The following is a 56,419-nucleotide window of genomic DNA, read 5'->3' on the forward strand; positions in this document are numbered from 1 at the left end:
TCGACGAGATGGCGCAGACTCATGCCTACGCCGGCGCCGTGCTGGTGCGCGCGCAAACCGGCATGCGCGCAGGCGAAGTCTCGATCGATTGGTCGGACGGCGTCGTCACCCTCGATCCCGAAGAAGCCGCGCAGAGAATCCAAGCGCTGGTGGAAGCCGCACTCGCAGCGCCGACGACGAACTCCTGAAAGGCAAGACGATGTCAGATTTGAAGCTCGACGAGTTCGCCCCTACTCCCAACGACACGGGCGGCGCGCACGACAGCAGCGAGCGCAGCGCCGCCGATCTGGCCGCCGTGTACGACGTGCCGGTGAACATCCAGGCCGTGCTCGGCCGTTCGTACATGGAGGTCGCGTCCCTGCTGCGACTTTCGCGCGGTTCGGTGATCGAACTCGATCGCAAAGTTGGGGAAGCGATCGACATTTACGTCAACAACCGATTGGTGGCGCGCGGAGAAGTCGTCGTCGTCGACGAACGCCTCGGCGTGACGATGACCGAAATCATCAAGGATGGGGACGTCGCCTAAAGCGGCGTAAGGAGCACGGACATGCGTTTGTTGATCGTCGGCCCGCTCGGAGGGCAGATCTCCGCCGCCACCAAGATCGCGATGGAGAACGGCGCCAAGGTCAGCCACGTCGATACGATCGAACAGGCGACGACGGCGCTGCGCGTGCGGGGCGCCGATCTACTGATGGTCGACGCGCGGCTCGATATCGAAGCGCTGATCCTGGCGAACGAGTCCGAACGGATCGTCGTGCCGGTGGTGGCGGCCGGCGTCGGGGTCGATCCCATGATGGCGGCGCGGGCGATCCGCCAAGGCGCGCGCGAGTACATTTCGCTGCCGCCCGATCCGGAGCTGATCGCCGCGGTGCTGGCCGCCGTATGCGACGACGAACGGCCGATGATCGCCGCCGACGCGGCGATGAAACAGGTGATCGCGCTCGCCGATCAGGTCGCGGGTTCGGACGCGTCCATCATGATCACGGGCGAAAGCGGTGTCGGCAAGGAAGTGCTGGCGCGGTACGTGCACAAGAAATCGAAGCGCAGGGACAAGCCCTTCATCGCCGTGAATTGCGCGGCGATCCCCGAGCATCTGCTCGAGTCGGAACTGTTCGGGCATGAGAAAGGCGCCTTCACCGGTGCGGTGGCGCGCCGGATCGGCAAGTTCGAGGAAGCCGACGGCGGCACGCTGCTGCTCGACGAAATCTCGGAAATGGACTTGAGGCTGCAGTCAAAGCTGCTGCGCGCGTTGCAGGAGCGGGTGATCGATCGCGTCGGCGGCGCAAAGCCCGTGCCGGTGAACATCCGCATCCTGGCGACGTCGAACCGCGATCTCTCCCAATCGGTGCGCGCGGGTGAGTTTCGCGAAGACCTGCTCTACCGCCTCAATGTCGTCAATCTGCGCATTCCAGCGCTGCGGGAGCGGAAGGACGACCTGGCGGCGCTCTCGGCCTTCTTCATCGACAAGTATGCGCGCGCCAACGGCCGCCCTGCCCGCCGGCTGTCGGCGAAAGGCCTCGAGCAAGTGCTGGCGCATAACTGGCCCGGCAACGTGCGCGAACTCGAGAATGCGATGCATCGCGCGATCTTGTTGACCAACACCGAAGAAGTCGGCGCCGAGGCGATCCGCGCGCCCGATGGCGCACCGGTCGGAAAGCGTGACGCAACAGGCGATGCGATCGAGGCGGCGCAGGCCGCGGCGCGCAACCTCGTCGGCCGCACTGTGGCGGAAGTGGAGCAGGACCTCATTCTGGAGACGCTGACGCACTGCCTGGGCAACCGCACGCATGCGGCGCACATCCTGGGCATTTCGATCCGCACTCTGCGCAACAAGCTGAAACAGTACGGCGATGAAGGCGTACGCATCCCGCCGCCGCCGACCGGCCAAGCGGCCTAAGGCTCTAGAGCATGACCGACGCCGCACAGCCGCAAGGCTCCGCGCTTTCCTTCGACGTACTGCGCGGCTTTGTCATGCGCGGCGAGATCGCGCTCGCGGCGGGCGTGCTGGGCATCCTCGCCATCATGCTGGTGCCGCTGCCGGCGGTGCTGCTCGATTTCCTGCTGGCGATCTCGATCGTCTCTTCGATCCTCGTGCTGATGACGGCGCTGATGATCAAGAAGCCGCTCGAGTTCACGGCGTTTCCGTCCGTGCTGCTGCTGACGACGCTACTGCGGCTGGCGCTCAATATTGCCTCGACGCGCCTCATCCTGGCCAACGGCCAATCGGGCGAGCACGCCGCCGGCGAAGTGATCGCGGCGTTCGCGCAGTTCGTCATGGGCGGCGAGTTCGTCATCGGCGTCATCGTGTTCGCGATCCTTGTGATCGTGAACTTCGTCGTCATTACCAAGGGCTCGACCCGCATCGCCGAAGTGGCCGCGCGCTTCACCCTGGACGCGATGCCCGGCAAGCAGATGGCGATCGACGCCGATCTCTCCGCCGGCCTCATCAACGAGCAGCAGGCGCGCGAACGGCGCAAGGCGTTGGAGGACGAAAGCTCGTTCTTCGGAGCCATGGACGGCGCCAGCAAATTCGTCCGCGGCGACGCCATCGCGGGCCTGCTGATCGTGTTCATCAACGTGATCGGCGGCATCATTATCGGCATCACGTCGCACGGGATGAGTTTCGAGGACGCGGGCAAGACTTACACGCTGCTGACGGTCGGCGACGGCCTGGTGACGCAGATCCCGGCGCTGATCATCTCGGTCGCGGCCGGCTTGCTGGTCACGAAAGCGGGCATCGACGGCGCGGCGGACAAGGCGCTGGCGAAGCAGCTCGCCTCCTACCCTGTCGCGCTCGGCGTCGTCGCCGCCTGCGCGTTTGGCGTCGCGGTGCTGCCGGGCATGCCGAAGATCCCGTTCCTCGTGCTTGCTGGCGCGGCGGGATTGCTGGCGTGGCGCTTGCGGCAGGCGAACCAGAAGGCGGCGGCCGTCGCCGCGGCCGAGCCGGCGCCGGCGGCGCCCGTGGAGGAGACGCCGGCGGCTTCGCTGGCGATGGACGATGTGCGCATCGAACTCGGATTTGCGCTGCTGCCGCTGATCAATGACGTGCAGGGCCGCAGGCTAACGGACCAGATCAAGGCGCTGCGCAAGACGCTGGCGCAGGAGTACGGCTTCGTGATGCCGAGCGTGCGCATTCTCGACAACGTGCAGATGGGCGCCGACCGCTACGCCATCCGCGTGCGCGAGATGGATGCCGGCGATGGCAAGCTGAAGATGGGCGCGCTGCTGGCGATGGACCCGACCGGCGCCGGCATCGCCATCCCGGGCGAAGCGGTGAAGGAGCCCGCGTTCGGTCTCGACGCCAAATGGATCGACGAGCGCGCGCGCGAAGAAGCGAGCTTCCGCGGCTATACCGTCGTCGATCCGGCCACGGTGCTGGCGACGCACCTCACCGAAGTGATCAAGGAGCACATGAGCGAACTCCTGACCTTCGCCGAAGTGAAGAAGCTGATCAAGGACCTGCCGAAGGACACGCAAGCGCTGCTCGACGATGTCGCGCCGGCGCACATCTCCTGGAGCGGCGTGCAGCGCATTCTGCAGAACCTTCTGAAAGAACGAATCTCGATCCGTGATCTAGGCTCGATCGTCGAAGCGATCGCCGAAGCCGCGCCGGCGATGCACGATCTAGTGCTGATCACCGAACATGTGCGTGCGCGGCTGGCGCGCCAGATTTGCCACCAGCACCGCAATGCGGACGGGTCGCTGCCGATCATCACGCTCTCGCCCACGTGGGAGCAGGCGTTCGCCGAGGCGATCATCGGCGAGGGTCAGCATCGCCAGCTGGCGCTCGCGCCCTCAAAACTGCACGATTTCGTCGCCGACGTGCGCGGCGCATTCGAGCGCGCCGCTCAGGCCGGCGAAACGCCGGTGCTGCTCACCTCCCCCGGCGTCCGCCCCTTCGTGCGCTCACTGATCGAGCGCTTCCGGCCCTCGACGGCCGTGCTCGGCCAAGGCGAAGTGCACGCGAAGGTCCGGCTGAAAGCGATGGGACAGGTGTAAAGTCGGTCATTGACCGCCGATTAACCATAACAGAGCACCGCCGCTAACCCGTCCGCAATTGTTGGCTGCGCATATCGACGGCATGTCAGGCGCCAACGCTGCGATCTCCGATAGCCAGCTGCCGCGCACGCGCGCAGCCCCGATCTTCGCCGTCGCTTCCGGCAAGGGCGGGGTCGGCAAGACGTGGCTCTCGACCATGCTCTCGATCGCGTTCGGCCGCGCCGGCCAGCGCGCGCTGCTGGTCGATTGCGATCTGGGGCTCGCCAATGTCGACGTGCAGCTGGGCGTCAGGCCGCAGGCCAGCGTGCATTCGGTAGTGCGCGGGTTCGTCGAGCTCAACGAAGCGGTGACCCCTGTGATGGGAGGGCCAGGGCGCAACGGCGGCTTTGATCTGATCTCCGGCCATTCGGGCGACGGCTCGCTCGGCGCCGTGAAGCTCGAAGAAGTCCACCGCATCGCTAGCGATCTGAAGAAGCTGACGCCGCATTATGACCGCGTCATCCTCGATCTCGCCGCGGGCATCGACCCCACCGTGCTGCGCTTCGCGCGCGCGGCCGACAAACTCGTACTGGTCACCACGGAAGAACCGACCGCCCTCACCGACGCCTATGCGTTGGTGAAGGTGATGCGGCTGCAAGGCGCACAAGTCGTGCCGTGGGTGATCGTCAACATGTCCGAGAACCGCGTCAAAGGCCGCAAGGTGTTTGAGCAATTCTCGCTGGCCTGTAACGAATATCTCGGGTTCAAACCCAAGTTCGCCGGCGCCATCACCCGCGACCCGCGCGTGCCGGATTCGATCCGCGCGCAGATGCCGCTGCCGACGCGCCATCCGCAGTCGCAGGCGTATGAGGACGTGATCCGGATTGTGGAGACGTTGAACGCGAATTAGGGGAGTAAGGCAGTAGGGCAGTAGGGCAGTAGGGGCGGCGCTGCCAGCATACTGCCCTACTGCCCTACTGCCCTACTGCCCTACTGCCTTTTGCGGCGCGCATTGTCGCGAACTCGTCCAGCCGGTCGTTCTCACGTTTTTCGCGCTTTGCCTTCTCGCGCTGTTCTTCCAGCTCGATCAGGCGCTCGAACTTGCGCGCTTCGACGTGAGCCTCGGCGATCAGCGCGCGCAGGCGCTCGATCTCCTGATTGACCATCACCCGCTCGCTCTCCAATGCCTTGCGCACCTGGATCGCCGCGACGGCGTAGCCGCCATAAGCGCGGACGGATTCGTAGTCGCGCTGCGCCAGCTGTTGCTCGGACACGATCGTCTGCTCGTGGCCGGCGATGCGGTCGGCGATTTCCGCTTCTCGCGCAATCTGCTCGGCCAGCGCGCGGCGCAGCGTTTCGAGATCGCGCTGGGCGAGCTTCAGCAGCGTGCGGAAGGCCTTCATTGCAGCGCCTCGGCGAGCATGGCGAAGCCGTCCTTCAAGCTGGTGCGGTCATCGCGGGACTGGGTGAGAAATGCTTCGAGTGCGGGGCGGACGCGCACGGCTTCGTCCACTTCAAGATCCGCGCCCGGCTTGTAGGCGCCGATGCGGATCAGTTCTTCCATCTCGGCATAGAGGCTGAGCGCCTGGCGCGCTTTGGCGACCAGCACGTTCTCCTCGGCCGCATGACACATCGGCATGAGGCGCGAGATCGATTTCAGCACATTGATCGCCGGATAGCGGCCGCGTTCGGCGATGGCGCGCTCCATGACGATGTGGCCGTCGAGGATGCCGCGCACGGCGTCGGCGATCGGTTCGTTGTGGTCGTCGCCGTCCACCAGCACAGTGAAAAGCGCCGTGATCGAGCCAGGCGAGCCTTCGCGCCCGGGCCCCGCGCGTTCGAGCAGCTTCGGCAGCTCCGCGAACACGGACGGCGTGTAGCCCTTCGTCGTCGGCGGTTCGCCCACGGAGAGGCCGATTTCGCGCTGCGCCATCGCAAAACGCGTGACCGAGTCGATCAGCAGCAGGACGTCGAGGCCTTCGTCGCGGAAGTGCTCGGCGACGGCCGAGGCCATGTGCGGCGCCAGACGCCGACGCGCGGCGCTTTCGTCGGACGTGGCGACGACGACGACGGAGCGGCGGCGCCCCTCCTCGCCGAGCGTATCCTCGATGAACTCCTTCACCTCGCGACCGCGTTCGCCGACGAGGCCGATGACGATCACATCGGCCTGCGCTCCGCGCGCCAGCATCGACATCAGCACCGATTTCCCCACGCCGGAGCCGGCGAACACCCCCATACGCTGGCCGCGGCAGATCGCGGCGAAAGCGTTGATGGCCCGGACGCCGACATCGAGCCGGCCGCCCACCCTCGCCCGATCGTGTGCGGAAGGCGGAGCTGCGCGCACTAGGCGTGGGGCTAGGCCCTGCGCCAAAGGCCCTTCGCCATCCACTGGGTTGCCGAAGCAATCGATGACGCGGCCGAGCCAGGCGCGGGAGGGGCGGGCCATCGGCGCCTGGCCTTCGAGTTCGACGCGCGCGCCGGGACGGATCGCTTCGATGGAGTCGTACGGCGCGAGTAGCGCGCGGTCGCCGCGGAAACCGACAATCTCCCCGCGCGTCGGCCGATGTCCGTGCGCCGTCGCGCGCGCGCCGAGCGCCAACGCTTCGATCGGTCCGCTCACTTCGACGAGCGCACCTGACAAACCCGTCACGCGGCCTTCGAAGCGGCGCGGATCGAGCGCATCGATCTCATTAGCAAGTCTTGAGAGAAGTGAAGGCATCGCGCGTGCGTGTTCCTCCACAACTTCATCAGTCGGTATGGTGAATCAAAACCTAACGCGGTGCGTTGATTTACGCGGCTCGTTCATTAGCCGATTCAAACGCAACCGCTTGCGGTTATGATTTCTTCAGCATCTAGCGCTTGCCCGCTGAATCGAACTCTGATTCATGAGTCTTAACGAAGCTGATGGAGAGACCAGGGCGGGGCAACGAAAGACGCGAATAACGATACTGAATCGTTGCCGCGTTAATACTTCTTACAGAAATCGGAACGATTCTGTGGATTAACGTTGCCGAGCTCTTGCGTCGGTCGGGGAGCATTCAATGCGAGTCTTGTTGATCGAAGACGATAGCGCGACGGCGCAGGGCATCGAGCTGATGCTCAAGTCCGAAGGGTTCAATATCTACTCGACTGATCTCGGCGAGGAAGGCATCGACCTCGGCAAGCTCTATGACTACGACATCATTGTCCTCGACCTGACGCTGCCGGACATGCACGGCTACGACGTGCTGAAGCAGCTCCGGGTCGCGCGGGTCAACACGCCGATCCTGATCCTTTCCGGCACGGCCGATATCGACACGAAAGTTCGCGGCCTCGGCTACGGCGCCGACGACTACATGACGAAGCCCTTCAACAAGGACGAGCTGATCGCGCGGATCAACGCGATCGTTCGCCGCTCGAAGGGCCACGCTCATTCCGTCATCAGAACGGGCGATGTGGTCGTGAACCTGGACGCCAAGACCGTCGAAGTTTCCGGCCAGCGCGTCCACCTGACGGGCAAGGAATACCAAATGCTGGAGCTGCTCTCGCTCCGCAAGGGGACGACGCTCACCAAGGAGATGTTCCTGAACCATCTCTATGGAGGCATGGACGAGCCGGAACTGAAGATCATCGACGTGTTCATCTGCAAGCTGCGCAAGAAGCTCGCGGCCGCAACCGGCGGCGAACACTACATCGAGACCGTCTGGGGCCGCGGCTACGTGCTGCGCGATCCGCAAGAGGCGGGCGTGACGGCGACGCCGACCTCGGGCGTCGCAGCCTAAACTTCCACCGCAATTCTCTGCTAGAGGGCGGGTCGCTGCGCGCGGCTCGCCCTTCGCGTATTCTCGCGCCGCACGTCGAAGCGAGCGGGGATGCGGATTCACCATGTTTGACCGGCGGAAGCTCTTGCTTGGCGGCGCGGGCCTCATCGCCGGCTGCGCGCATGCGGAGACCAGCGGCGCGCCGGATCCGGCTGTCGACGCACAATTCCGCGATGCCGTCGACCGCATGGGGCAGCGCTCGCGCCGCACGCGTCCGTTTCTCCTGCGCCAATTCGATCCGGCGCGGCTGACGCCAGACGCGCGCGTCGTCTACGAGTCGCTGCTGCCTGGCGCGGAAGCCGACGCCGCGATCTCGCAGTTCCCGTGGGGCAGAAGCGGCGCGCCCTACCCGGTGACACACCGCAACGGCATGTATCGCCGCGCGGCGGAGATGCGCGATGAGGATCGCCCGAGTATCTCCGCGCGCGAGGTGACCAATGACACCAACCGTCTCGACGGCCACGCCGCGCGCGGGGTAATCGCGCCCGGTTTCCTGATCGACGCGACGATCCCGGCGGTCGAGGCCGCGCATCAGCGTGTCGCCAGTGACGGCGGACGCGGCTTCGAACCGTTGGCGGATGCGCTCTCACGGCAGATCGACAAGCTGCGCGAGCTGCGAACGCGCGCGCCGGCGGAAGCGGGCTTGTGGCGGCTGCCGCGCGGCGAGGAATACTACCGGCTGGTGCTGCAGTTTCAGCTCGGCGCGCCGATCGATCCGCGCGAAGCGCATGAGAACGCGCTCGCCCGCTGCCGCGCGCTGCAGGCTGAGGCTGCCGTGCTGCTGCGCGCCCACGGGTTGACGGCGGGCGACGTCGCCACGCGGCTCCGTATCTTGGCGCACGATGAGCGGCATCTCTTCGCCGACAGCGCCGAGGGCAAGGCGCAGGCAGTCGCGTTCATGAACGAGCGCCTGGAGCGGGTGCGCGCGCTGACCGCCGGGCTGATCGAAGGGGCGGGCGAGACGCAGGCGCAGGTTCGCCTCCTGCCGCCGGCGCAGGAAGCGAACGGGACGATGGGCCGGCGGCAAGGCGGCGCCTATCTCGTCGATCTCGGCAACATCCGCGCCCGACCGCGCTGGACGCTGGCGAGTGTGGTGCATCACGAATTGATTCCGGGCCATATCCTGCAAGCGCCTCACGAGCGCGCGGTGTCGCCATCGCAAATGCAGCTGCGCCATTCGCTCGGCTACGCCGAAGGCTGGTCCACCTACGCCGAACAGATCGCGGATGAAGCCGGCTGCTTCGCCGACGATGCGCTGAGCCGCATCGGCTATCTGCAATGGATGCTATTCCGGATGGCCCGCGTCGTCGCGGACACCGGCATCCACGCGATGCGCTGGAGCCGCGAGCGCGCGGAGCAAGAGATGCGCGCCTTGCAAGGCGACAGCATCGCTTTCGTCAGCATCGAGGAGGACGTTCTGCGCTTCGTCGCTCAACCGGGGGCCTACGCGGCGCAAGGCTTGGCGGCGCTGCACATCGCCGACCTGCGCGAACGCACACGCCGACGCACGCGCAGTTTCGACATTGTGCGCTTCCACAACGCGATGCTGCGCCACGGCCCCCTCTCCCCGCCAGGGCTCGAACACGCGGCGCGCGTCGCGTTCGCATGAAAAGAAAGGGCGCCGACAAGCAGCCGACGCCCCGCGCTTAGGAGTTTTGGGAGAACTTAGTAAGTGTAGCGGAAGCCGAGAAAGTACGAGCGCCCGTAGTGGTGATAGAAGGAGAGGCGATCGTCCGGCGTCAGATACTGATCGTTGACTTCGTCTGTCAGGTTCACGCCTTCGAACGTGAGGGCAAAATTGTCGTTGAGGTTGTACCGCGCCGCCGCATCGACGTTCAGCGTTTCCGCCGTCGCTTCGGTGGCGTTGCCATTGCGGCCCGGGAGCGTGGTCGGATAATCGCTGCGATACGCGGCCGAGACACGGGCACTGAAGCGCTCGTCTTCGTAATAAACGGTCGCGTTGTAGGATTCCTCCGACAGGCCGACGAGCGGCCCGGTGAGGACGACGGCGCCGGAACTGTTCACGTAGTCCACATCGGACTCGACCTGCGTGTAGTTGGCGTTGAGGCCGAAGTTCGACCAGACGCCCGGCAGGAAATAGAACGGCAGCTGCAAGCCGATCTCGTAGCCCTGCAACGGACCGCCGGGTGTGTTGCGCGGCAGGTTGAAGGCCCAGTCGACGGAGGCGTCGCAGCCCGGCGTCGCGCCGCAGGCGGCGATCGCGACACTGTCAGGCAGGCCGAGCGGGTTGCCCGTGAAAGGCCGATCCTCGCGCACTGTCTGCACGAAGCTGTCGATGTCGCGGAAGAAGTACGCGAACGAGAGCAGCGCGCCCTCCTCGAAGTACCACTCGACCGAGAGGTCGACGGCATTCGCCGTCGTAGGATCGAGTTCGGGATTGCCGGCGGTGACAGTGCGGTTGTTGCCGCTCACGGTGACGGCGGCGCCCGGATTGAGGAAGCCCAGACCTGGCCGCGACATCACCCGCGACGCGCCGAAGCGGAACAGCAGATCGTCGATCGGCTCGACCACCAGGTTCATCGACGGATAAATGTCATCGTACTCGCGGCTAGTCGTGGTCTGCACCGGAAGGCCGGCGCTGAACGTATAGCCGGTGGATGTCTGCTCCGTTTCGACATAGCGAACGCCGATATTGCCGCGGAAGCGGCCCTCGGTGCTGCTCCAGTCGAGCTGTACGAACCCGCCGCGATTCTCTTCCTCGACATTGAAGTTGTTGCCGAGCGCAGGCTCGATCCCCATCGGGAAGACGGACGTATCGTAGAGATCCCACAACGCCGCGGCGGCGCTGATGTCCGGAACGAGCCACTGGTTCGGCACGCCGGAGGGAATGCTGAGGCCGCTGCCGCTCAGCTGCATCAGCATGCTGTAGTTCGAGATCGGCGTCGCTGCGGCAAAGCCGGGGATCACGCCTTCTTGGTTCGATGTGGTGCCGTTCGACCGACGCTGTTCGGTGCTCTCGAATTCATAGCCGCGCCAAACCAGGCCGCTCTTCAGCGTGAACACGTCGTTGAGCTCGAACTCGATATCACCTTGCAGCGTCTCGTAGGAGTTGTAGGCCGTTTGCGGGCGGAGGCGGATCTGCGACAGCGTCCAAGTCGCCGGGTCGGTGACATCGGTCGCGCCGTAAGTGATCAACGGCAGGCGATTGTTTCCACGGAAGTCATAGACATAGCCGTCAATGTCGTTGGCGTCGAACAGCAGCGTGGTCTGAATCGGGTTGGTGTGATCGGACTCGGCGAAGCCGGCCATCCCGCTCACCGTCACGCGGTCGCCGATCTCGTGCTCGCCCTCGAGTGTGATCTGCGTGAATTCCGTCTGCAGTTCGTCGAAACGCAGCTCTGAGCGGATGTCGACGTTGTCGAAGACGCCATAGACGAGCGTGTTGCCTTCGATTTCCGCGTCTTGGACAATCACGCCGCCGATGCCGCTGCCGCCGCTCGCGCTGAACACCGGCGCCTGCAGGAAGGACTCGGTACGCGTGCCTTCGAAATTGGCGTAAAGCGTGCTCAGCGTGAACGTGGTGCTGTTCGACGGCGTCCATTGCAACGCGCCGGTGACGCCGAGACGTTCCTGTTCGTGCTGGTAAACGTCATAGCGCGGGATGCGCGGATGGAAGGCGGCGTTGAGCTGGGCCAAGCTGAGAGGCGTGTTCTCCGTGGTGAAGCCGCCGCTCTGCCAGCGAACCGTGCTTGCGCCCTCCTCGAGCGATTCGCGGTCGCTGTACGCCACCGACAGGAGCGCGCCCAGTCCGTTGTCCCAGCGATTGCTGAGCAGGATGGCGACGCGTGGATCGGTGCTTTCGGAAAGGTCGTTGAAATGGCCTTGGCCGGATGCGGCGAAAGTGAAGCCGTCATAGTCGAACGGCAGCGCCGTGCGCAGATCGACGGTCGCGCCGAGCGCGCCTTCTTCGACTTCGGCGGAAGCGGATTTGCGAACCGTGATCGAGTTGAACAGCTCGGACGCGAACACGTTGAAGTCGAACGAGCGCGCCCGGTTCGTGCCGCCCACCGCATCGGTGCCGCCGCCGGTGGCGAGCGCTTCCATGCCGTTGATACGGACGCGGGTGAATTGCGGCCCAAGGCCGCGAACGGAAATTTGGCGGCCCTCGCCGGCGTCGCGGGTGATGGCGACGCCAGGGATGCGCTGGATCGATTCCGAGAGGTTGAGGTCGGGGAAGTCGGCGATGTCCTCGGCCACAATCGCGTCGACCGCTGCGGCTTCGTCACGCTTGATGTCGATGGCCGCTTCCAAGCTCGCGCGGAAGCCGGTGACGACGATTTCTTCTTCCTCCGCCGGATCGGCGTCCTGGGCGAATGCAGGCCCCGCGCCGAAGCCTACGGCCATGGCCAAGGCGACCAGTGACGCGCCACACAGGCTCCACTGGACTTTGCTATTTGACTTCTCCGCCATCACGCGTCCCTCCCCGGCGAGCTGGACGGACGGCGGGCCTCCCCGACCCCGTCGAGCCTCTGTTTCGTCCCTATGACACCGCTTTCGTTGTCTTTGCTACCGGTGTCTATTTCACCGATAACCCGAGGGACGACCTTTTTGCAAGGCTATTCCTATCGACGGCCTTGGCGCTGGGTCCGGGTGTGCCTTCCGCGCCATGCCGAACGCCTCAAAGCGCCTCGTGCGTCACCCGACCGTCGGAAACCGCCAGCACCGCTCGGGCCCGAGGGATATCGGCCGGCGCAGCCGTCATCAGGTCGCCCGAGAAAGCGCTGAGGTCGGCCCGCATGCCGGGCGCGATCGCGCCACGCTGAGCTTCGGCGAAACACGCGAAGGCGCCGGCAGAGGTGAGCATCCTCAGCGCTTCGCCACGGCTCACCGCCTCGTCCGCGCGCCAGTCGGGGCCAGCGAAGCCGGAGAGATCATGACGATGGCTCGCTGCGTAAAACTCGATCAGCGGGTCGCCCTTCTCCACCGGCGCGTCGCTGCCGGCGGCGATCGTCGCGCCGCTGTCGAGCAGCGCGCGCCAGGCATAGGCCCCAGCGAGACGGTCGGGCCCGAGCCGCGCCGGCGCGAAGTGAAGGTCGCTGATCGCATGCGAAGGCTGCATCGAGGCTATGACGCCCTGCGCGGCGAAGCGCGAGATGTCCTCGCTGGCGACGACTTGCGCGTGTTCGATGCGCCAGCGCGCGGCGCGGAGCGCGGCGGGATCGTCAGCGAAGGTGTCGCGATAGGCGTCGAGCACGAGGCGATTGCCGCGGTCGCCGATGGCGTGCGTGGCGACCTGGACGCGCGCCTGGCGGGCGCGCGTAAGCAGCGCACGCAGCTCATCGACAGGCGTGACGAGCAACCCTTGGGTCGGCGCGTCGCTGTAGGGCGCAAGCAGCGCCGCACCGCGCGAGCCGAGCGCGCCGTCCATATAGAGCTTCACGCCGCGCACGCGGACGAGCCCTTCGCCGTAGGGACCGCGCTGCATCACCACCTCGGAATCCTCCGGCGTCAGATAGATGTCCGCGCGCAGCGGCAGTTCGCCGGCGCGCGCCAAATCCTCGAAAATCTGCGCTTCCGCGAGGCTGGTGCTCATGTTGGCGATGCCGGTCCAGCCGCGTGAGGCGTAGATGCGCGCGCCTTCGGCGATCGCTTGGCGGATCATCGCCGGCGTCGGCGCCGGCAGCCGGCTCTGCACCAGCGCTGTCGCGTTATCAATCAGCATGCCGGTGGCCGCGCCGGCGCCGTCGCGTTCGATCGCGCCGCCAGCTGGATTGGCGGTGTTCGCGTCGATACCCGCGAGCGCCAAGCCGGCCGAATTCACGACCGCCGCGTGACCATCGATGCGCTCGAGGAAGACAGGGCGGTCGCCGACGACGGCGTCGAGGTCGGTGCGGTTCGGGAAGCGGCGCTCGGGCCAATGCGTCTCGATCCAGCCGCGGCCGTAAATGGCGCCCTCCGGATGCGTACGCGCATAATCGCGCAGCCGCTGCTGCAGCTCGGCGATGGAGACGACGCCGACGAGATCCAGCACCATCGCGGCCATGCCGACACCGGTCAGATGCACGTGCGAATCCGTGAAGCCGGGAAAGGCGGCCGCGCCGGCGAGATCGATCTCGCGTGCGCGCCGGCCATTGCGTGCGTCCGCGAGCGAGCCGACGCTCATGAAGCGCCCGCCGCTGATGCGTACGGCTTCGGCGCGCGGGGCGGCCTCGACGCCGGTATAGATCGGGCCGCCATGGATGATGACGTCCTCGGCGCGCGCGCCGCTCGGGGCGCAGCCCGCGGCCAGCGCCGCAAGCGCAAGCGTCCGCCGGTTCATTGTCGCCATGGCTTCCCTCCTCGCCGCAAACCGAATAGCTCAAAGCTATGTCTGCCTATCACATCGGCATAAGCGCGCTACGGCGAAGCGAGGATTATCGCCCCGAACAAGGAGTTACCGCGTGACTGAGATTGCATCGGGCGCCTGGGCGGCGGCGCTGACACCGCTCAATGAAGATCTCAGCATCGATCACGCCGCTTACGACGCACACGTGCGCTGGCTGTTCGCCACCGGCTGCGCTGGCGTTGCAGCCTTAGGCACGACGGGAGAGGCCAACTCGTTCTCGGTGCGCGAGCGGCTCGAGCTGATCGAGCACCTGAGTCAGGGCGGACACGACAGCGATCGCATTCTGATCGGCGTCGGCTGCTGCGCGGCGCAGGACACGATCGAGCTCACGCGAGCCGCGCTGAACGCTGGTTTCCACAACGTGATGATGCTGCCGCCGTTCTACTACAAGAACGTCAGCGACGAAGGCGTCTTCGGCGCCTATGCGCGTGTGATCGAAGCGGTGAACGACCCGCGGCTCAACGTGATCATCTACGACATCCCGCCGATGACCGGGTTCAAGATCGGCGTGGATCTGCTCCGGCGGCTGCGCGAGACGTTCCCTGACACGGTGATCGGCGTGAAGAACTCGTCCGGCGATTGGAGCGCGATGGAGGCGACGCTCGCCGAGCTCCCCGGCTTCAAAGTGTTCGCCGGCACCGAGCAATTCTTGCTGCAAACGCTGCGCGCCGGCGGGCCAGGCTGCATCTCTGCGACCGCGAACGTGACCTCGCGCAGCTTGGCCGAGATCTACGCCAATTGGCGCAGCGATAAGGCGGACGCGCCGCAACAGGCGGCGACGCGCAATCGGCTGGCGCTGCAGAAGCACCCGCCGATCCCGGCGCTGAAGGAAATCATGGCGGCGGTGCGCCAGCGCCCCGAATGGAGACGGCTGCGCCCGCCGATGACAAATCTCTCGAACGCCGAAGCCGAAGCTTTGCTGGCGACGGTGCGCGAGCTTGGGCTGGATCTGGCCTAACTCTTCTGGCCGCGGCCCGAAGATCGCCCTGCCGGCGATTCGCTTGCCGGTTAGCGCCACAGCTGCGTGCATGCGCCGGGAAGCGTGCGGGGAGGCCCCTTCCCGGCGCACGAGCGTCAGCGGCGATCGTCCCAGCCGCGGCGCAAGGTTTCGAACCGGCCTTGCCGCTCGCCATGCCAGCCGCGGCGATAGCCTTCGTCGTCATCGCGATAGCGGCCGCGCATAGTGCGGTCGCGCGCGCGATCGTCGTCGCTCTCCCAACCGCTCGAGCGCGTCTGCCAGCCGCCGCGCCGATGCTCCGGCTCGCCTTCGCGCCCGCTGAACCAGCCGCGGCCATAGCCGCGGTCCCTGTATTCCTCGCGAGAAGCACGATCGCCGCCCCAGCCCTGCTCGCGTCCGCTCATGCCAGCGCGCCCAGTGCGAGACTGCCAGCGCCCGCCGTCATGACCTTCCTCATGGTGGCCGCCGCGCGTGCGCGCGCCGTAGAGGCGATCGTCGTCGCCGAAAAACCGGCCACGGTCGTCCGACGCGCGCCCGGATGCGCCGCCATAGCCGCGGCCGTAATAACCGCGCTCGTCATCCTCGGCGGTCATGAAATGACTACGCTCTTCGTAGTCGTGGCGCCGCCCGCCGCCTGAATAGCGGCGATCGTCTTCGCTCATGTAGCCGCCCTGGTCCCGGCCGTAATAGCCGCGGTCGTCTTCGTCACGCATGAAGCGGCTGCGTTGCTGGCCGCGGCCCCAGGCGCCGCGGCGATCGTCGAAACGTCCACGCTCGTTGCGGTCTTGATATTGAGGCATTGTTTGCTCCTGTCTTGTTGTCGGGTTCTCCCGTCTTCAGCTTTGGTGCGGTGTGTCAGTCACGACTGCGCTCGCGCTTGCTTGCGAGTCCTCGCCGTGGATGTTTGCGTGCGAGCCGTCATCAGCGCCAATCCGGCCGAGCGGACAGCGTCTGCCGCGATGCCGGCGCTGCAGATTTGCTCGGCCATGGCGCGTCGTTATCGATGAAACGCGGACCGCTGGCCGCGTCCTGCCGACAAACCCCAGCGCCGCGCCGGTGTTCCTGCGCCGCGAAAACATTCTCGGAAGTCAGCCGGCGGGCGCGACAGGCGCAATAAGGCGTGCGGTAAATCCTGGAACTTGTCTCGCGTTGACGCGCGTGTGGTGGTAACCCTATCTGACGCGAGCGCTGCTTGGAGCCACAGCGCGTGCGTGACCGTCAGGCTCGATCCGGAGCGCAATGGGCAGTTCATCCGCAAACGCGGGCGCGCGAGCGCAGTATGAGGCTGTCGTCCGACGCTACAGCGCTTTTGCCTCGTTGTCGGCTGCCGACATCGAGCTCCTTCACGCGCTGCCGCTGGCCGAGACTTGGCCGGCGGGCGCGGAGCTGCATGCGGAAGCCGCCCCGCCTCAGCCGCGGGTGCTGTTGTCCGGCTGGGCGGCTCGGTTCCGGATGCTGCGCGATGGGCGCCGGCAGATCATCTCTTTCATCCTTCCCGGCGACGGCATCGGCGTGTGCGAGCGTCCAAGTCCGCTCACGCTGACCGCGACCACGACACTCACCGCCGTCCGCACCGCCGACGCAAGCGCCGTCGTCGCGGCGCTGCATGCCGGCACGCACCCTGCGCTGCGGGATGCTGTGCGCAGCGCCATTGCGCTCGACGAGCGCTGCCTGATCGATCATGTTGTCCGCAACGGGCGGCAGACGGCGCAGGAACGCATCTGCCATCTCCTCATGGAGCTGCGTTGGCGCCTCCTGCTCTCGGGGGCGATCGAAGGCTACGCAATGCCGTGGCCGTTGACTCAAGAGATGATCGCCGACGCTCTCGGGCTCAGCATTGTCCACGTGAACCGCATGCTGCAGCACATGCGGCGCGACGGGCAGATCGAGGCGCGCCACGGCGTCCTCACTCTGCTGCAGCCCGGTCTGATTGCCGAATTGGCGGAATTTCGAGCGCCGCCGCTTACATCCTGACCAAACATTCACGCGCATTCGGTGCGCCTTCCGCTACCACACCGTCAGCGGACGGCGGACATCTTCCAGAATGCGCACTGCTCAGACCACGCGGAATGCGGACGCAGCGCTCGCTGCCTGCGCGGAAGTGTGCCGCAACGCCGCCGCCGCAAGCGAAGCGTGCGAAGCCGCTTGCCTTCGGAGCGGACGGCTCGACAGCTTGCGCAGGTGCCTCGAGCTGAGCGGCGATTGCGCCGATCTGTGCCGATCCGCAGCGCGGATCGCCGCTCGGCCGCGCGCTGGCGTGCGTCATCTCAAGGCGGTGCTGCGGGTGTGCGCGGCGCTGTGTGAGGAGTACGCCGTCCTGTGCGGACGTCACGACGACGTACCGGCCTGCATCGTGTCGAAGCTGGCCTGCGCGCAATGCGTCGCCGCTTGCAAGCGGGCGCTTTCACTGCTTTAGCGCTCGCCGCGCGTCGCCATCTCAATAGTCGGCATCGTCTGCTCGATCGTGTTCGCAATTGCGTCGAGGTCTTGCGGCGGCATCGCCTCCAATTGCTCGACCAAAAGCCTGAGCAGGCGCGTCACCCCTTTCTCTCCATACGCTTCCGCGAGTTCGGCCGTCGCAACGGCGCGCGCGCAAAAGCGCGCCAGCCCGTCCGGCGTCTCCCGATTCAACTCATGCAGACGCAGCTGACGCAGCGCGGTTGCGAGCGACGGCGGCGCGCCTCCGGCGCTTTCGGAGCGCCGGTCGAGCAGCCGCAGATTGCGACGCTGCCGGCGATCCAATCCGACGTAGGATCTGACATCAACCCAGCGCACTAGTAGTCTCCCGTTAGGTCTTGGGCCGTAGGGCCTTCGGCCGTCACGACGACGGCGGTGACGTTATCGGGCGCGCCGCGCGACAGCGCCCGCGAGATCAGCGCATCGACTGCCGATTGCAGCGGCGAGCGCATCATCAGCTCGCCGATCTCGGCGTCGCCCATGATCGCGGTCAACCCGTCGGAGCAAAGCAGAAAGCGGTCGCCCGGTTGGATGCGCCCGTGAATGCTGTCGAGCTCGAGCTGAGCGTGCGCGCCGACGGCGCGCGTGATCACATTGGCTTGCCGATGGCCGCGCGCATTGTCCTGTTTCAACGCGCCCGAATCGACCAGCGCTTGCACCACGGTGTGGTCGCGCGTCAGTCGGCGCACTTCCTTGTTGCGGCAGAGGTAGGCGCGGCTGTCCCCGGCCCAGACGCAAGCATAGTGCCCTTGATACATCAGCAGGGCCACGACGGTCGCGCCGATCGGCCCGGACATTCGCTCCGCCGCCTGCTCCAAAAGCGCGCTGTTCGCCTCCTGCAGCGCGCTGCAAACGCCATGGCGGAACGCGTACGCCGAGCCGACGGAATCCACTTCCGACAGCGCTTCGACGACGCGGGCGCTGGCGACCTCGCCGCAATCATGCCCGCCCATGCCGTCGGCGACGGCCCAGAGCCCGATTTCGGCGCGCTCGAGCAGCGCATCCTCGTTGAGCGTGCGCACGCAGCCTTTGTCGGTGCGCCCCATGGAAAGAAACTTGTACCCGCCGAGATGGGTGGCGACGCGCCGAGTCGGCGCGAGAACGGCTTGGGCACGCGCCGTCATGACTGCGTCCCCATTTCGTCGAGTTCGCGCAGCTGTTGCTCGTACCCGGTTTTGAACGCTCTGTTGACGATGCTCTCTGGCGTCGCCCGCGCCTCCAAGCAAAGCTCCTCGTGGCGGCGCTGGTACTGGCGCCAGCAAGCTTCACCTTTGCCGACGACCACCAGCGGCGCTTTCGCCGCGTCCTCGATCCGCTGCGGGCTCAAGTGCTCGAACGTCGCGTTGACCGCTGACCGCGACCCGGCGATCAGGCAGAGCAGGTGCTTCTTCAGGTCCTCGAACGAAGCCTTCAGCGCGGCCGGGCCCGAAAGGAAGCTCTCGTTGCGGCCGCAGAGCAGGTCGACCGCGACCCGCTGGGTCGGCGCCCACTTGAACGGATTGTTGCCGGCGGCGCTGACGGTCGTGCGGTCAAGGCGATACTCCGCCTTGATGGACGTCCGCTCCGCCATCAGATCGCCGACACCCAGCACGACTTGACGATAGATCGCCCCAGCGCGGCGCATCACTTCGACCGGGTCCTGGCCCGCGAACGACGACGCGTCCAGCCGAGCGCCGGCGCAGAAAGCGTCAAGCAGCGTTGCGTCCGTCATCGGCGCCGCCGGAGATGCGTCGACCGGCGTTGCCTCGCTTTCCCATTCGCTCGGCACCGCGAAGTCCCGCGACTTCAACTCGGGATCGAGCAGCAGCGGCGCGCTGAACGGCGCATTGAACACCGAGCGAACCTCGTCGACATCGTTCGCCGGCCTAGGCCGGCCCGAGGCGTCCACCACGATGGTGAACTGGCCGAGATGGATCGCCTCGCTCGGGTCGATTTCCACCTCCACGTCGCGGTCGATCCGCTTCCGGTCGACGCCGACATAGACCCCATTCGAGCTCAGGTCGCGCAGCACGATGCGGCCGTCCCGCGCCGCCAGCACGCAATGCCGGCGCGACAGCTCGGACAGGGAATCGGAGACGAACCAATCGGCGCCCGGGTCGCGGCCGACCACGACCGCCTCCGCCGCCAGCGGCCGCGCGTCGATTTCGCGGAAGGGATCGGTGTTGTGGAACAGGCGCAAGGTTATCATGCCGCGGCCCCCTTCGCCGGCGCCACGTCGTTCGAAGGCGCGATCATGGTCGCGTCGAGATTGAGCGTCGGCTGCGCCGAGACGGGCGCCGCACGCGCGGCGACGACGTCCATCAAGGCATTGAAGCCATCGAACAGATCGCCGAACTCGTCGGTCCGGCGGTGCGACATGCGAAAGTCGAGATTTCCCTCGGCAGCGTCCTTGAACGCGCCGCGCAGCGCGCGCACCGGCTGCATCACGTAGCGCGCCGCAAGCACGCTGAGCGCGGCCACCAGCGCAAGGATCATCAGACCGAGACCAATGAGTGAAAGGCGCGTCAGCAACCCCGCCGCTTGGAGCTCGGACTTGCGTACGCTGATGTCGACCAGGCCGACACGTTGGCCTGCGTACTCGATTGGGCGCGCGAAGCGGAAGCTGCGCGTACCGTCGGAGGCGCGCACGGAGGTGACCGCGATGCCGCTTTCGTTGCGCGCCACCCGCCGCCCTTGCGGCTCCATATAGCGCGCGCCGACCAGATCCGGATCGCTCGCGGCGCGGATCACGCCGTGGTCGTCAGCGACGATCATCTGTGTGACGTTGGGATCGGCGGAAGCAGTCGAGATGAACGCCTGAACCGGCAGCCAGTCCTGCTGCTCCGCCGGCAGCATCGCGTTCTCCGCGGCCGGCAGAGCCGCGTTGGCGGCGACGAACGAGACGATCGAGGAGCCGGACGTGACCGCCACACGCTCCATCGCGCGAAACTGCGCATCAAGCACCGCGCCAATGCCGACGGTGAGCGCCACCGCCGTCACCGCACTGATGACCAGCGCCGCGCGAACCGGGAAAGACAGCCGGCGCTTGTCGGCGCCGTGCGCCGCCTCGAGCGAAACACGTTCGCGCTGCAGCGCCGCGTGCAAGGCCGCCCCGCTGGCGAAGCGCTGTTCCGGGCGCTTCGACAGCAGCTTGTTGACGATGAACTTGAGCCCGCGCGGGCAATCGGCCTCGATTGGCGGTGGATCAAGTTGCGTGATCTGCAACGCCAAGGTCGCCGCACTTTGGCCGGTGAACGCCGGCTTGCCCGTGATGAGTTCGTAAAGCAGAGCGCCGACCGAGAAGAGGTCGGAACGCCCGTCGAGTGGTCGTCCCAGCGCCTGCTCCGGGCTCATATAGCGCGGCGTGCCGAGCACCTGGCCGACTTGCGTCATCGACATGTGCTCGCCCGCGCTTTCGGAATCCGACAAGCGGGCGATGCCGAAGTCGAGAATCTTTACCGAGCGGCCGTCCTTGCCGAGCATGATGTTCGACGGCTTGATGTCACGGTGAACGACGCCCTGCCCATGTGCGTAGCGCAGCGCATCCGCCAGTTGGCAGCCGATCGCGAGCACGTCCGCCGGGGCGAATTGGCCTTGGCGCTGCGCGACTTTGTCGAGCGGCTCGCCGTCCAGCAATTCCATGGCGATGTACGGGAAGCCTTCGATCTCGCCGACATCATAGATGGTGACGATGTTCGGGTGCGACAGTGCGCCGGCGGCGCGCGCCTCACGCAGGAAGCGCGTGGTGAACTCCGGGTTACGGCAGTATTCGCGCTTCAGCACCTTGATCGCCAGCACGCGATTGATGCTGGGGTCGTAAGCGCGATAGACGTTCGCCATCGCGCCCTGCCCTATGCGGGCCTGAATCTGATAGCGGCCGACAACCTTCACCACGACACACCCTCACTCGCCCTGCCGTTACAGTGGCGCTCACTCTTTATACACACGGCCGGTTAAGGCCGCGTTCGCCCTTAGTTGCTCCGCAATGAAGCCTGCATGCGCACGGCGCGGTCGAGGTCGCGCTGGATCAACGGATTGCCTTCATCGAGCACGAGCGCCTGACGCAACAGGGTAACCGCGCCGTTCACATCACCAGTGTTCAGCCGCTGCAAACCCTGCAGTCGCAATTGGCCGGCGCGCGCCGGATCGACGCCCGCTGCGCGCGGCGGCGGCGGAGTGGACCCCGGCATCGACGCGGCCGGGCCTTGTGAGGGCAGCGACAGCGACGGCGTGCTGGACGCGGTCGTGACGGCGCCGCGTTGCGGAATCGACAAGCTCTGTCCCGCCTCCAACTGGTTCGGCGCGGCGAGATTATTGTAGCGCGCGAGGGCGTAGAACATGAGCGGATCGCCGAGGAAACGCTCGGCGAGCTGCGACATCGTCTCGCCCTGCTGGACCGTGTAGGCGCGCGCTCGCGAGCCGAGCAGCTCGCGGGGGTCCGACTCGATCTGCTCCATGAGGCGGCGCGCCGCACTGCTATTGGGCTGCAGCTCGAGCGCCGCGCGCAGTTCGGCGCGCGCCTGCGCCTCTTGGCCATTGCCAAGATAGTCGACAGCTGCGCGCACGTGCTCCCGCGCCGAGCCGCGATCGGGCGCCGCGGGCTCGCCGCCGACAGAAGGAATTGACGGCATCGAGATGTCCGGAATTTGCGGCAGACTCGCGCATGCGGTGACGGCCGCGAGGCCGGCGCAAGCGGCGAGAGTCCGGATCAGCGTCATCATAGCAGGCGCCTCCTGATTTCCGCGTGGTCGCGGCGCACGCGCGAGCCGATCAGGCTCAGCCACGCCTCGTCCGTCACGTGTTTTGCGAAAGCGGCGGCCGGCATCGGCGCCGCGAAATAGAATCCTTGGAACGCGGAGCAGCCAAGCCGCCTCAGCTCTTCCACTTCCTCGTAGCGCTCGACACCCTCGGCGAGCACGGAAATGCCAAGGCCGTTCGACAGCTCCACCAGCGCGCGGCAGATCGCTCTGCTGTCCGGTCGCTGATCGATCTGCGTCACGAACTCGCGGTCGATCTTGAGCTTACTGAACGGCAGCTTCTTCAAGTAGCCAAGGCTCGAATAGCCGCTGCCGAAATCGTCGATGGCGAGGCCGAAGCCGAGCGCTTTGAGATCCTGGAACGTTTGCAGCGTGCGCCCGGCGTCTTCCATCGCCACGGTTTCGGTGAGTTCGAGGATCAGCTGCTCGGGCGAGAGCTTGTGCGACGCGAGCGTGCGCTGCAGCGCCGTCTTCAAGGCCGGATCCCGGAATTGAACCGCGGAGAGGTTGATAGCCACGCGGAGATCGGCGAGCGGCGTGTTGCGCCAGGCGCTCAGCTGCCGGCAAGCCGTGTTCAGAATCCAAAGGCCGATCTCGTCGACCAGCCCGGCCTCTTCCATGATGGCGACGAACTGCGCCGGCGGCACATCGCCGAGCTTGGGATGCGTCCAGCGCAGCAACGCCTCCGCGCCGATCACTTTCCCGGCGGCGACGTCGACAAATGGCTGATAGTGCAGGCTGAGCTGATTGCGCTCGATCGCTTGCCGCAGCTCCTGCTCGATGGCGAAGCAGCGGCGCGCTTCCTGCGGCGAGGGCGGCGCAAAAAAGGCGATGCGTCCCTCAGCCGTGCGCTGCGGCCGGGCCAAGGAAACGAAGGCCCGGTTCAGCAGGCTCGCGGCGTCTTCGGCGTCGAGCGGATAAATCGCCGAGCCGAGTTGGACGTCGGGCGCCATCGTCAGCATGGCGTCCCTGAGCTCCTGAGTCAGCACATAGGTGAGCGCCTTCAGCTCGGCCTCGGCGCGCTTGCGGTCGACGCCATCAAACCAGATCGCGAAGCAGTCGCGGTCGACATGGCCGATCCGGCGGGCTGCGTGCACTGCGTCCCGCAGCCTGCCGGCGAAGGCGGCGAGCACCCGATGCGCGGCCGCGCCGTCGAACGCGAACACGCGCTCGTAATTGGCCAAGCGAACGAGGCCAATCAGCGACTCGCCGCCGGAGCGACGAAGGTCGGCGTTCACGCCCGACAAGAATTCGTCGCGCATCGGCAAATGAGTGACGCAATCGCGCGCGTTCGGCCGCTCGAGCTTTTCGACCACGGCCTCGAGGTTGGCTTCGATACGCTCGAACTCGTCTGCGCCCCGCGAGCCGTTGGGATCGTCCGCGCATTGGGCCAAGCGGTCGGCCAATGTGCGGATGGAGCGGCGGGTGCGCAGAAGGCTCAGCACCAGCACGGCGGAGGGGCCCATGAACAGCCCCCCGACCAGGACGATCTGAGCGACGCTCGCCTCGAGCCCCTGCCAGAGCAGCAGCACGCCGGCGGCCGAGCAGACCGCGGCCGCCATCGCGAGGGCGTTCGACGCCGGAACGCCGCCCGACACAAAGCGCGCGAACCCGCGCTGCAGCTGTGTCTGCGCGCCAACCACCAGACTCGATCCTTGTTATCGTTGCGTCGAGCATGCGGCGGGACGTGCTACCCGGCCGTGAAGTTTCATGATTAAGCGTCGTGAACCGCGCGATTTTCCCTTGATTTCCAAGGGAACAAACTTGCCAGATCGTTGAAGTCCAACGCCCTGCGTAACCTGTTACAGCAAGCGCGAAGTAGGTTGCGCTACATTAGCCAAACGCGGCGTTGCTGGGGCGTCATAGGACAAGTGGCGGACAGAGAGGGATTCGAACCCTCGATAGGCTTGCACCTATACACGCGTTCCAGGCGTGCGCCTTCAACCACTCGGCCACCTGTCCGGAGCGGCGGTTTATGACCGCCGCCGCCGCCTGGCGCAACAGCGTAACCGCTGACGGGCCGTGCCCGTACTGGGCCGAGCCGAGCTCCCGGGGGCGGGTCTCCGTTCGCGATCGGCCGCACCCCTGCCGGGGCTGCGCACGGGCCGGCGGCGACCTACATTCAGCCAAGTTCACGCGAGGTTTTCATGGCCCGATCCACCGTCATGCCAACGCCCCAGCAGACCCTGCCCGGCCGCGCCGCCCCGATCCCGACCGCCTCCACACACTTCGTCAACGGCAATCCGCTGAAGCCGCCTTTTCCGGCCGGGCTCGAGGAAGCCGTTTTCGGTTTGGGCTGCTTTTGGGGGGCCGAACGCAAGTTTTGGCAGACCGAGGGCGTTTGGAGCACCGCGGCAGGTTACGCGGGCGGCGCCACCCCGAACCCGACCTACGAGGAAGTCTGCTCCGGCCGCACCGGCCACACCGAAGTCGTGCGCGTGATCTTCGATCCGAAGGTCGTCAGCTACGAGGAGCTGCTCAAGACCTTCTTCGAAAACCACGATCCGACCCAAGGCATGCGCCAAGGCAACGACATCGGCACACAGTACCGCTCGGCGATCTACGTCACCTCGCCCGCTCAGAAGGCAGCGGCGGAGAGGGCGAAGGCAGCGTACGAAGAGAAGTTGCGGGCCGCTGGATATGGCCCGATCACGACCGAGGTCCGCGACGCGCCCGATTTCTTTTATGCCGAGGACTACCACCAGCAATATCTGGCGAAGAATCCCGCCGGCTATTGCGGCCTAGGGGGCACCGGCGTCAGCTGCCCGATTGGACTTGGCGTAGGTTAGGCTACAGTAGCTGTTGTAATTTCTGTTTCGTTTCAACGCACGGCGGGCGCATCGTACCGTGCGGCAAGATTTCCTGCGATTGCCGTTCGGCCCTGCTCAGAACTTCACGCCATGGTGTAAGTACAAGCAGGCATACGAATCTGCACACACGGAACCGTTACTGCAAAAACCAGTCGGTACGGCGTTCTCGTCATTGCGTCGTGACGCGAATGCGGCTGCAAGACTGCCGCGACTCGCACTGCGAGACGCGCGCATTCTTGCGTGCTACTTTCACTACAACAAACTGAGGGAGCGATGGCCGCGCACGCTCGTGTTTGCCTGGTCGACGATGACATTTTCGTTCGAGACGCCCTCGCGCTCGGACTGAGTGACGCCGGGTATGAAGTGCTGACCGCGCCCGGCGCGGCGGCGGGCTTAGACATTGTTCATCGCGAACGGGTCGATGCGATCGTCACCGACATGAACATGCCGGGCACGCATGGCGCGCAATTCATCTCCGAACTGCGCAACCAGTGGCCGGAGCTGCCGATTGTCGCGATATCCGGCGCCGCCACGATCGACGGGCGCAACACGCCCGAGATCGCCGCCGAACTCGGCGCCAACCAAACCCTAATCAAGCCGTTTCGTGCGCGCACGCTCGCCGACATCCTCGAAAGCGTGCTCCGCGACGGCGGCGCGGCGCGAAACTAGCACCGTGCACGCGCTGCAAGAACAATCGCGCTTTAAGGCCGTGGTCGATACGGCAGTCGACGGCGTCATCCTGATCGACGCCGCCGGCATCATCCTGATGTTCAATCCGGCCTGCGAACGTCTGTTCGAATACGCCACGTTCGAGGTCGTCGGGCGCAACGTCAAAATGCTGATGCCGGAGCCCTATCGTTCCGAGCACGACGGCTATCTCACCAACTATCTGCGCACCGGCGAGAAGAAGATCATCGGGATTGGCCGCGAGGTGCTCGGACGCCGCCGCACCGGCGCGACGTTTCCGATGTACCTTTCCGTCGGCGAAGCCGAAGAGGACGGCCTGCCGATCTTCGTCGGCATCATTCGCGACCTGACCGAACGCAAAGCGGCCGAAGCGGCGCTGCGCGAAGGCGCAGAACGCTTGCGTGCGGTGGTCGAAACGGCCGTCGACGGCGTCATCCTCATCGACGAGCGCGGCGCCGTGCAGATGTTCAATCCCGCCTGTGAACGCCTGTTCGGCTACGCCGCCGACGAGATCATCGGCCGCAACATCCGCACGCTGATGCCGGAGCCCTATCGGTCCGAGCATGACGATTACCTGCGGAATTATCGCGCCACCGGCGAAGCCAAGATCATCGGCGCGGGCCGCGAAGTGCGGGGCTTGCGCAAGGACGGCTCCACGTTTCCGATGGACATCAGCATCGGCGAAGCCAAGCAGGACGGCAAATCCGTATTCGTCGGCATCCTGCACGACCTCACCAGCCGCAAGCGCACCGAAGAGCAATTGGTGCAAGCCCAGAAGATGGAGACGGTCGGCCAGCTCTCCGGCGGCATTGCGCACGACTTCAACAACCTGCTCACCGTCATCCTCGGCAACGCCGAAGCCTTGAGTCTGCGCCTCAAAGAGCGCGCAGAGCTGCGGCAGCTCTCCGAAAACATCATCACCGCCGCCGAGCACGGCGCCGAGCTCACGCAGCGTCTGCTCGCGTTCAGCCGCCGACAAAGGCTGCAGCCCGACGTGATCGACTGTAACGCCCTGGTGCGGAACATGGACGTGCTGCTACGCGGCACGCTGCGCGAAGACATCGAATTGCGGGTCATCACCGCGCCCGAGCCGGTGCTGGCGATCGCCGACGCGACGCAACTCGAATCGGCCGTTCTCAATCTGGCGCTCAACGCGCAGGACGCAATGCCTGACGGCGGCGCGCTCACGCTGACCACGAATGAGATCGACCTGGATCCGACTTCGCTCGGCGCCGGTTTCGACGTGAAGCCCGGGCGTTACGCGATGGTCGTCGTCACCGACGATGGCACAGGCATGCCCGCAGAAGTGCGCGACCGTGCGTTCGAACCGTTCTTCACCACTAAGGAAGTCGGCAAGGGCTCGGGCCTCGGCTTGTCGATGGTCTACGGCTTCGTCAAGCAATCGAACGGCCACGTGACCATCTACAGCGAGCCTGGCCTGGGCACGAGCGTGCGCTTGTTCTTGCCACTGGCGGCCGAAAAAGCGCCGACCAAGAAGCGCCGGAAGGAAGAAGCGCCGGTGATGGGCGGCGATGAAGTCGTGCTCGTAGTCGAAGACGATCCGTTCGTGCGCGGCCACGCCATCTCGTCGCTGCAGGGCTTCGGCTATCGCGTCGTCGTCGCCGCCGATGGGCGGGAAGCGCTGCGTCTGATCGCGGGCGGCGCGCAGCCAGAACTGCTGTTCACCGACATCGTGATGCCGGGCGGCGTCAGCGGCTGGGAACTCGCCGCGCAGGCGCGCGAAATGATCCCCGAACTCAAGGTGCTGTTCACGTCCGGCTATCCGCTGGAATCGCTCGCAAGCCGCGGCCAAGTCGACGCAGAAGCGCGCCTGCTCGCGAAGCCGTATCGCTTGGCGGAACTCGCGCGCCGCGTGCGTGAAGCGCTCGATGCGCCGGCTTAGCCCGGCCAGCGCAGGCCGACGCGGCGGCGCTGCTGCAATGTCTGTTCGGCGCGCTGCAGTGCACGCAGCGCCACTTCCGCCTGCTGCAGCGAATCCGTCGACCGCAACGCGTCCATCGCCAGACGCAGGCGCGCTGCGCCCTCTTCCAGCTTGTCGCGCGCGCCTTCGCGTTCGCCCAAAGCCGTCAGCGCGCGGCCGATCTCCTGCTGCGCCGCGCCCCACGCGCCCGGATCGGTCGTGCGGTCGACCTTGTCGAGATATTGCTGGCGCGCATCGAGCGCTTTCGACAGCCATTTGATATGGCCGCCGCGCTCCCCGAGGCTGAGCGCGCCAGAGGCGAAGTCCGAAAGAATGTCGAGATGCAGGTTGTCGCTGATCTCGGCCGGACGCGCCGACACCATCCTGTCGAGCGCTTCGACGATCGGCTGCAGCCGGTCGGGCTTGTAATCCTGCGGACGATGCAGCACCGGGCGCGCCTTGCGCGCCAGCGCGAACGCGAGCGCGCGCTGCACCGCTTCGTCGGGCCGGCCCGTGCGCCAGCCGAGCTGGAAATCCTGCACTTCGTGCGTGCGGCCATAGCCCGGCAGCGTGGTGATGCGCAGGTCGAGCCGGCCGGTGATGCTCTTCTTGCCCCACACGATCACGTCGGCCGCGGAGCGCTCCAGCGCATCGGCGGCTTCGACGGCGATGCGGCGGCGCGTCTCGGGATGCGCGCGCGGCGACACCGTCTTCAGTTGCACTGGAAAGAGATCGACCTGCACGTCGTTCTCGAACGAGAACATGCCGAAATTGTCTTCGACCGCTTCCTTCATCTCCTGACGGAGCAGCGCGCCGCCGCCTTCGATCTCGGCGATCAGCACCAGCGCCCGGTGATCCTTGTTGCGCTTCAGCGCCTGGGCGCGGAGGGCGATACGGGCGGCGCGGGAGGCCTTGCCCATGCCGGTCAGCATCCAGAAGGCGGCGATCAGGACGGCGGCGAGCCCCATCGACATGAAGAACATGAAGACGTTGGGGGACTGGATGAAGGCTTCCTGGAACTCGCGCGGGAGCAGCCGCATCACATTGGACGCCAGCTCGGGCACAGACGCCGCAGCTCCTGTAATATTAACCATTTAGCGTCCGTGGGTCCCTGCCGAACAAGTCCTGTAGCGCGGCGCCGGGCGGCACACAACGGGCACAGGCGCCACGCGACGCGTCGTGGCGCGAGACGCCCCTCTCACGGGAATGACGACCTGGAAGTCGGGCGATTATTGGCCGCCCTGTGCGCGCTCCATGGCCTGGCGCATCTGCTGTTCGAGATTGCCGAGATCCATGACCTCCACGCCGGCCGGCAGCGTGAACTGTTCGGCGCTTTGCGGGCCGCGCTGGACGCTGGTGGTTTCCCACACCGTCCGCTCGCCTTCGCGGGCGCGCAGGATGATGCCGTCATTGGTGACGCACACCGTATGCGGCGTGCCGTCCTGGTCGCGCGTCCACTCGGCGCCGTTCTCGCCTGCGACTGAGCACGAGCCGGTGCGGCGAGCTGTGGATGAGACCTCGGCCGACCATTCCTTGGCCGGGTCCTCGAACTGGCCGGCGTCCATCCGCATCGCCACCGTCTGTCCGCCGGCGTTGGTGATGACGTAGGCTTCGCCGGTCTGGCTGTTCATGATCATGGTGGTGGCGCCCGCGGGCGTCGTCATCTCCACGCGCTGGCGCTGGCCGTCGCGGATCATCACCACCGGCATTGCCCCCGCGTCATGCGTGATCGTGGCCTCGGCGCGGTACGCGGCGCGCGTCAGATCGGGAAATACGCCGCCGGAATCCGCGCTCTGGCCGGGCCCGGCCTGATTGCACGCCGCCAGAGCCAACGCCGAAACCAAAGCCAAGCCAGCTGCGCGCATGTCGTCCTCCCGAGGGTTCGGCGTGTCCTAGCAGCCGCCAGTGGTCGCCGAAACCCCGGCGTTCGTCGCAAAGCCCTGTGGAGAACAGCCGAAGGCGCCCCTCGCCCTTGCCCCCGCGGCCGCGCAGCGGCCAAAAAGGCGCCAACCGACCGGCCGGTCGGGCGCGAGGCCCGGCCCGCCCAGTTTTGGGGGTATCATTGAAAAAGCAGATTCTAGCCGTGTGCCTGGCTGCGAGCGCGCCGATGCTCGCCGCCTGCGCCACCACCGCCGCCGAAAGCGCCGCCAGCTTCGGCGACGCGGCCGCCTATCAGACCGCGCAAGCCGAGATCGCCCGTCTCACCGAGCAGGCCAACCAGGACCCGCTGTTGAAGCCGTGGACCGGCCCGCATGGCGGCGTGCCGCCGTGGGATCAGGCGCGCGTGGAGAACCTCGCGCCGGCGCTCGAGCTTGGTCTCGCGCTGCAGGAAGCCGAAGTGCAGGCGATCGCCAACAACCCGGCGGCGCCGACCTTCGACAACACGATCGGCGCGATGCAGAACGCCGGCCGTCACATCGATCGCGCCACCACCATTTTCGGCGTGATGACGGACAACGTGAGCAACGAGCAGGTGCAGGCGGTCGAGGCCGAATGGTCGCCGCGCATCACGGCTGCGTACAACCGCATCACCTTCAACCGGCCGCTGTTCGAGCGCATCCATCATCTCTACGAGAACCGCGCCAGCCTGAACCTCACCGCCGAGCAAACCCGCCTGCTCGAACGCACGCATGACCAGTTCGTGCGCGCGGGCGCCGCGGCGACGCCGGAGCAGCAAGCCCGCCTCGGCGCGATCAACGAAGAACTCTCGAGCAAGTTCGCCGAGTTCGGCCGCCGCCTCTTGGCGGACGAGAACACCGCGATCTTCATCACCAACCGCCGCGATCTGCGCGGCCTGCCGCAAAACATCGTCGATGCGATGGCGGCGGCCGCCGAAGAGCGCGGCCGTCCAGGCCAGTGGGCGGTGGTGAACACGCGCTCCAGCGTCGATCCGTTCCTCACCTTCGCCGAAAACCGCAATCTACGTCAGCAAGTGTGGACCGCGTTCAAGAACCGCGGCGACAACGGCGATGCGAACGACACCAACCAGGTGATCGCGGAAATCCTCGCGCTCCGCGCCGAGCGCGCTCAGATTCTCGGCTTCCCGACCCACGCGCACCTGCGCATGGCCGACACCATGGCCGGCACGCCGGAACGCGCGCAAGAGCTGATGATGCGCGTATGGCCCGCCGCCGTCGCGCGCGTGAACGAAGAAGTGGCGGACATGCAAGCGATCGCCAACCGCCAAGGCGCGCGCATCACGATCGAGCCGTGGGACTACAATTTCTACGCCGAGCAAGTGCGCCGCGACCGCTACAACCTCGATCAGAACGAGCTCCGCCCGTATTTCGAGCTCAACAACATGATCAACGCGTCGTTCTACATGGCCAACCAGCTCTACGGCATGAACTTCCGCGAGATCACCGGCACGGTGCCTGTGTTCGAGCCGAACGTCCGCGTCTGGGAAGTCACCGACCGCGACGGCTCCTTCATGGGCCTCTTCTACGGCGATTACTTCGCCCGCGCCGGCAAGCGCTCGGGGGCGTGGATGAACACCTACCGCAGCCACGAGACGTTTACCGGCACGGAGATCCACACGCTCGCGTCAAACAACAACAACTTCGTGCGCGGCGCGCCGGGCGAACCGGTGCTGATCTCGCTCGATGACGCGGAAACCCTGTTCCACGAGTTCGGCCACGCCATCCACTATCTGGTGTCGACCGTGAACTATCCGGGCCTCGGCAACGTCCCGCGCGATTACGTCGAGTATCCGAGCCAGGTGCACGAGCACTGGGTGCTGTCGCGCCCGATCCTCGATCAGTTCGCGCGCCATTACCAAACCAACGAGCCGATGCCGCAGGCTCTGGTCGATCGCGTCCACAACGCCGCGACTTTCAACCAGGGCTACGCGACGGTGGAATATCTCTCCTCCGCGCTGGTCGACATGGCGCTGCACAACCGCGCCGCACCGATCACCGATGTCGATGCGTTCGAGCGTGAAACGCTCGAAGCCATTGGCATGCCGGACGAAATCGCCATGCGTCACCGCCTTCCGCAGTTCGGCCACCTCTTCTCGAGCGACGCCTACTCGGCCGGCTATTACTCCTACCTCTGGTCGGAGACGATGGACGCCGACACCTGGGAAATGTTCGAAGCTAGCGGCAACGTGTTCGATCCCACCGCCGCCGCCGGCATGCGCAACATCATCCTGGCGCCCGGCAACACCACCGACCGCGCCGAAGCCTACCGCCAATTCCGCGGCCGCGACCCGGACGTCAACGCACTGCTGCGCACGCGGGGCTTCCCGACGGGCGAAAGCAGCGAACAGCGCTAAGCGCCGAGGACGCTGACGAATTGGGCGCGCACGGGGTCACCGTGCGCGCCCTTTTCTTTTGCCCACGGCAAGGGCGCCGCTTGTCATTGCCGCCCACCACCGGCGCGGCTAACAGCGGCGTATGCCCTGCACCGCGAGCTTCTACGGCGGCCTGGTGAAGACCTTCCGCTTCGGCGCTGTCGCCGATGCGCGCGGCAGCCTCACGCCGTTTGATTTCGCCGACCTCGGTTTCACGCCCGTGCGCGCGTTCCTGGTCGACGCCCCCGACGGCGCCACGCGTGGCGGCCACGCGCACCGGAGCGGGCGTCAATTGCTCATCCGCGTCGGCGGCGAGATCAGTGTCGAGACCGCGCACCAGAGCGAGAACCACACCTTCAATCTGACCGAAACCGAAAACGCACTGCTGATCGCGGCGCCCGTGTGGGCCCGCCAACTCTATCGCGGCGCCGATGCGCGGCTTCTGGCGCTCTGCGACACGCCGTACGATCCCGCCTCCTACGTCGCCGAACGCTGATGACCGCGGACGTCTCCATCCTGATTCCCGCCTATGCGGCAGAAGCCTTCATCGAGCGAACGCTGCAGCACGCCCGCGCGCAGACGCATGAGGCGATCTCGATCCTCGTCGCGATCGACCAGTGCGAAGACCGCACCGAAGAGATCGCCCGCGCCCACGCCGCCGCTGACCCGCGCGTCACAGTGTTCAAGCAACGCGAGCGCGTCGGCTGGGCCGGCAACGTCAACTTCCTGCTCGACCGCGCGGACACGCCTTTTCACTTCATCTATTTCCACGACGACATTATCGCGCCCGCCTATGTCGAGACGCTGCTAGCCGCGCTGCGCGCCGCGCCGGACGCGGCAAGCGTTCATTGCGACATGGGCCATTTCGGCGGCAGCGACGCGGTCTCGCTCGGCCGGCCTTACGATGGCGACGCAGTCCGGCGCCTCCTCATCTTCATGCTCGCGCCCTATCGCGGCTCGCCGCTGCGCAGCCTGATGCGCGCCGACGCCGTGCGCGGCTTGCGCCTGCCGCAGTTCGACGCCGCCGCGATCTGGGCCAACGAGCCGTTCCTGATCCGGCTTATCGGCGCGGGGCCGGCGCTGCACGTGCCGCAGGCGCTCTATCATCGTTGGGACAAACGCGGCGGCGGCTTGACCGACAGCTGGAAAGCTCTGCCGCGCGCGCACATCTTTGCCGGCCACAAGGCGAACATTGCGCTGGCGATGAATGTCATCGACGCCGCCGCTCGCAACGAAGCCGAACGCGCAATGCTCGTATTCGCCTGCTTCCTCTATGCGCTGCCGATCGTGCGCGCACTCGAGCAGGACGGCTTTGTCTTCGCCCGCCCCGAAGAGCTGCATCCTCGCTTCGCCGCGCTCGCGCCACCGCCCAGCTTCGACGTTTACGGCGGCGACATCGCCGCTTGGGCGGCGCAGCGCTGGGCCGACGCCGAGGCCGATCTCGCCGCGCGCGGCGCATGAGCAAGCGCATCGCCATTCTCGGCGCCGGCATCATGGGCTCTTGCCTTGCGCTCTTTCTCGCGCGGCGCGGTTGCGTCGTCACCGTGTTCGACGAAGCCGCCGCGCCGCTGATGGGGGCGAGCCGCTGGAACGAGGGCAAGATCCATCTCGGCTATCTCTACGCCGCCGATCCCTCGCTCGAGACCGCGCGCCGGGTGCTGCCCGGCGGCCTCGCCTTCGCGCCGCTGATGCGGGAGCTCATCGACGGCGAACTCGAGCACATCACCGCCGACGACGACCTTTATCTGGTCCACCGCAACTCCGTCGCGTCGCCGGACGCGATCCGGGCTTACTTCGAAAACGTCAGCACGCTCGTCCGCGAAGCCCCCGGCGCCGGTGCCTATCTGGCCGATGCCTCACGCGCCAGCGTACGCGCGTTGAGCGCCGGCGAGTTCGCCGCCATTGCCGATCCCCGCGAAATCGTCGCCGCTTATGCGGCGCCCGAGCGCTCGATCGCGACCGCGCCGCTTGCCGACAAGCTCGCCGGCGCCCTCGCCACCGAGCCGCGCATCCGCTTGCGTTTGAAAACGCGCATCGAACCTTCCGATCTCGTCGAAGACGCGGACGGCTGGCGCGTGCGCGGCGAGCGGTTCGACTACGTCGTCAACGCGCTCTGGCACGGCCGCATCGCCATCGACGCCGCGCTGGGCATCGCGCCACCGCCCGGCTGGTCGCACCGCTACCGCGTCTCCGCCTTCATCCGCACGGCGCGCCCGGTCAAGACGCCGAGCGCCGTGGTCGCCATCGGCCCGTTCGGCGACGTGAAGAACTATAACGACCGCGATTTCTACGTATCCTGGTATCCCGCAGGCCTCATCGCGGAGAGCGAAACGCTCGCCGCGCCCGCGCCGCCGCGGTTCGAGACCGCGGACAAAAAGCGCATCGCCGCGCAGATCGAGAACGGCCTTGGCGTAACGTATCCAGCTGCGCGCGCGATTTTCGCCAACGCAGAAAGCATCGCCGTCGAAGGCGGCTATGTGTTCGCCCAGGGCAAAGGTTCGCTCGCCGACCCCAGCGCCACCCTGCACCAGCGCAGCCAGTTCGGCGTCCGGCGCCGCGGCCGCTACATCTCCATCGACACCGGCAAGTACTCGACCGCGCCATTGATGGCTCGGCAGCTCGCCGCCGAAATCTCTTAACGCCCCCTTACTCCATGGCGCTTCAGCCATTGTTAGCCACAAGGCGCCAACATCGCCGTCGGGAAGCATCCGTGACGGCCGCCATCAATCTGAACGACACCAGCAGCTCCGCGCGCGAAGCGCTGCGCGAATCCTTGGCCGTCTCACGCGGCGGCGGGATCATGCGCAGCGTGACGCTGCTGGCCGGCGCCATTCCCGTCGTCATTTTGCTCGGCGAGCCGTTGCTGGTCGTTTGGCTGTTCGCCTTGATCGGCTGGAACGCCCTGCTCGTGCCGCCGCTCGAGCGCGCCTTGGTGATCCCGCTCATCGACTCCGATCCGGTGCGCGCGCGCCTGCGCCGCGCCGGCATGGTCCTTTTCGGCCTCTCGCTGACGACCGTCATGCCGATCGCCTCGTGGGCGCAAGGCAGCGTGTTCGGGGCGATCGTCGCCGTCGGCTGGGCGCTGTCCTCGGCGACGCAGGTGCTGGTCTATTATTCACGCGATCGCCTGCTTCTCGTCGCCGGCATGGCGCCAATTGTCCTCGGCGCGCTGATCGGGCCGCTGCTCGCCTATCGCGGAGTGAGCTGGGAGAGCGCGGCCGCAGTTCTGATGATGCTGATCGCGCTCGGCGCCGGCGGCGCGTTCATCGGCCGCTCGGACAAGCTGATCGCCAAGGCGACGGAGGAGGCCGCGGCGCGCCGTTCGGCGGAAGCGTCCAGTCTCGCCAAGTCGCGCTTCATCGCCAACATGCATCACGAGCTGCGCACGCCTCTCAACGCCATCATCGGCTACAGCGAGTTGCTGCGCGAAAACGCGCTGGAGGAAGCGCGCGCCGCCGACGTCGCCGATATCGACCGCGTGCTCGCCGCCGCTCGCCAGCAGCTGATGATGATCGCCGATCTGCTCGCCTTCTCCGAGCTGCAGGACGACCGGCTCCAATTGGAGACGAAGCTGTTCGACGCCGCTCTGCTCGCGCGCGAGACCGCAAACGCGTTTCGTCCGGCAGTCGAGGCGAACCACAACACGCTCGCGATCGATATTGCGGCCCCGCTCGGCGACGCGCACACCGATCCCGCCAAGCTCAGGCATTGCCTTGAGCACCTGCTCTCCAACGCCGCCAAGTTCACGCGCGACGGCGCGGTGACGCTGCGCGCGCGGCGCGAGCGCTCGTTGCGCGGCGATTGGCTGATCTTCACCGTGGAGGACACCGGCGTCGGCATCGCGCCCGATCGGCTCGGCGCCATTTTCGAGCCGCTGACGCAGGGCGACGACAGCGCCACCCGCGCCGCCGACGGGGCCGGCATGGGTCTCGCCATCATCGCCCGCATCGCCCGTCTGCTCGGCGGCACGGTCAGCGTCGAGAGCACGCCCGGCCAGGGCGCGGCCTTCACGCTGCGCGTGCGCGCCGACATGTCCGATCACGCCGACGCCGGAGCCTTGCGCGCCGGCGCCGCCTGACGGCTTTCAGTGAAGCTCGATGAACGGCGTGAAACCGCCGAAGATCATGCGCTTGCCGTCGAACACGGTCTTGTACTCGTCGCCTTGCATGCGCGGGTCGGCCATCACTTTCTTCATGACGTCGTCGCGAGTCTGACGATCCTTGTAGGTCGCCCACGAGAACACGACGATTTCGTCATCCTTGGCCTGCACCGCGCGCGGAAACGACGTTACCTCGCCGTACGGCACGTCGTCGGCGACGCACTCGACGTAATCCTCTGCGCCGTATTCCTTCCATACTTCGCCTGCCTTGCGCGCGATCTCCTTGTAGGCGTCCAGGTTCTTCTTCGGCACCGCCAGAACAAAACCATCTACATACATGCGACATCTCCTCTAGCCTGCTATCAAGACGCGCCGCCTCGGCCGCAGCCGACATTCCCGCCGCACTTTTTCAGCTCTCCATCACTTCGCGAATTTTGGCGCCGAGCTCCTCTATTTCAAACGGCTTGGTGATCAGCTCCATGCCGTCATCGAGAAAGCTCGAGCGCACCTGGGCGTGCTCGGCGTAGCCGGTCATGAACAGCACCTTGAGCCGAGGCGCTCGGGCGCGCGCCATCTCGGCCAGTTGGCGCCCGTTCAGGCCGGGCAAGCCGACATCGCTGACCAGGAGGTCGACGCGCCGCCTGTCCAGGATCGCCAGCGCCTGGCGGGCATCGTCCGCTTCCAGCACGTTGTAGCCCAACTCGCTTAGCACCTCGAACACCAGCATCCGCACCTGCGGATCGTCCTCGACGACGAGCACTGTTTCGCCTGCACCTTCGATCGCCGCTTCTTCGCGAGGCTTCTGCGCTTCCGGCGAGCGGTCGGCGATCGGCAACAACAGAGTGACGACCGTACCCCTGCCCGGCGCGCTGGTGATGCCGATGTCGCCTCCGGATTGCATGACGAAGCCGTGCACCATCGAGAGCCCGAGTCCGGTTCCCTGGCCGATCGGCTTGGTGGTGAAGAACGGATCGAACACCTTCTCCAGAACATCCGGGGCCATGCCTAGGCCGGTGTCGCTCACCACCACACTGACGAAGCGATCATGCGCGGCCCGCGTCTCGATCGTCAGCTCGCCGCCGTTCGGCATGGCGTCGCGGGCGTTGACGGCAAGATTGAGGATCGCCGTTTCCAGCTGGTTGGCGTCAGTCATCGCCACGGCCGGCGCGAGCTGCATTCTGAGCTTGATGTTCTCGCCGACCGAGCGCGCCAGCAGGATCTCCATCGAGCGCACCGCGGCGGCGACGTCCACCGGTTTGATGTCGAGCGATTGCCGGCGTCCGAAGGCCAACAGCCGCGACGTCAGCGAGGCGGCCCGATGCGCCGAGGCAAGCGCCGCGTCGATATATTTCTCGGCATCGTCGACCCTGCCCGCATCGATGCGCCGCTGCATCAGGTTCAGCGCCCCGATAATGCCTGCCAGCAGATTGTTGAAGTCGTGCGCGAGCCCGCCCGTGAGCTGGCCCACCATCTCCATCTTCTGCGCCTGCACGAGTGCGTTACGGGTCTCCTCCAGCTCCTGCGCCGCCTTCACCTTCTCGGTGATGTCGCGGGTGATCTTGGCGAAGCCGATGAGTCGACCGTCGTCGTCATGAATCGCATCGATGACGACGCTGGCCATGAAACGCGCGCCGTCCTTGCGGACCCGCCACCCTTCTTTCTCGTGGCGGCCGGTTTCCCGCGCGATCCGCAGCGCCTGCGCCGGCAGGCCGGCTTCGCGATCTTCGGGTGTATAAAAGACGGAGAAGTGCTGGCCGATGATCTCGTCCGCCGCGTACCCCTTGATCCGCTGCGCGCCGGCATTCCACGTCGACACGCGCCCTTCGGGCGACAGCAGAAACAGCGAATAGTCGACCACGCCCTGCACCAGGATGCGGAACTGCTCGGCCACCGCGCGAGAGGCCGCCTCCGCCTTCAGCCGCTGGCGCTCTTCCTGCCAAGCACGGCCGTGCGCATCCTGCAGCTCCCAAGTGCGCTCGAAGACGCTCATCTCGAGCTGTTCGTTCGCCGCCCGCAGCGCCAGTTCGGTTTCCTTGTGCGCGGTGATGTCGGTCTGCGCCGACAACAGCCGCGCCGGCTTGCCGTCAGCGCCGGGCTCGATCACGCCGCGGTTGTGAATCCATCGCGTCTCGCCGGTGTCGGGCCGGATGATGCGGTATTCCCGCTCAAACGGGCCGACACGCGAGATGTCCTCGTTGAAGTTCGCGACGACGCGGTCCCGGTCCTCCGGATGAAGCCGCTCGGTCCATTGATCGGTATAGCGCCCGCGCAACGGCGCGTCGGGCGGCAAGCCTTGGATCGCCAGATACTCGGGCGAGCGGAAAATGGCGCCGGTGCGCATGTCCCAGTCGAACGAGCCGACCCGCGCCGCCTGCTGCAGCAGCCGCAGCCGCGATTCGCTTTCGCGCAGCTCTTCGAGCGCCTTGTTGGCGGCCGTCTCATCGACCGCCATGCCGACATAGCCCTGGAAGCCGCCGGTGTCGTCGAACCGCGGCTGCGCGCTGGCGCGCATCCAACGCCAATTGCCTGCGGCGTCGGCGAAGCGGGCGACGAACTCGTAGGGCTCATAATTGTTGGACCAGGCCGCCGCTCGCCGCTCGGCCACCCGTGGCAGATCATCCGGATGCAGCAGCGAGATCCAGGCGTCGTTCAACAGCTCCTGCGCTGGCTTGCCAGTCAATTGGGCGAACGCGCGGTTGACGAAGCGCACCTTGCCGCTGGCGGCGGTGATCCAGACCGGCGTGGGCGTCGCTTCCGCCATCGCCTCGAACGCGCCAAGGGATTCGCGCGGGGCCGAAAGATCGTCCAGTTCAGCCTTCATGCAGCGCGCGCACTCCTCGCCCGAGCGCGGTAACGTCCATTTCTCCACCTCGGTTCCATCAGCCGACTGCGGCGTCGATTCAGCTGCCGTTCAGGCGCACGCGCGCCAAGGTTGCGCGGGAGCACTCCAATGACGCGCAAATTTCTCTCTCTGTTTGCGGCCCTCGCCGTGGCCGCCACATCGTTCGCGCCTGCCGCCGCCGACGCGCGGGATCGGCGCGGCGGCTACTACCACGGCGACCGCCACGGCCATCACTATCGCCACCACCGCCGCGATCGCGACGATGACGATGCCGTCGTCGCCGGCGTCGTCGGCCTGGCGCTCGGCCTCGCCATCGGCTCGCTCGCCAGCCAGGATAATCGGCGCGACGGCTGCTACGACCGCTGCGCCCCGCCGCCGAACCGTTATTACGGCTATGACGAACCGCCGGTCTATTATGACGACGACTACTACGAGCCGCGCGTCGATTATGACGACGGCTACGAACGCTGCGACCGGCAGGAACGCGTCTGGGACCGCCAAACACAGCGTTATGTGATCATGGACGCCTGCTGAGCGCCCAATCGCGGCGGGCGCGGGCGTCAACTGCATCGCGCTCATCACTTGGAAGCCTCTCTGCGCTATGTTCCTTGCATGCGATACGTGTACGAAGCGCCCGCGGGCGCAACCTGGTTCAGGCTCGAGACCGAGGCGGAGGCCGAAGCCGAAGCGGCGCTGATGCGCCATGCCGTCGACAAATACTTCCGCCGTCACGAAGCGGCGGCGCGCGAAACCTATCGGGCGCCGCCCAACGTCGCGACGTTCGAGCAGGCGATCGGGCTCAAGGACCACGTCGCCCGCACCATGCCGCTCTTCCTCACGCTCCGCGCCGACGACGGCGAGGGCCTCGCCACGGCGATGCTGCCGCCGGAAGGCCGCAATCAGGCGGGCTTCCGCATCGTCATCGTCGGGCCGGAGAACAGCGACCCTTACGTCGACCATGCGCCGGCGATCGCCGCACTCGCGCGCCACTTCGCCCTCGAGCTGAAGCGCGAGGACTGCTTCCCCTACGCCTGAGCCGTCATTTCGGCGCGGCGGCGCCCGTCTGCGTCAGCGCCCGCGCGCCGACATAACAAGGCGCGGCCGTGCACGTCTGCAGGATCACGCGCACCATGTAATCGCCATTGGCGGGCGGGCTGAACGCGACCACCGGATAATCGTCCGGCAGCACGTCGCTCGCCACTACGCCGCCGCTGCGCATGTCGATCAGCTCGATATCGACATTGTTGCAATCGCCGTCGCAGGCGCCGATGAACGCGTACTGGGCGCCGCCGCTGAGCGGCATGATGAAACGATGGTCGGTGCCCGGCTGCATCGTCAGCACTTTGTCTTCGAAACCTTCCGGCGGCGCCATGCCGCTGGCGAAGCGCTCGCCGATGGCGTCGAGCTGTTCGTCGATATTGGCGATCAGCTGACGGCGGTTTTCGTCCGTGATCTGCACCTGCCGCACATTGCTTACCGGGGTCAGCTGCATCGGCGCCTGCGCGCCCTGCTGCACTTCCGGCAAAGGCGGCCCGCCGGCCTGCTGATTGCACGCAGACAAGGCCAAAGCAGCCGCGGCCGCCAACATCACCTGACGCATCATCGCATTACCCTCCACTTGGCCGCGAGAGCCGTAATCCCGGCGCCCGCCTCTGTCCACGGGCGCCTTCTGCCGTCCGCCGCCGCGCCCGCCTGTGCCCGCCGTCACGTCACTCGAACGACACGCACGAACGCTCCACCACCAGGGCGACGGCCTGTTGCTGGAACTGACGCTTGTACGCCTCCGCGATCCGATCCAGCGCCGCGCGTCCCTCGGTCTCGTCGGCCAGGAATACGGTCAGCTGCTTGGAGGGCTCGCGGACGATCGCCCCAGTTTCAGTATCGCGCCATTGCCCTTCGGCGTCCGCCACCGTGAGGCCATCGGGGAAGCGCGGCGTGATCTCGGCGTCGACGAAGGCGTCCCACGCCGCTTCGCTGACGCCCAGTTCGCCGCCGATATTGCGGCCGAAATACATGGTGGCGATCACCCGCTCCTCGGCGCTTCCCGTGCATCCCTCCGCTTCGACCGACGCCCGCGGCGGCGCGCACGCCGCCAGCGCAAACGCCGCAATCAAGCAAAGCTTCCGCATCCCGCCCCTCCGCTTGCCGCTGTTTTCGCGCGCGGCGAGGTTTCGTCCAGTGAAATCGCGCGCAGACGTCACGCCTGCTGCGCCTCCGCCTCCTCTTCGAGATCGCTGATCTCCGACCGCCGCACCCGGCCCTCGAGCCCGTGCGCCGCGGCCGCCTCGCCGACCAGGCCGCAGAACCAGCGTCCCGCCAACGGATTGACGACGATGGCGTCGATGAAGTCCGCGGGCGCGATCGCGATCTCGGCGCCGTCGCGTGGCATCGGTTTTTCGAAATCGATCCCGAGCGCACGCACCTCGCATTCGTGCTCGTAGCTCGAGTGCTTCAGCGTGAAGACCTTGAGCAGCGACGGCTTCTCGCCGTCCGCGGCGCTGATGACGCCTTCGTCCTGGCCGAAGTGCAGATAGCGCACGCTGCCGGCATACCAGCCCTGATGCTGTGCGCGCCTGGCCGTTTCGGCGACTGCGCGTTCGAGCTTCGCGAACGTCGTCGTGATGGCGACGCCCTCATTGGCGTTGCCGCCATAGAGCGGCCACATCGCCGCCGACTCGTTCGCGCGATCGACCCAGCTCGAAACCACAGAGCTGCGCCGCGCCCGCGCCAGTTCCTCAAGCGCATCGCCGTTGCCGGGGCGCTTGAAGAATTCGAGATCCTTCAGCGGCCAGCGCCCCTCGATGCGGTCCTCGAACGTGTCGACCCGCGTGCAATGCAGCGAGCACTTGTTGAGGAGCAGCGTGAGCTTGGCGAAACTCAGATATTTCCAGAGCGTCGCCTCGGGCGCCGGAATGCGGTCGAACAGACTATGCTGCGGAGGCTCAAACACGCTCGATGCTCCGTCTCCATAACGCCCTAACCGGCACAAGGCGTTCCCTTCCCCACGAGGGCGGACTACGCTTCATCCTCCCAGAACCGCGGGATCACCGGCCGCTCCGCCAGCGCCTCGCGGCGCGCGCGCCACTCCTCGTCCATATGCTCGCGCAGGAAATCGGGCAGCGAGTCTTCGAAGCGCCCCTCCAGGAACGCCGCCTGCGACGCGGCGAGACGCGCGGCGGCGGCGGCGGCGTCCTCAGCGCCTTCGCCGAGATTGTGTTCGCGCCAGAGCTTGACCAGTCCTTCGAACGCCGCCGGCGCTTGCAGCGGCGCATGCACCATGACATGGGCGAGAAACGCGGCCTTGACGAAAAGAGTGACGACGACCTCTTCAGCCTGCTCTTGCGAGAGCCGCGCCGCTTCCGCCTCTTCGGCGCGCCCTGTGTTCACCGTCGCCGCAGCGGCGGCGAGGCGCTCGGCGGTTTTGCTCCAACGTTCAGCCGCGGCGGGATCGCCCTGTTTGGCGGCGCGATTCGCTTGGCGCAGCGCATGTTCGGCTTGTCTGGATGCTTCTCTGTTCATGTTCGTTCCTTTGGCCATGCGTCATCGTCTGCGCGCGAGGACTCGCGCGCCAAGGCTTCGGCTCTCGCTCAGCTGAGAGCGGAGAGCGGGGACGCGGATGAATCGCGTCAGTTAAGTGCGCCCTTGCGGGCGCTGCCTACGCGGGTTCACCCGCGTCCCCGTGACCGTTTGGCATCGGCGCCGTCGCGGGAGATGTTTCACTCTCGGAGGCGGCTCGGCCGATGGCGTGCGGGTTCGTGCGTTCGAGACACGAGTGCCCGGTGCTTCTCCCCGCCTTTTCATGTTCGGCGGGCTTCTCCCCCGAAGGCTCAACCGCGCATCGGAGGATCACGCTCAATCACCACGCTCGCGCATCGGTTCGAACAGGGATCCGACTGCTCTCCAGCGGAGCGATGCGCGCATTATACGCCAGCTCGGCGAGGGGTCGGATTGATTTTTGTGTTGTTGCAATGATTGCAGAGGGTTAGGCGCCGAAAAGGCGGGGATAGAGGGCGTGGCTATCCTCGTTTGGGCGGCCCGCGCGGCGGCAAATAATTGCGCCCCTCATCTGGCGCCGCTCACGCGGAGGGGAAGACCGCTGCTGATCGAGCGCACCGCTTTTGCTCCTCTCGCCTTGTGGGAGAGGGATCGCAGGCGCTGTACTCTCCGCTTGCGCAAGCGAGGGTGAGGGGTGGCGGCGCGGTGAGAAAGCCAATGAAGCGTCTGCCCAAGTCAGACCGCACGCTTCAACGCGCCCGCCGCCTTCGCCGCGACATGAGCGACGAAGAGCGCATCCTTTGGATGTTGCTGCGCGACCGCCGCTTCGCCGACTTCAAGTTTCGCCGCCAGGTCCCGCTCGGCGTTTATGTCGCCGACTTCGTCTGCTTCGAGCGCAAGCTGGTGCTGGAGCTCGACGGTTCGCAACACGCAGAGCCGGAGCAAGCCGCGTTCGACGCCGAGCGCACCGCCTATCTCGAAGCCGCCGGCTTCCGCGTCGCGCGGCTTTGGTGCAGCGATCTGTTCAAGGACCGCGACGGCGCGCTGCAGCTGATCTGGGACGCGCTCACTTCTCCTTCTCCCCTTGTGGGAGAAGGTGGCTCGGCGCGCAGCGCCGAGACGGATGAGGGTAACGGCGCGCGCTTTCCTACTGCGGCGCGATCACCCCTCACCCGCACCTGCGCTCGCGGCGCCGCCCGCGCGTGCGATCCCTCTCCCACAAGGGGAGAGGAGCGAGGTGGTGCGCTCGATTGTGAGCGGCGCTGTTTCAGAACCGCCACCACCGTCATTCCGGATGCGCGAAGCGCGATCTGGAACGCAGGGGACGCTAGCGCAGCGGTCAGTTCGCTAGGTCCCGGTGCTACCGCGCGTCCCGCGCGTCCGGCCGCGATAACTGAGGTTTACTCCGCTGCGACGAGCGCATCCGCCGGCAAATGCTCGCGCGCACGCAGCACTTCCATGCCGACCATGCGGCCCTCCGCGTCGAAATCGAGCACGACGCCGGGCGCGACTTCCTCGCTCTCCATCACCGCTTCGCTTGAAAAGCGCAAATACGCCGTGTTGGTCGCGGCGTCGTAATGGAGGCGTACGCTCATCGTTTTGTCACTCGAACGCGATCGCCATCATCAGTCACAAAGGCGCCCGCCTCTAGGTCATCGCCATATAAGGCGACGATCTCACTGGCGCGCGCCGCCAACGCTACGGCGCCCAGCTGACGCAGCCGCAGCACGCCCAGATGCTTCGCGCCATCCCGAAACACTAGCGTGCCGAAATCGTGATCGATCGTTACAATAGCCCTGCCCTCCGAAGCTGCGGAGGCGAGGATCATCGGATCGCCGGGATCGACGCCGCGTTCAGTGACTGTCGCAACATCGTGGCCGTCGGCCCGCAGTCGAACCGCCACGTCCTTAGCGACGCAGCTATCGAGCAGGAGCTTCCGCTTCTTCACTGGCCGCCCCCACCGCTGCGCCGGACATTCGGGTCATGCCGGAGAGCTTGCCGGCGTAGAGCAACGCGGCCTTGATGTCGTCGGGCTCCAGGAAGGGGAATTGCTCCAGCAATTCGGCCTCGCTCATGCCCGCGCCCAGATAACCAAGCAGATGCTCCACCGCGAACCGCTGGCCGCGAACGATCGGCTTGCCGCCGAAAATAGCGGGGTCCGAGGTGATGCGGGCAAGGAGCGGGTTGGTCATTGGCCAACCTTATCACAGATGTAGATGTCGTGGAATTGCGAACCATCCAGCAATTTTGCCGCGAACGCCCCACGCAGTCAGCAGGACGAAACTCTCAATCTCTGAGAGACTTTCTTCCTTGTTTCGGCAACGCGGACGCGTACTTGCAGAGCGTCGCTGAACTTTCCCGAACTGGAATCGGAAGCCCCATGCAGCCACGGGATGATCTGAAGAAACGTTCCCTTGTAGGCTCCCTCTGCGTCCGAGTACCCACAGGTTGGACGCACGCCGAGTGACCCCAGGGCATCGAATAACCCAGTCACGAGCTGCTCAGCACCAGACTTTGGCCGTCCTCTCGATGAGGCCTTAAGAGCGGTCATCGCATTTCGGGCGGCTCTCGCAATTTGTGCCAGCTCCCAAGCCGTGTTCATCTGGCTGATCGACTCGAATTTCGGATCAAACTGGTGGTGCTTCCGAAACCCGATATCGAGGTGAATTAATTCGAGTTCAATTCGGTGCTCGACTTCTCGCCCCAACGCTGTGCGCGGCTGGGCCAGCTCTTTCGGCCGCCGATGCGAGAAGAATTCATCGAAGTAGGTGGGATCGCCGCTCAGAAGATCGGATAGAGTGGTTGCGTGTTTGTCGATGTCTCGCAACCGTTGGCGGATGTCAGCGATGGGCAATGAGGCGTCTTGCACCGCGCAATGTGTGCGATAGTGCAAATAGGCTTGCCGGACTTGCGCACGCGCATCGCCGTCAATTGCCACACCCACGATTCTGGCAAGCTGGTTGATCTCATCGTCGCCGAGGTCGCCGCCCCAGAATACCGTGGTGGATACCGGCTGAACCATTCGCTAATCGGAATCCATCTTCAGCGCCGCGATGAACGCTTCTTGCGGGATTTCTACTTTCCCGAACTGGCGCATGCGTTTTTTGCCTTCTTTTTGCTTGTCGAGCAGCTTGCGTTTGCGTGAGGCGTCGCCGCCGTAGCATTTCGCCGTCACGTCCTTGCGCAGCGCGGAAATCGTCTCGCGGGCGATGATGCGGCCGCCGATGGCGGCTTGGATCGGGATCTTGAACAGGTGCTGCGGGATCAGCTCCTTCAGCTTCTCGCACATGGCGCGGCCGCGGGATTCGGCGCGGGCGCGGTGCACCAGCATGGCGAGCGCGTCGACCGGCTCGTCATTGACGAGGATGCTCATCTTCACGAGGTCGCCCTCGCGGTGATCGATGATCTGATAGTCGAAGCTGGCGTAGCCTTTCGAGACGCTCTTCAGCCGGTCATAGAAATCGAACACGACTTCGTTCAGCGGCAGCTCGTACACCAGCATCGCGCGCGAGCCGACATAGGAGAGATCCTTCTGCACGCCGCGCCGATCCTGGCAGAGCTTGATGATGGAGCCGAGATATTCGTCCGGAGTCAGCAGCGTCGCCTTGATCCAGGGCTCTTCGATCGCCTTGATATAAACTTCGTCCGGCAGGTCGGCCGGATTGTGCAGCTCGCGCATCTCGCCCGAATTCAGGTGCACCTTGTAGACGACGCTCGGCGCCGTCGCGATCAGGTCGAGATCGAACTCGCGGCTCAAACGCTCCTGGATGATCTCGAGGTGCAGCAGGCCGAGGAAGCCGCAGCGGAATCCGAAGCCGAGCGCGGCGCTGGTTTCCATCTCGTAGCTGAAGCTCGCGTCGTTCAAACGCAGCTTCGACATCGCCGCGCGCAGGTCTTCGAAGTTGGCCGCGTCCTGCGGGAAGAGACCGCAGAACACGACCGGCTGCGCCGGCTTGAAGCCCGGCAGCGCTGCGGCGGTTTCGCGGCGATATTCGGTGATGGTGTCGCCGACGCGCGCGTCCGACACTTCCTTGATGCTGGCCGTCAAGACGCCGACTTCGCCGGGGCCGAGCGCGGCGACGTCCTGGCGCTTGGGCCGCAGCACGCCGAGCGTATCGACGTTATAATCGGCGCCGGTCTGCATCAGCTTGACGCGCATGCCCTTCTTCACGACGCCATCGATGACGCGGAACAGCACGACGACGCCAAGATAGGCGTCGTACCAAGCGTCGACCAGCATCGCCTTGAGCGGCGCGTTGGCGTCGCCGTGAGTGGGCGGCGGCAGCCGCGTGACGATGGCCTCGAGCAACTCCTCGATCCCCTCGCCGGTCTTGCCGGAGGCGAGGATCGCCTGCGAGGCGTCGAGGCCGATCACTTCCTCGATCTGGGCCCGCACCCGCTCCGGCTCGGCGGCCGGCAAATCGATCTTGTTGAGCACGGGCACGATCTCGAGATCGTTGTCGAGCGCCTGATAGACGTTGGCGAGCGTCTGCGCTTCGACCCCTTGCGAGGCGTCGACGATCAGCAGCGCGCCTTCGCAGGCGGCGAGCGAGCGCGAGACTTCGTAGGCGAAGTCGACGTGCCCGGGCGTGTCCATCAGGTTGAGGACGTAATCATTCCCGTCCTTGGCCCTGTAATCGAGGCGCACGGTCTGGGCCTTGATGGTGATGCCCCGCTCTTTCTCGATATCCATGTTGTCGAGGACCTGTTCGGTCATCTCGCGCGCGGTGAGGCCGCCGGTGGTCTGGATCAGACGATCGGAGAGGGTCGATTTGCCGTGGTCGATATGGGCCACGATGGAAAAGTTGCGGATTCTGTCGCGCGGAGTCATGGGCCGGGTGGGTACAGGAGGCGGGCCCCAAGGCCAAGCATACACCCTGCCAAACGCGGGCGGATGGATTGCCGCGCCAGGCGGGCAGCTAGCCCTGGTACTCGCGCGGATCGACCGGCGCGCCGGGCAGTTCGCGCTCCAGCGCCTCCCGGTACTTGACGCAGCCGCGGAAGAATTGCGGCCAGGGCGGTACGGCGATGTCCGGCGCGATCGGCTCCGGCAACAGGCCCCAGAGCTGGGGATGATGCCAGCACAAAGCGTGGCCGGAGCTGTCGCGGTGGGCGCGGATGCCGGCGCGCAGGCGCTTCGCCTCGGCGATCAGCGCGGCGCGGTCCATGCGGTCCAGGTCTTCATCCATGGGCTGCCTCCTGGATGCCGATATAGAGCGCCGGCGCATTGACGCCTGTGGCGGCCTCCCTTACATCCGCCCGCTCCAGCGAGCGCTCCCAAGGAACGTTTCCTGGGCCCAGATGGCGGAATTGGTAGACGCACTAGTTTCAGGTACTAGCGGGTAACACCGTGGAGGTTCGAGTCCTCTTCTGGGCACCACTTTTCATCGGCTGAAAATCAGGTTTGTCGCGCGCTGCTTGGGCGGGCAGGCGTCGCGTGCTAGGCGCGTGGCATGCGTTCTCCGATCCTTGGCCTCGCCGCCTTAGCTCTCGCCGCCTGCGTCACCGCGCCGGCCGCTGACACATCCGCCCCGATCTCCACCGCCGGCATCGCCCTGGCGTGGGACGCCGCCCGGATCGAGCCGATCCTTCAGCGCACGCAGCGGCTGCACCTGAACGCCGACCTCTCGGCGCTTTCGCCCGGCGAGCAGGCGGCGGTGCGCGAGCTGCTGGCGGCGGGCGAGCGGATACACCGGCTCTATCTCGATCAGCGCCACCCTCAGGCGCTCGCGGCGGCGGCGTATCTGGAGGCGCACCCGGAGTTCGCCGCGCATCGTGATCTCTTCCGACTCAATTCCGGTCCGATCGCCTCGACGCTCGACAACACGCGCGAAGGCTTTCTCACCGTCGCGCCGGAGACGCCGGCGCGGAACATCTACCCGCAGGGGACGACGCGCGAGCAGCTGGACGCGTTCTTCGCCGCCAATCCGGAGCGGCGCGACGAGCTGCTCGATGATCGTGCCGTGGTCTGGGCGGCGAGCCCGGAGAACCGGCGGCGTGCGTTGGCGGCGCTGCAGCGTCATCCGGCGCTCGACACGCTGCATCCAGGTCTGCGCGAGCGGCTGGAGACGAGCGAAACCTATCTCGCCGTGCCCTATTCGGTCGCCTACGCCGAGGACATCTTCTTCATCCACGACCGGCTCATCGCCGCGGCGGCGCATGTCGAAAGCGGCGACCCGGCGTTTGCGCGCTATTTGCGGCTGCGGGCGCGCGACTTGCTCGCCGACGATTACGAAGCCGGCGATGCGGCCTGGGTGACGGGCGAGTTCACCGGCAATCTCAACGCCCAGATCGGCAGCTACGAGACCTATGACGATGCGCTCTACGGCGTGAAGACGTTCTTCTCGCTCTCGCTGCTGGTGCGCGACCGGGAGCGCAGCGAAGAGCTGCAGGCGGCGCTCGGCGACATCCAGACGGTCGAGAACGCGCTCCCCTACGATCAGCACCGCGAAGTGCGCAGCGACATACCGGTCGGCGTCTACAACATCATCGCCGATTTCGGTCAGTCGCGCGGCGCCAACACGGCGACGATCCTGCCGAACGAAGCTTATCTCGCGCGCCAGTACGGGCGCACCATTCTGATGCGCGGCAACATACTCCTGAACGAAGAGCAATTCGCCGAAACTCATCGCGCGTTCGCGGCGGCGGTGGCGCAGAACCAAGCGGACGACATCACCGCCGAGGGCGGTTTTTATCGTACGCTCTGGCACGAGATCGGCCATTATCTCGGCGTCGATCAGACCGCCGACGGCCGCGAACTCGATGTGGCGCTGGAGGATACGGCCGATCTGCTGGAAGAGATGAAAGCGGATCTCGTTTCGCTCACCGCGGCGCGCATCCTCAACCAGCGCGGCCGCATCACCAATGCGCAGCTGCGCAATATCTATGCTTCGGGCATTCGCCGCGTGCTGCAGAAGAACCGTCCGCGCCGCGAGCAGCCGTATCAGACCATGCAGCTGATCCAGTGGAACTGGTTCATGGACCGCGGCGCGCTCCGATTCGAGAACGGGCGCCTCAGGATCGATTATCGCCGCTACCCCGAAGCGGTGACGAGCCTCTTGCGCGAAGTGCTGGCGATCCAGCGCGCCGGCGACCGCGCCCGCGCCAACGCCTTCGTCGAACGCTGGACCACCTGGGATCCGGCGCTGCACGAAGCGATCGCGGCCCGCATGCGCGAAAGCGAACGCACGCGCTACACGCTGGTGACGTACGAGGCGATCGATGGGGCGCGTTGAAGAAGGTTGGGACGCAGAAGTGCTCCATCATCCCGGACGCGCGAAGCGCGATCCGGGAGCCAGGGGCCACACGCGCGTCGTTGGCCCCTGGGTTCCGGGTTTATCGCTGCGCGATGCCCCGGAATGACGACTCTGTTCAACGTGAACGATCAAATGGAAACCTTCCTCCCCCTCCCCGACATGATCCGCGCGCTGGCGGCGCGGCAGCCGGAGCATGCGGCGCTCATTCAGGACGAGCGCCGCGTCAGCTACGCTGAACTCGACGCGGCGATGGATCGCGTCGCGGCGGCGCTGCAGCGGGACGGGGTGAAGCCCGGCGAAAGCGTCTCGATCTGCGCGGCGACGTCGATCGAATACGCCCTCGCCTTTCTCGGCGCGTTGCGCGCAGGCGCGGCGGTGGCGCCGCTGGCGCCGTCGTCAACCGCCGAGAGCATCGCCGCCATGGTCGCCGATTCCGGCGCCAAGCTGTTCTTTCTCGATACCGGCGTCGCCGAAGCGCTGAAGGAGGCGCCGCCTGAGATCGGCGCCAAGCTGATCGCGCTCGAACCGGGGGCGCCGGGCGCAGCGTTCACCGAATGGCTGGCGCCGAACGGCGCCAAGCCCGCGCCCGTCGTCATCGACGAGAAGATGCCGTTCAACATCATCTATTCCTCCGGCACCACCGGCGCGCCGAAGGGCATCGTGCAGAGCCACGGCATGCGCTTCCAGCACATCATGCGCGCGCAAGCGATGGGCTACGGCCCGGGCGCGGTGACGTTGCTTTCGACGCCGCTCTATTCCAACACGACGCTGGTCAGCTTCTTCCCGACGCTCGGCCTCGGCGGCGCCGCAGTGCTGATGAAGAAGTTCGAAGCCGGCCAATATCTCGACCTGGCGCAGCGCCATCGCGTCACCCACACCATGCTGGTGCCGGTGCAGTACAGCCGCATCATGGCGTGGCCGGACTTCGATCGCTACGATCTCTCGAGTTTCGTGATGAAGTTCTGCACCTCGGCGCCGTTCTCGGCGGCGCTGAAGGCGGACATCCTGAAGCGTTGGCCCGGCGGCCTGATCGAGTATTTCGGCATGACCGAAGGCGGCGGCACCTGCGTGCTGATCGCGCACGCCCATCCCGACAAGCTGCACACCGTGGGCACGCCGGCGCCCGGGCACGACATCCGCGTCATCGACGAAGACGGCCGCGAACTGGCGCGCGGCGAAGCCGGCGAGATCGTCGGCCGCTCGCCAATCATGATGAGCGGCTATCACAACCGCAAAGAACAGACCGAAGCGGCGATTTGGACGTCGCCCGAAGGCTTGACGTTCATCCGCACCGGCGATGTCGGCCGCTTCGACGCCGACGGGTTCCTCGAACTCATGGACCGCAAGAAGGACATGATCATCTCCGGCGGCTTCAACATCTATCCAAGCGATCTCGAGGCCGTGCTGCGCCAGCATCCGGACGTCGCCGATGTCGCCGTCGTCGGCGCGCCGTCGGCGGAATGGGGCGAGACGCCAGTGGCGTTCGTGGTCTCGCGCGGCGCCAGCGCGGACGAATTGCGCGCCTTCGCCAACGAGCGCCTCGGCAAGACCCAGCGCATCGCCGCCGTCGAGCTGATCGACGACCTGCCGCGCAGCCATATCGGCAAAGTGCTGAAGCGCGAGTTGCGGGATGCGTACGTGGCGAGGAGCGGATCAACGACCCGCTAGCGCCTGGGGACAAATTGGACTAATCCCCGGCGCATGACCCGTAAGCTTTCCCTCACCGTCGACGGCAAGGACGGCCGCAACGTCGCCGTCTATCTGCACAAGGGCGACCTGCCCGACAGCGTGACGTTCAGCGGCCCGATCGCAGTCGACAGCGAGACGATGGGCCTCTCGCTGATCCGTGATCCCTTGTGCCTCGTTCAGCTCTCCGACGGCGGCCATGAAGCGCACCTCGTGCAGCTCGACCGCGCCAGCTATGACGCGCCGAACCTGAAGCGCGTGCTCTCCGATCCGAACGTGCTGAAGCTCTTCCACTTCGCCCGTTTCGACGTCGCCATGTTCATGCGCGACCTCTCGGTGATCACGACGCCGATCTATTGCACCAAGATCGCCTCGAAGCTGGTGCGCACCTACACCGACCGCCACGGCCTCAAGGACCTCACCAAGGAAGTGCTCGGCCGCGACATCTCCAAGGACCAGCAATCGAGCGATTGGGGCGCGGCCGAACTCAGTGACGCCCAGCTCGCCTATGCGGCCTCGGACGTGCTGCACCTGCATCAGCTGAAGGAGCGACTCGACGCCATGCTCTTCCGCGAAGGCCGGGTCGAAGTCGCCCAATCGTGCTTCGACTTCCTGCCGACGCGCGCCGCGCTCGATCTTGCGGGCTGGGAAGAGACCGATATCTTCGCCCATTCATGAGCGTCGATCAGACAGAACTCCGGGAGCGCTGGCGCGGCGTGGTGCGCCATTATCCGGTCTGGCGCATGCTCTTCGACCTGACGTTCGATCCTGCGTCCTGGCGGCTGGTCGGCTCGGACGTCGTCTCGCTCGTGGTGCAAGGCAAGACCGCACGCCGCGCCGCCCGCGCGCTCGAAGGCGCTTCGGCGGAGATGCTGACCGCGCTCACGGCGATGGCGGAGGTCAATGTCCGTCGCACGGGCGACCTCTTCCGCGTCGTCTTCCTGGGCTACGTCTCGGTGCCGCTCGCGATCGCGGCGATGCTGTCCGACGCCGCGCCCGAAGCGCTGCGCGCCATGCTGACAGAAATGACAGCCAGTTTGATCGTCTTTCTCATCGGCGCGCTGGTGTTTCCGATCGTCTATTTCTGCGGCAGCTGGCGCGCCCGCCAGATCGGCTGGGTGATCGATCTCTACAGGGCCGGCGCGCTGGCGCCGCTGCCGGAGAAGAACGCCGTCGCCGGAGCGCCGACATGAACGCGAAGATCAATCTCGCCGACAAGCTCGCTCAGTTCGAAGGCTATTGGCAGCCGCGCGTCGTCGGCGCCTTCAACGGCCACGATCTCATGGTGGTGAAATTCCAGGGTCAGTTTCCCTGGCACAAGCACGACGACACCGACGACTTCTTTCTCGTGCTGCAAGGCGAAGTGATCATCCGCCTGCGCGACGGCGACATCGCCCTGCAGCCTGGCGAAATTTTCGTCGTGCCCAAGGGCGTCGAGCACGCGCCGTTCGCTGCGGAAGAGGCGCACGTGCTGCTGATCGAGCCCGCCGGCACGCCCAACACCGGCGATCCGGCGACGGCCGCGCCCAGGCGGGAGATTTAAAGCGCACACAAAGAACGTTGGCGGCATCGCCGTCAGCGCCTAAGCTCGCCCGTGGGAGGAAGAACGCGATGCTGCGGCTTGCGCTGACGATGCTTTTCACGGTGCTTGCGTCCGCGCCCGCCTTCGCTCAGCCGGTGTTCGCCAACCCTTTCGCCGATGCGCCGACCTACCGGGCCGAACGCGGCTCGCTCACCGAAGCCAGCTACCGCGTGCGCTACGAAGCGACCTACTCCGAGCGCGGCGCGACGCCTGTCGTGCGCGAACTTGTCATGGACGTGGCGCCGGACTGGTCGCTCGTCCGCGACGGCGCGGTCACCCGGCTCTACGACTTCAAGCTCAATCGCGTCTTCGTAATCTACGGCGACAGCTTCTCGACCATGAACGGCTTGGCCGACGTGACGTTTCGGGTGATGGAGCGGCAGAACCGCACCTATCTCGCGCGCGTGATGTCCGCCGCCGGCGCACGCGGCGATCTCGCCGACGCCTGCGACGCCGAGTCCGAACTCGGCCTCGCCATTCCCGGATCGACGGACGCGGGCGCAACCGAGATCCGCGAGCGCGCCGGCGCCTTCTCGCTACGCTGCGCCGGACGCGAGGTCGGCGGCTTCACGCCCGGCGATGGCGCCGCGGCGCCGGCGGCGTTCTGGCCCACCATGTACGCGGTGATGATCACGCATCCGGCGCTGCATCAGCGCGTGCGTGACACGGGGCGCGCGCCGGCGCAGATGGAAATAACCTATCGCGAAGCGCCGGGCCCACTTACGCGCCGGGCGTGGCGGCTCGTCGCCGTCGAAACCGTCAGCACGCCCTATCCACTCGACGCCGCGCTGCGCAATGAGACCGCCGCCACGATCGACCAGCTGGCGCCCGGCGCGGGCGCCGCGGGCGCCGAAGCCGTCGCCGGACGCGCGCAAGGCGGCGCGCCGACGCTGCAGAGCTGGGACCATCATCTACGCACGGTTTCGCGGCGCGACGGCGAAGCCGCGGCGGCGATGCTGATTGGCCTAACGTACAACATGTTTCCGGAATTGCAGTGCGACGCGGGCCAGCCGCATTTCGTGTGCGATTTGGTTCGCAGAGTGCGCAGTTTGGAAGATCGGGGGCCCTGGTCACAGCTTGAGGTCGCCATAGCGGAACAACAGCGCAATCCCGCTGCAGCAATCGCTGCAATGCAGAGCGCGCAGAACTCTCGGCATCGGGATCATCCGGCGCTTGGGGCTACGTTCGCCTTGGCCCTGTCGCAATTCAATCAGGATCAGCTCGCCCAAGCGCGCGCCGCCGGTCTACCGACCGACATCGCGGCGCTGCAGAACCGGGCGCTGATCGCTTTCCCTTACAATCCGGCGTACTGGACCGATGTCGGCGACCGTTTCGGCTACAATTACGAATGGCCGAGCGCGTTTCTGTTCTACGACGTAGCTTACTCGCTGCCGATGCCGAGCGCGCTCGAGCGCAACCAGGCGCTCGTCGACAAGCGCGCGCAGATGCAGCGCATCCGTCGCGATTTTCCGGACGCGACTTTGTCGCTTACACCGTAGGGCGGTTCACGCCACCGCCGCCGGCGGGCCGAATTTGCCGGCTTGGTAGTCCTGGATCGCGGCGACGATCTCTTCGCGCGTGTTCATGACGAACGGGCCGTGCGCGACCACCGGCTCGTTGATCGGCTCGCCATAGCCGAACAGGATGAAGCTGTCGTCCAGCGCGTGAAATGCGATCTCTTCGCCGTCGTCGTTAAACTCGACCAGTTTCCACTGTGTGATCTCGTCGCCGGCGATGCGCACGCAGCCGCGCACGATGTAGAAGAACACGTTGCGTGTCGACGGCGCGCGCACGACGACGCGGGCGCCTGCGTCTGCTTCGATCGTCGACATGAAATGGCCGCTCAGCGTTTCGACCGGGCCGACCGCCGCGCCAAGTTCGCCGGCGATCAGATTGAGCGTCGCGCCGCCGTCGCCGGTGTCGAGCGCCGGAATGTCCTCGCGCTGCAGCCCGACATAGGCCGGCTTCGCGAACTTGTGCTTGGCCGGCAGGTTCACCCAGAGCTGCAGGATTTCCGTCGGCCCGCCGTCGCGCTTGAAGCTGGGCGGCGACAGCTCGGCGTGGATGAGGCCAGAGCCCGCCGTCATCCATTGGACGCCGCCGGCGCGGATCACGCTTTCATGCCCGCCTGAGTCGTAATGGCCGAGTTCGCCGTCGAGAATGAATGTCACCGTCTCGAAGCCGCGATGCGGGTGCGGGCCGAACGGCAGGCCGCGATTGTTCGGCGCGTAGGTCTGCGGCCCGTGGTGATTGAGAAAGAGGAAGGGATCGATCTGCGCGACATGCGGCCCCGGCAGCGGCCGGCGCGTGACGAGATCGCCGATGTCGTCGCGGAAGCTGTCGTGAACGGCGCGGATGCTGCGGGACATGGGGAAACGCTAGTTAGCCCTCAATTCATATGCGATGATCGCGATAAAGATAGGCGCCAGACAAATTGCCACGAAGACAGGACCAGCTTGTGCTTCTGGCAATCTCCGCGCGAAATTCTCTGGCCGGAAGGCAGCCGCCCATGCAATCAAGAAGCAGGTAAGCGCCGCGCAACATATTGCGATAAAAAGCAGGGGTTGCAACGACAACCGCGCCGCCAAGAACAAGCACTGCGCTCCCGCAATCAGCGATGCAACAACGGCCACACTGCGTTGTAAACGCGTCACGCCTTCACCACTTCCTGCTCGATCCGCCCGAAGATCGAGTGGTTCTTCGCATCGCGCATCTCGATCTCGACGCGGTCGCCCCATTTGAGGAAGCTGGTCGCCGGCTTGCCGTGCTGGATCGTCTCGATCATGCGCTGTTCGGCAATGCAGGAATAGCCGCGCCCGCCTTCGCTGACCGGCTTGCCGGGGCCGCCGTCCGCATCGCGGTTCGACACCGTGCCCGAGCCGATGATCGTGCCGGCGGCGAGCTCGCGCGTCTTCGCCGCGTGCGCGATGAGGCGGCCGAAATCGAACGTCATGTCCTCGCCGGCGTTCGCCGCGCCGAACGGCTTGCCGTTCAGCGAAACATGCATCGGCAGATGGAGCTTGCCGTCCTTCCACGCCGCGCCCAGCGCATCAGGCGTGACGGCGACAGGCGAGAACGCTGACGACGGCTTCGACTGGAAGAAGCCGAACCCTTTCTCCAGCTCCGCCGGAATGAGGTTGCGCAGGCTGACGTCGTTGACCAGCATCACCAACCGGATGCGCTCGCGCGCCGCTTCCGCGCTGATCCCAGCTTCGCAATCGTCGACGATCACCGCGACTTCCGCCTCGAAATCGCAGCCCCAGCCTTCGTCCTTCAGCGGGATCGGATCGCGCGGGCCGAGGAACGCGTCGCTCCCGCCCTGATACATCAGCGGATCGGTCCAGAAGCTCTCCGGCAGCTTCGCCCCGCGCGCCTGCCGCACCAGCGCGACGTGATTGACGTAAGCCGAGCCGTCCGCCCACTGGTACGCGCGCGGCAAGGGCGAGGCCGCTTCGCGCTCGTGGAAGCGTTCGCG

53 protein-coding genes, 2 tRNA genes and 1 pseudogene (2 of these 56 running past the window's edge) are annotated in these 56,419 nt (G+C 66.2%); 28 read left to right on the forward strand and 28 right to left on the reverse strand.

Translation table 11 applies throughout. The features are described 5' to 3' along the window. From VEA80_RS09800 to VEA80_RS09820, 5 genes are all read left to right on the forward strand, one after another. Positions 1–188, forward strand: partial view of a hypothetical protein gene (locus VEA80_RS09800; protein ID WP_325060549.1) — the 3' end only. 421 nt of this gene lie to the left of the window's left edge; only the last 188 of its 609 coding nucleotides appear in the window; the start codon falls outside the window, past its left edge; its stop codon occupies positions 186–188. Between the two features lie 11 nt (positions 189–199). Continuing rightward, positions 200–526 (forward strand): flagellar motor switch protein FliN, encoded by a 327-nt coding sequence (gene fliN / locus VEA80_RS09805; RefSeq protein ID WP_325060550.1) that lies wholly within the window; start codon positions 200–202, stop codon positions 524–526. 21 nt (positions 527–547) lie between these two features. Beyond that, the gene (locus VEA80_RS09810) at positions 548–1,897 is read left to right on the forward strand and encodes a sigma-54 dependent transcriptional regulator (protein ID WP_325060551.1); all 1,350 of its coding nucleotides are present in this window, start codon (positions 548–550) and stop codon (positions 1,895–1,897) included. A gap of 11 nt (positions 1,898–1,908) precedes the next feature. Continuing rightward, positions 1,909–3,999: a flagellar biosynthesis protein FlhA gene (gene flhA, locus VEA80_RS09815; RefSeq protein WP_325060552.1), complete on the forward strand. Its 2,091-nt coding sequence runs from the start codon at positions 1,909–1,911 to the stop codon at positions 3,997–3,999. A gap of 82 nt (positions 4,000–4,081) precedes the next feature. Further along, positions 4,082–4,888, forward strand: coding sequence for a P-loop NTPase (locus VEA80_RS09820; RefSeq protein WP_325060553.1), 807 nt, complete (start codon positions 4,082–4,084; stop codon positions 4,886–4,888). A 64-nt stretch (positions 4,889–4,952) separates the two neighbouring features. Here VEA80_RS09820 and VEA80_RS09825 read toward each other — a convergent pair whose 3' ends face one another. Continuing rightward, positions 4,953–5,381, reverse strand: a complete 429-nt coding sequence (locus tag VEA80_RS09825; RefSeq protein ID WP_325060554.1) for a hypothetical protein — start codon at positions 5,379–5,381, stop codon at positions 4,953–4,955. Further along, positions 5,378–6,697, reverse strand: coding sequence for a flagellar protein export ATPase FliI (gene fliI, locus VEA80_RS09830; protein WP_325060555.1), 1,320 nt, complete (start codon positions 6,695–6,697; stop codon positions 5,378–5,380). The genes VEA80_RS09825 and fliI overlap by 4 nt, the downstream gene beginning before the upstream one ends. Before the next feature lie 322 nt (positions 6,698–7,019). Between fliI and ctrA the strand changes: the two genes are divergently transcribed. After that, a complete protein-coding gene (gene ctrA / locus VEA80_RS09835) occupies positions 7,020–7,739 on the forward strand; it encodes a response regulator transcription factor CtrA (protein WP_325060556.1) in 720 nt (239 codons plus the stop codon). 103 nt (positions 7,740–7,842) lie between these two features. Next, positions 7,843–9,387: a DUF885 domain-containing protein gene (locus VEA80_RS09840; protein ID WP_325060557.1), complete on the forward strand. Its 1,545-nt coding sequence runs from the start codon at positions 7,843–7,845 to the stop codon at positions 9,385–9,387. A gap of 56 nt (positions 9,388–9,443) precedes the next feature. On the opposite strand, the gene VEA80_RS09845 is transcribed toward VEA80_RS09840, so the two are convergent. Further along, complete coding sequence (locus tag VEA80_RS09845; protein WP_325060558.1) at positions 9,444–12,209, reverse strand: TonB-dependent receptor; 2,766 nt, start codon at positions 12,207–12,209, stop codon at positions 9,444–9,446. 208 nt (positions 12,210–12,417) lie between these two features. Continuing rightward, entirely contained in the window at positions 12,418–14,067 is a 1,650-nt protein-coding gene (locus VEA80_RS09850; RefSeq protein WP_325060559.1) for an amidohydrolase, read from the reverse strand. Between the two features lie 112 nt (positions 14,068–14,179). Between VEA80_RS09850 and VEA80_RS09855 the strand changes: the two genes are divergently transcribed. Next, on the forward strand, positions 14,180–15,082 hold the full coding sequence (locus tag VEA80_RS09855) for a dihydrodipicolinate synthase family protein (RefSeq protein ID WP_325060560.1): 903 nt from the start codon (positions 14,180–14,182) through the stop codon (positions 15,080–15,082). 116 nt (positions 15,083–15,198) lie between these two features. Here the strand turns inward: VEA80_RS09855 and VEA80_RS09860 are convergent, their stop codons facing one another. Beyond that, entirely contained in the window at positions 15,199–15,882 is a 684-nt protein-coding gene (locus tag VEA80_RS09860) for a hypothetical protein (protein WP_325060561.1), read from the reverse strand. A gap of 517 nt (positions 15,883–16,399) precedes the next feature. On the opposite strand from VEA80_RS09860, the gene VEA80_RS09865 reads away from it, so the two are divergent. After that, positions 16,400–17,056, forward strand: coding sequence for a Crp/Fnr family transcriptional regulator (locus VEA80_RS09865; protein WP_325060562.1), 657 nt, complete (start codon positions 16,400–16,402; stop codon positions 17,054–17,056). Positions 17,057–17,126: 70 nt separating this feature from the next. Next, entirely contained in the window at positions 17,127–17,498 is a 372-nt protein-coding gene (locus tag VEA80_RS09870) for a hypothetical protein (RefSeq protein ID WP_325060563.1), read from the forward strand. Here the strand turns inward: VEA80_RS09870 and VEA80_RS09875 are convergent. The 7 genes from VEA80_RS09875 to VEA80_RS09905 all read right to left on the reverse strand — a co-directional run bounded on the left by VEA80_RS09875 (position 17,495) and on the right by VEA80_RS09905 (position 24,237). Beyond that, complete coding sequence (locus tag VEA80_RS09875; protein ID WP_325060564.1) at positions 17,495–17,857, reverse strand: hypothetical protein; 363 nt, start codon at positions 17,855–17,857, stop codon at positions 17,495–17,497. The two genes, VEA80_RS09870 and VEA80_RS09875, sit on opposite strands and share 4 nt — an antisense overlap. After that, positions 17,857–18,663: a PP2C family protein-serine/threonine phosphatase gene (locus tag VEA80_RS09880; RefSeq protein ID WP_325060565.1), complete on the reverse strand. Its 807-nt coding sequence runs from the start codon at positions 18,661–18,663 to the stop codon at positions 17,857–17,859. Before VEA80_RS09880 ends, VEA80_RS09875 begins: the two co-directional genes overlap by 1 nt. Continuing rightward, positions 18,660–19,727 carry a type VI secretion system-associated FHA domain protein TagH gene (gene tagH, locus VEA80_RS09885; protein ID WP_325060566.1) on the reverse strand — a complete coding sequence of 356 codons (1,068 nt, stop codon included), beginning with the start codon at positions 19,725–19,727 and terminating at the stop codon, positions 18,660–18,662. Before tagH ends, VEA80_RS09880 begins: the two co-directional genes overlap by 4 nt. Then, positions 19,724–21,412: a protein kinase domain-containing protein gene (locus VEA80_RS09890; protein ID WP_325060567.1), complete on the reverse strand. Its 1,689-nt coding sequence runs from the start codon at positions 21,410–21,412 to the stop codon at positions 19,724–19,726. The genes tagH and VEA80_RS09890 overlap by 4 nt, the downstream gene beginning before the upstream one ends. A 77-nt stretch (positions 21,413–21,489) precedes the next feature. Beyond that, positions 21,490–22,239, reverse strand: a complete 750-nt coding sequence (locus tag VEA80_RS09895; protein ID WP_325060568.1) for a LysM domain-containing protein — start codon at positions 22,237–22,239, stop codon at positions 21,490–21,492. Then, positions 22,236–23,918, reverse strand: a complete 1,683-nt coding sequence (locus tag VEA80_RS09900; protein ID WP_325060569.1) for a bifunctional diguanylate cyclase/phosphodiesterase — start codon at positions 23,916–23,918, stop codon at positions 22,236–22,238. The genes VEA80_RS09895 and VEA80_RS09900 overlap by 4 nt, the downstream gene beginning before the upstream one ends. A 229-nt stretch (positions 23,919–24,147) precedes the next feature. Continuing rightward, positions 24,148–24,237, reverse strand: a tRNA-Ser gene (locus VEA80_RS09905). Positions 24,238–24,422: 185 nt separating this feature from the next. Here VEA80_RS09905 and msrA point away from each other — a divergent pair. The 3 genes from msrA (at position 24,423) to VEA80_RS09920 (ending at position 27,675) form a co-directional block, all read left to right on the forward strand. Beyond that, positions 24,423–25,064 carry a peptide-methionine (S)-S-oxide reductase MsrA gene (gene msrA / locus VEA80_RS09910; protein WP_325060570.1) on the forward strand — a complete coding sequence of 214 codons (642 nt, stop codon included), beginning with the start codon at positions 24,423–24,425 and terminating at the stop codon, positions 25,062–25,064. A gap of 294 nt (positions 25,065–25,358) precedes the next feature. Beyond that, complete coding sequence (locus tag VEA80_RS09915) at positions 25,359–25,754, forward strand: response regulator (protein ID WP_325060571.1); 396 nt, start codon at positions 25,359–25,361, stop codon at positions 25,752–25,754. Positions 25,755–25,758: 4 nt separating this feature from the next. Then, positions 25,759–27,675 carry a PAS domain S-box protein gene (locus VEA80_RS09920; protein ID WP_325060572.1) on the forward strand — a complete coding sequence of 639 codons (1,917 nt, stop codon included), beginning with the start codon at positions 25,759–25,761 and terminating at the stop codon, positions 27,673–27,675. Here VEA80_RS09920 and VEA80_RS09925 read toward each other — a convergent pair. Both VEA80_RS09925 and VEA80_RS09930 read right to left on the reverse strand, forming a co-directional pair. Then, entirely contained in the window at positions 27,672–28,736 is a 1,065-nt protein-coding gene (locus VEA80_RS09925; RefSeq protein ID WP_325060573.1) for a hypothetical protein, read from the reverse strand. The two genes, VEA80_RS09920 and VEA80_RS09925, sit on opposite strands and share 4 nt — an antisense overlap. A gap of 186 nt (positions 28,737–28,922) precedes the next feature. Then, positions 28,923–29,558: a hypothetical protein gene (locus VEA80_RS09930; RefSeq protein ID WP_325060574.1), complete on the reverse strand. Its 636-nt coding sequence runs from the start codon at positions 29,556–29,558 to the stop codon at positions 28,923–28,925. A 197-nt stretch (positions 29,559–29,755) separates the two neighbouring features. Here VEA80_RS09930 and VEA80_RS09935 point away from each other — a divergent pair, with 197 nt between their 5' ends. The 5 genes from VEA80_RS09935 (at position 29,756) to VEA80_RS09955 (ending at position 36,062) form a co-directional block, all read left to right on the forward strand. Then, entirely contained in the window at positions 29,756–31,966 is a 2,211-nt protein-coding gene (locus tag VEA80_RS09935; protein ID WP_325060575.1) for a M3 family metallopeptidase, read from the forward strand. A gap of 121 nt (positions 31,967–32,087) precedes the next feature. Further along, positions 32,088–32,480 (forward strand): FdtA/QdtA family cupin domain-containing protein, encoded by a 393-nt coding sequence (locus tag VEA80_RS09940; protein ID WP_325060576.1) that lies wholly within the window; start codon positions 32,088–32,090, stop codon positions 32,478–32,480. Beyond that, positions 32,480–33,445 (forward strand): glycosyltransferase family 2 protein, encoded by a 966-nt coding sequence (locus tag VEA80_RS09945; protein WP_325060577.1) that lies wholly within the window; start codon positions 32,480–32,482, stop codon positions 33,443–33,445. Before VEA80_RS09940 ends, VEA80_RS09945 begins: the two co-directional genes overlap by 1 nt. Further along, positions 33,442–34,623: an FAD-dependent oxidoreductase gene (locus VEA80_RS09950; RefSeq protein WP_325060578.1), complete on the forward strand. Its 1,182-nt coding sequence runs from the start codon at positions 33,442–33,444 to the stop codon at positions 34,621–34,623. The genes VEA80_RS09945 and VEA80_RS09950 overlap by 4 nt, the downstream gene beginning before the upstream one ends. A gap of 71 nt (positions 34,624–34,694) precedes the next feature. Continuing rightward, on the forward strand, positions 34,695–36,062 hold the full coding sequence (locus tag VEA80_RS09955) for a HAMP domain-containing sensor histidine kinase (RefSeq protein WP_325060579.1): 1,368 nt from the start codon (positions 34,695–34,697) through the stop codon (positions 36,060–36,062). 6 nt (positions 36,063–36,068) lie between these two features. On the opposite strand, the gene VEA80_RS09960 is transcribed toward VEA80_RS09955, so the two are convergent. Then, positions 36,069–36,422, reverse strand: coding sequence for a DUF1428 domain-containing protein (locus tag VEA80_RS09960; protein ID WP_325060580.1), 354 nt, complete (start codon positions 36,420–36,422; stop codon positions 36,069–36,071). Positions 36,423–36,492: 70 nt separating this feature from the next. Continuing rightward, complete coding sequence (locus VEA80_RS09965; RefSeq protein WP_325060581.1) at positions 36,493–38,904, reverse strand: PAS domain S-box protein; 2,412 nt, start codon at positions 38,902–38,904, stop codon at positions 36,493–36,495. A gap of 129 nt (positions 38,905–39,033) precedes the next feature. On the opposite strand from VEA80_RS09965, the gene VEA80_RS09970 reads away from it, so the two are divergent. Together VEA80_RS09970 and VEA80_RS09975 are read left to right on the forward strand one after the other, a co-directional pair. Further along, positions 39,034–39,459, forward strand: a complete 426-nt coding sequence (locus VEA80_RS09970) for a hypothetical protein (RefSeq protein WP_325060582.1) — start codon at positions 39,034–39,036, stop codon at positions 39,457–39,459. Between the two features lie 78 nt (positions 39,460–39,537). Beyond that, on the forward strand, positions 39,538–39,960 hold the full coding sequence (locus tag VEA80_RS09975; RefSeq protein ID WP_325060583.1) for a hypothetical protein: 423 nt from the start codon (positions 39,538–39,540) through the stop codon (positions 39,958–39,960). Positions 39,961–39,964: 4 nt separating this feature from the next. Here VEA80_RS09975 and VEA80_RS09980 read toward each other — a convergent pair whose 3' ends face one another. The 4 genes from VEA80_RS09980 to VEA80_RS09995 form a co-directional block, all read right to left on the reverse strand. Beyond that, positions 39,965–40,585, reverse strand: coding sequence for a hypothetical protein (locus VEA80_RS09980; RefSeq protein ID WP_325060584.1), 621 nt, complete (start codon positions 40,583–40,585; stop codon positions 39,965–39,967). A 49-nt stretch (positions 40,586–40,634) separates the two neighbouring features. Continuing rightward, a complete protein-coding gene (locus VEA80_RS09985; RefSeq protein ID WP_325060585.1) occupies positions 40,635–41,054 on the reverse strand; it encodes a DUF3574 domain-containing protein in 420 nt (139 codons plus the stop codon). 68 nt (positions 41,055–41,122) lie between these two features. Continuing rightward, complete coding sequence (locus VEA80_RS09990; protein WP_325060586.1) at positions 41,123–41,875, reverse strand: DUF2971 domain-containing protein; 753 nt, start codon at positions 41,873–41,875, stop codon at positions 41,123–41,125. Between the two features lie 65 nt (positions 41,876–41,940). After that, positions 41,941–42,444, reverse strand: coding sequence for a hypothetical protein (locus VEA80_RS09995; RefSeq protein WP_325060587.1), 504 nt, complete (start codon positions 42,442–42,444; stop codon positions 41,941–41,943). 780 nt (positions 42,445–43,224) lie between these two features. Here VEA80_RS09995 and VEA80_RS20435 point away from each other — a divergent pair. Further along, positions 43,225–43,428 (forward strand): annotated as a pseudogene (locus VEA80_RS20435) (endonuclease domain-containing protein); the annotation flags it as partial. Between the two features lie 392 nt (positions 43,429–43,820). Here the strand turns inward: VEA80_RS20435 and VEA80_RS10005 are convergent. From VEA80_RS10005 to VEA80_RS10030, 6 genes are all read right to left on the reverse strand, one after another. Then, positions 43,821–44,015: a DUF2283 domain-containing protein gene (locus tag VEA80_RS10005; RefSeq protein ID WP_325060589.1), complete on the reverse strand. Its 195-nt coding sequence runs from the start codon at positions 44,013–44,015 to the stop codon at positions 43,821–43,823. After that, positions 44,012–44,368, reverse strand: a complete 357-nt coding sequence (locus tag VEA80_RS10010; RefSeq protein ID WP_325060590.1) for a DUF5615 family PIN-like protein — start codon at positions 44,366–44,368, stop codon at positions 44,012–44,014. Before VEA80_RS10010 ends, VEA80_RS10005 begins: the two co-directional genes overlap by 4 nt. Then, on the reverse strand, positions 44,340–44,612 hold the full coding sequence (locus VEA80_RS10015; protein ID WP_325060591.1) for a DUF433 domain-containing protein: 273 nt from the start codon (positions 44,610–44,612) through the stop codon (positions 44,340–44,342). Before VEA80_RS10015 ends, VEA80_RS10010 begins: the two co-directional genes overlap by 29 nt. Before the next feature lie 77 nt (positions 44,613–44,689). Then, a complete protein-coding gene (locus tag VEA80_RS10020; RefSeq protein ID WP_325060592.1) occupies positions 44,690–45,442 on the reverse strand; it encodes a hypothetical protein in 753 nt (250 codons plus the stop codon). Between the two features lie 3 nt (positions 45,443–45,445). Beyond that, complete coding sequence (gene lepA / locus VEA80_RS10025) at positions 45,446–47,251, reverse strand: translation elongation factor 4 (RefSeq protein WP_325060593.1); 1,806 nt, start codon at positions 47,249–47,251, stop codon at positions 45,446–45,448. A gap of 88 nt (positions 47,252–47,339) precedes the next feature. After that, positions 47,340–47,609: a hypothetical protein gene (locus tag VEA80_RS10030; RefSeq protein ID WP_325060594.1), complete on the reverse strand. Its 270-nt coding sequence runs from the start codon at positions 47,607–47,609 to the stop codon at positions 47,340–47,342. 106 nt (positions 47,610–47,715) lie between these two features. Here VEA80_RS10030 and VEA80_RS10035 point away from each other — a divergent pair. The 7 genes from VEA80_RS10035 to VEA80_RS10065 all read left to right on the forward strand — a co-directional run bounded on the left by VEA80_RS10035 (position 47,716) and on the right by VEA80_RS10065 (position 54,443). Next, positions 47,716–47,800: transfer RNA gene (locus tag VEA80_RS10035), tRNA-Leu, on the forward strand. Positions 47,801–47,873: 73 nt separating this feature from the next. After that, a complete protein-coding gene (locus tag VEA80_RS10040) occupies positions 47,874–49,655 on the forward strand; it encodes a hypothetical protein (RefSeq protein WP_325060595.1) in 1,782 nt (593 codons plus the stop codon). Between the two features lie 123 nt (positions 49,656–49,778). Beyond that, the gene (locus VEA80_RS10045; protein WP_325060596.1) at positions 49,779–51,344 is read left to right on the forward strand and encodes a class I adenylate-forming enzyme family protein; all 1,566 of its coding nucleotides are present in this window, start codon (positions 49,779–49,781) and stop codon (positions 51,342–51,344) included. Between the two features lie 33 nt (positions 51,345–51,377). After that, entirely contained in the window at positions 51,378–52,040 is a 663-nt protein-coding gene (locus VEA80_RS10050; RefSeq protein WP_325060597.1) for a ribonuclease D, read from the forward strand. After that, positions 52,037–52,555, forward strand: coding sequence for a hypothetical protein (locus VEA80_RS10055; RefSeq protein WP_325060598.1), 519 nt, complete (start codon positions 52,037–52,039; stop codon positions 52,553–52,555). The genes VEA80_RS10050 and VEA80_RS10055 overlap by 4 nt, the downstream gene beginning before the upstream one ends. Then, complete coding sequence (locus VEA80_RS10060; protein WP_325060599.1) at positions 52,552–52,905, forward strand: cupin domain-containing protein; 354 nt, start codon at positions 52,552–52,554, stop codon at positions 52,903–52,905. The genes VEA80_RS10055 and VEA80_RS10060 overlap by 4 nt, the downstream gene beginning before the upstream one ends. 68 nt (positions 52,906–52,973) lie before the next feature. Continuing rightward, complete coding sequence (locus VEA80_RS10065) at positions 52,974–54,443, forward strand: hypothetical protein (RefSeq protein ID WP_325060600.1); 1,470 nt, start codon at positions 52,974–52,976, stop codon at positions 54,441–54,443. A 6-nt stretch (positions 54,444–54,449) separates the two neighbouring features. Here the strand turns inward: VEA80_RS10065 and VEA80_RS10070 are convergent, their stop codons facing one another. Further along, entirely contained in the window at positions 54,450–55,313 is an 864-nt protein-coding gene (locus VEA80_RS10070; RefSeq protein WP_325060601.1) for a pirin family protein, read from the reverse strand. 281 nt (positions 55,314–55,594) lie between these two features. Continuing rightward, positions 55,595–56,419: the 3' portion of a fumarylacetoacetate hydrolase family protein gene (locus tag VEA80_RS10075; RefSeq protein WP_325060602.1), read on the reverse strand. The gene runs 180 nt beyond the window's last position; 825 of the gene's 1,005 nt are visible here — the last part of the coding sequence; its start codon lies off the right edge, out of view; the stop codon is at positions 55,595–55,597.

It is taken from the genome of Vitreimonas sp. (genome assembly GCF_035627415.1).
Taxonomy (GTDB): domain Bacteria; phylum Pseudomonadota; class Alphaproteobacteria; order Caulobacterales; family Aquidulcibacteraceae; genus Vitreimonas.

Coding starts and splice junctions, on each gene's coding strand:
- fliN (WP_325060550.1), top strand. CDS start 200: ATGTCAGATTTGAAGCTCGACGAGTTCGCCCCTACTCCCAACGACACG.
- VEA80_RS09810 (WP_325060551.1), top strand. CDS start 548: ATGCGTTTGTTGATCGTCGGCCCGCTCGGAGGGCAGATCTCCGCCGCC.
- flhA (WP_325060552.1), top strand. CDS start 1,909: ATGACCGACGCCGCACAGCCGCAAGGCTCCGCGCTTTCCTTCGACGTA.
- VEA80_RS09820 (WP_325060553.1), top strand. CDS start 4,082: ATGTCAGGCGCCAACGCTGCGATCTCCGATAGCCAGCTGCCGCGCACG.
- VEA80_RS09825 (WP_325060554.1), bottom strand. CDS start 5,381: ATGAAGGCCTTCCGCACGCTGCTGAAGCTCGCCCAGCGCGATCTCGAA.
- fliI (WP_325060555.1), bottom strand. CDS start 6,697: ATGCCTTCACTTCTCTCAAGACTTGCTAATGAGATCGATGCGCTCGAT.
- ctrA (WP_325060556.1), top strand. CDS start 7,020: ATGCGAGTCTTGTTGATCGAAGACGATAGCGCGACGGCGCAGGGCATC.
- VEA80_RS09840 (WP_325060557.1), top strand. CDS start 7,843: ATGTTTGACCGGCGGAAGCTCTTGCTTGGCGGCGCGGGCCTCATCGCC.
- VEA80_RS09845 (WP_325060558.1), bottom strand. CDS start 12,209: ATGGCGGAGAAGTCAAATAGCAAAGTCCAGTGGAGCCTGTGTGGCGCG.
- VEA80_RS09850 (WP_325060559.1), bottom strand. CDS start 14,067: ATGGCGACAATGAACCGGCGGACGCTTGCGCTTGCGGCGCTGGCCGCG.
- VEA80_RS09860 (WP_325060561.1), bottom strand. CDS start 15,882: ATGCCTCAATATCAAGACCGCAACGAGCGTGGACGTTTCGACGATCGC.
- VEA80_RS09870 (WP_325060563.1), top strand. CDS start 17,127: ATGCGCACTGCTCAGACCACGCGGAATGCGGACGCAGCGCTCGCTGCC.
- VEA80_RS09880 (WP_325060565.1), bottom strand. CDS start 18,663: ATGACGGCGCGTGCCCAAGCCGTTCTCGCGCCGACTCGGCGCGTCGCC.
- tagH (WP_325060566.1), bottom strand. CDS start 19,727: ATGATAACCTTGCGCCTGTTCCACAACACCGATCCCTTCCGCGAAATC.
- VEA80_RS09895 (WP_325060568.1), bottom strand. CDS start 22,239: ATGATGACGCTGATCCGGACTCTCGCCGCTTGCGCCGGCCTCGCGGCC.
- msrA (WP_325060570.1), top strand. CDS start 24,423: ATGGCCCGATCCACCGTCATGCCAACGCCCCAGCAGACCCTGCCCGGC.
- VEA80_RS09915 (WP_325060571.1), top strand. CDS start 25,359: ATGGCCGCGCACGCTCGTGTTTGCCTGGTCGACGATGACATTTTCGTT.
- VEA80_RS09930 (WP_325060574.1), bottom strand. CDS start 29,558: ATGCGCGCAGCTGGCTTGGCTTTGGTTTCGGCGTTGGCTCTGGCGGCG.
- VEA80_RS09940 (WP_325060576.1), top strand. CDS start 32,088: ATGCCCTGCACCGCGAGCTTCTACGGCGGCCTGGTGAAGACCTTCCGC.
- VEA80_RS09945 (WP_325060577.1), top strand. CDS start 32,480: ATGACCGCGGACGTCTCCATCCTGATTCCCGCCTATGCGGCAGAAGCC.
- VEA80_RS09950 (WP_325060578.1), top strand. CDS start 33,442: ATGAGCAAGCGCATCGCCATTCTCGGCGCCGGCATCATGGGCTCTTGC.
- VEA80_RS09960 (WP_325060580.1), bottom strand. CDS start 36,422: ATGTATGTAGATGGTTTTGTTCTGGCGGTGCCGAAGAAGAACCTGGAC.
- VEA80_RS09965 (WP_325060581.1), bottom strand. CDS start 38,904: ATGAAGGCTGAACTGGACGATCTTTCGGCCCCGCGCGAATCCCTTGGC.
- VEA80_RS09970 (WP_325060582.1), top strand. CDS start 39,034: ATGACGCGCAAATTTCTCTCTCTGTTTGCGGCCCTCGCCGTGGCCGCC.
- VEA80_RS09975 (WP_325060583.1), top strand. CDS start 39,538: ATGCGATACGTGTACGAAGCGCCCGCGGGCGCAACCTGGTTCAGGCTC.
- VEA80_RS09985 (WP_325060585.1), bottom strand. CDS start 41,054: ATGCGGAAGCTTTGCTTGATTGCGGCGTTTGCGCTGGCGGCGTGCGCG.
- VEA80_RS09995 (WP_325060587.1), bottom strand. CDS start 42,444: ATGAACAGAGAAGCATCCAGACAAGCCGAACATGCGCTGCGCCAAGCG.
- VEA80_RS10005 (WP_325060589.1), bottom strand. CDS start 44,015: ATGAGCGTACGCCTCCATTACGACGCCGCGACCAACACGGCGTATTTG.
- VEA80_RS10015 (WP_325060591.1), bottom strand. CDS start 44,612: ATGACCAACCCGCTCCTTGCCCGCATCACCTCGGACCCCGCTATTTTC.
- VEA80_RS10020 (WP_325060592.1), bottom strand. CDS start 45,442: ATGGTTCAGCCGGTATCCACCACGGTATTCTGGGGCGGCGACCTCGGC.
- lepA (WP_325060593.1), bottom strand. CDS start 47,251: ATGACTCCGCGCGACAGAATCCGCAACTTTTCCATCGTGGCCCATATC.
- VEA80_RS10030 (WP_325060594.1), bottom strand. CDS start 47,609: ATGGATGAAGACCTGGACCGCATGGACCGCGCCGCGCTGATCGCCGAG.
- VEA80_RS10040 (WP_325060595.1), top strand. CDS start 47,874: ATGCGTTCTCCGATCCTTGGCCTCGCCGCCTTAGCTCTCGCCGCCTGC.
- VEA80_RS10045 (WP_325060596.1), top strand. CDS start 49,779: ATGACGACTCTGTTCAACGTGAACGATCAAATGGAAACCTTCCTCCCC.
- VEA80_RS10050 (WP_325060597.1), top strand. CDS start 51,378: ATGACCCGTAAGCTTTCCCTCACCGTCGACGGCAAGGACGGCCGCAAC.
- VEA80_RS10055 (WP_325060598.1), top strand. CDS start 52,037: ATGAGCGTCGATCAGACAGAACTCCGGGAGCGCTGGCGCGGCGTGGTG.
- VEA80_RS10060 (WP_325060599.1), top strand. CDS start 52,552: ATGAACGCGAAGATCAATCTCGCCGACAAGCTCGCTCAGTTCGAAGGC.
- VEA80_RS10065 (WP_325060600.1), top strand. CDS start 52,974: ATGCTGCGGCTTGCGCTGACGATGCTTTTCACGGTGCTTGCGTCCGCG.
- VEA80_RS10070 (WP_325060601.1), bottom strand. CDS start 55,313: ATGTCCCGCAGCATCCGCGCCGTTCACGACAGCTTCCGCGACGACATC.